Here is a 55,690-nt window from a genome sequence, read left to right as displayed (position 1 = left end):
CTCCCACATTGGCATGCGTTCCCCCTGTGGGAGCGGGCTTGCTCGCGAAGGCGACAGGCCAGGCAATACAGAACAAGCCCCTGAACCCAAATCCCCGAATACCACTATCAGCCGTTTTTGCCTCACTGCCACATGACGGACGCATTACAACTCTAGGATTGGCCTCATCTGCTTGATGAGGTCTGTCCCATGAATCCTGCCATCGCAACCACCCTGACTCACCCCGGCGCACCGATGAAAGTGCGCGGCGTGCAGAAGCGCTTCGGCGCGTTCACCGCGCTGGATAACGTCTCTCTCGACGTCGCCGCCGGTGAACTGGTCTGCCTGCTCGGCCCGTCCGGTTGCGGCAAAACTACGTTGCTGCGTTGCATCGCCGGTCTGGAAAAGCAGGACAGTGGCGAGTTGTACCTCGGTGACCGCGATGTCTCGAATCTCGCCCCGCAGGCCCGGGACTACGGGATTCTGTTTCAGTCCTACGCACTGTTCCCCAATCTGACGGTGGAGGCGAACATTGCCTACGGCCTCGCCGGCAGCGGTCGCGATGAAGTGCGCCGCCGCGTCGGTGAGATGCTGGAACTGGTCGGCCTCACCGGCAGTGAGAAAAAGTACCCCGGCCAATTGTCCGGCGGCCAACAGCAACGGGTTGCGCTGGCCCGCGCTCTGGCCCCGGCACCGTCGCTGCTGCTGCTCGACGAACCGATGTCGGCCCTTGACGCCCGGGTGCGTGAGCATTTGTGTACCGAACTGCGCCAACTGCAACGCAACCTCGGCATCACCACTCTGATGGTCACGCACAATCAGGACGAAGCCATGCTGATGGCCGACCGCATCGCCGTGATGAATAACGGCCGGGTCGAGCAGTACGCCACCCCGCAGGACATCTACAACCGCCCGGCCACACCGTTTGTGGCCGAGTTTGTCGGCCAAGGTAACTGGCTGCCGTTCCAGCGCAGCAGCGACAGTCACGCCCGGGTGGGCGGGATGGATGTGCGTCTGGCGGATGGCAGCGTGAGCGGCGCCTCGGGCCGGCTGTTCTGCCGCCCCGAAGCGATCAACGTCAACCCGCTGGTACACGAAGAAAACCTGTTCCCGGCCAAAGTGCGCGAGATCACCTTCCTCGGCAACCGCTGCCGCATGAGCTTCGAACTCGATCAACTGCCGGGCCATGCACTGCTCGCCGAACTGGCGCCGGAGGCCATGCCGCGCCTCGGCGCCCAGCAGATCATGGTCGCCTTGCCGCCGCGCAGCCTGCAGGTGTTTGCCTGATGAGCAGCCCCCTCGCGCTGCCGCTCCCGCATAAACAGGTGCGTCAGACTTCTCGTGCCGAGATCGGCGACCGCATCTTCGTCGTCGGCGGCAAACTCCTGCTGCTGGTATTGCTTGGCGTTGCGGTGCTGTTGCCGTTACTGGCGATCTTCTGGCGCGGCTTCAGCAGCGAAGCCGGGCAGGGCGGTGGCTGGCTCGCCGCGAAAGAACTGGCGACCAGCGAGAATTTCCACTGGCTGCTCGGCAACAGCCTGAAAGTTTCCCTCAGCGTCGCGGCCATCGTCGTACCGCTGGCCTACCTGTTTGCCTACGCCCTGCAACGTACGTTGATTCCGGCCAAAGGCATCTGGCGCGGGATTTCCCTGCTGCCGCTGATGGCGCCGTCGATGCTGCCGGGGATTGCGCTGGTCTATCTGTTCGGCAATCAAGGCCTGTTGCGCGGGCTGCTCTCGGACAACATCTACGGGTTCTGGGGGATTGTGCTGGGTGAGGTGATCTACACCTTTCCCCATGCGCTGATGATTCTGCTGTCGGCGCTGTCGCTGGCCGATGCGCGGCTGTTCGATGCGGCGTCGAGCATGGGCGCCAGTCCGGCCAAGGCGTTTCGCAGCATCACTTGGCCGGCGACCCGACAGGCTGTGTTCGCCGCGTTCTGTCTGGTGTTCACCCTGACCATCACCGATTTCGGCGTGCCGGTGGTGGTCGGTGGCGACTATCAGGTGCTGGCGCTGGAAGCCTACAAAGCCGTGGTCGGCCAGCAGCAGTTCGGTCGCGGGGCTTTGATCGGCATGGTGCTGTTGTTGCCGGCGCTGTTCAGCTTCGGCGTCGACGCCTGGCTGCGTCGTCGTCATGGCGATTCCATGAGCGGCCGCGCCCAAGTGTTCAAACCGACGCCGTCGAAAGTGCGTGATGGCTGCTATCTGGTCATCGTCCTGCTGATCTGCGCGGCGTTGCTGCTGGTGTTCGGCATGGCGGTGTTTTCGTCACTGGTGAAGTTCTGGCCTTACAACCTGTCGCTGTCGCTCAACCACTACCAGTTCAATGAAACCGCTGGCGGTGGCTGGCTGGCCTACAGCAACAGCTTGAAGATGGCGCTGGGCACGGCGCTGATCGGCAGCGTGCTGATCTTCACTGGCGCGTATCTGATGGAGAAGACCCGCACACAACGCGGCCTCAACCTGACTCTGCGCATGCTCAGTTTCATCCCGATGGCGGTGCCTGGGCTGGTGCTCGGTCTGGGTTACGTCTTCTTCTTCAACCTCACCGGCAACCCGCTGCATGTGCTCTACGGGACGATGACCCTGCTGATCGTCTGCACCATTGCTCACTATTTGACCACCGCACAAATGACCGCGACCACCGCGCTGCGCCAACTCGACGCCGAGTTCGAAGCCGCCGCGCTGTCGCTCAAGGCGCCGCTGTACCGGCATTACCTGCGCGTGACCGTGCCGATCTGCCTGCCGGCGTTGCTGGACATCGTGCGCTACCTGTTCGTCTCGGCGATGACCACGGTTTCCGCAGCGATCTTCCTTTACAGCCCCGACACCATCCTCGCGGCGGTGGCGGTGCTGAACATGGATGACGCCGGCAACGTCGGCGGCGCGGCGGCGATGTCGACCCTGATTCTGTTCACCTCGGCGGGCGTGTCCTTGCTGCTGGCGTGGGCTTCGCGCGGCTTGCTGCGCCGTTCCCAGGCCTGGCGGCAAACCGCGCCCGGTCACTGATTTTTCCCGTAACCCTCAACTCAAAAAGACAGGAAAACGATCATGTTCAAGCCTATGGCCCTGGCCGCTGCTGTGCTCGCCACTTTCAGCCTGAATGCCTTCGCGGCGAAAACCGAGTTGACGGTGTACACCGCCCTCGAAGCCGAGCAACTGAAGTCCTACAAGGACGCCTTCGAAAAGGCCAACCCAGACGTCGAGATCAAATGGGTGCGCGATTCCACCGGGATCATCACCGCCAAACTGCTGGCCGAAAAGGCCCGTCCGCAGGCTGACGCCGTGTGGGGCCTGGCCGCCTCGAGCCTGGCGATCCTCGACCAGCAAGGCATGCTGCAAAGTTACGCGCCGAAGGATTTGGGCAAGATCGGCGCGAACTACCGCGACGCCGCCAACCCGCCTGCCTGGGTCGGCATGGACGTCTGGGCCGCGACCATTTGCTTCAACACCGTCGAAGCCGAGAAGCAGGGCCTGAGCAAACCGGTGAGCTGGCAGGACCTGACCAAGCCTGAGTACAAGGGCAAGATTGTCATGCCCAACCCGGCGTCGTCCGGCACCGGTTTCCTCGACGTCAGCGCCTGGCTGCAAACCTTCGGCGAGAAGCAGGGCTGGGCGTACATGGACGGCCTGCACCAGAACATCGGCCAGTACGTTCACTCCGGCTCCAAGCCTTGCAAACTGGCGGCGGCGGGCGAGTTCCCGATTGGTATTTCCTTCGAATACCCGGCCGTTCAGTTGAAGCGCCAGGGCGCGCCGCTGGACATCATCCTGCCGAAGGAAGGCCTGGGCTGGGAGATCGAAGCCACGGCCGTGATCAAAGGCACGCCGCATGAAGACGCCGCGAAGAAACTCGCCGACTTCTCCGCCAGCGCCGAGGCGATGGATCTGTACAAGGAGAACTTCGCCGTACTCGCGCAGCCGGGGATTGCCAAGCCGCAGACCGAATTGCCGGCTGATTACGAGCAGCGTTTGATCAAGAACGACTTCGCCTGGGCCTCGAAGCATCGCGACGAGATCCTCACCGAATGGCGCAAGCGTTATGACGGCAAGTCCGAGAAAGTCGTCGCCAAGTAAGCTCTTTATCGACTGACAGGGCCCCTTCGCGAGCAAGCCCGCTCCCACATTGGATCTTCAGTGAACGCATATTCTGTGGGCACCCAAAATCACCTGTGGGAGCGGGCTTGCTCGCGAAGGCGGTCTCCCATTCAGGGAAAATTTCCATGACACAACACAACGACCTGCTCATCGTCGGCGCCGGCATTCTCGGCTTGTCCCACGCCTACGCCGCCGCCAAACGCGGCCTCAAGGTCGCCGTTTTCGAACGCACGGCCACGCCCCTCGGCGCCTCGGTGCGCAACTTCGGCCAGGCACTGGTCACCGGCCAGCCACCCGGGCCGATGCTGGAGTTGGCCAAGGCCAGCCGCGAGATCTGGGGCGACTGGGCGCAGCTCGCCGGCCTGCAAATCAAGCGCAACGGCTCGTACCTGTTTGCCCGCACTGAAGCTGAAGAACACCTGCTCGAAGCCTTTTGCGCCGGTCGCGCCGTGGAACACGGTTACAACGTCGACTTCTTGCGCGGCGCCGCGTTGCGCGATCTCTACCACGGCCAGTTCAGCCATCACCGTGCGGCACTTCACGGCATCGACGATCAACAGCTGTATTCGCGTGAAGCGATTCCGGCATTGATCGAGTACATGCGCCGCGACCTCGGCGTCGAGTTTCACTTCTCGACGCTGGTACGCGACGTCGAACCGGGGCGCCTGCACAGCACGGCCGGCATCTTCACCGCTGAACAGATCATCGTCTGCTCCGGCCATGATTATCAGACCCTGCTGGCCGAGCCGATTGCCGCGCTCGACCCGCAAATCTGCCGCCTGCAAATGCTCCGCGCCAAACCGCAAGTCGAGCTGAACCTGCAACACGCCTTGCTCACGGGGTTGAGCGGCGTGCACTACGGCGCCTTCGCCGACTTGCCGGAAGCGGCGGCGGTGCAGGCGCAGATCCTGCGCGAACAACCGCACCTGCATGAAAACGGCATTCATCTGCTGATCAGTCCGACACCGTATGGCGAGTTGATCATCGGCGATTCGCACCACTACGGCAGCGATCCGTCGCCGTTCAACGCCGAGCAAGTCGACACCTGGATGCTCGAACTGGCCGAACACACTCTCGGCTGCAAGGTGCAAGTGATCGAGCGCTGGCAGGGTGTCTATGGCGCCCGTGGGCCTGGGCCGTTTTCGTTCCTGCGCCCGGCGCCGGGGCTGAGTGTGGCGCTGATGCACACCGGTGTCGGCATGAGCGTCGGCCCGGCGATGGCTGAGCGCAATGTGGCGCAGTTGCTGGGGGACATTTGATGGCAGGTCACAAGGCCTTCATTCGCGAGCAAGCCCGGGGGAATGCGTTTTCCTGCGGGAGCGGGCTTGCTCGCGAAGAGGCTGGTTCAGGCGCTACAAATCCTCAGCCAAAGACTCAATCTGCTCCTGCCGCTCGGCCTGATTCAACTTCGCCTGTGGATTCAGCGACGACCACTGCGGATGCGCCCGCGCCTTGCTCAGCGCCTCCGGCAACTTGCCTTCGCGCCAGGTTTTGTCCTGCGGTGTTGCAACCTGGACCGCGTCCAGCGCTGCATGCCCACGCTGATCGAGCGCCAATAGCAATTGCCGCTGGCGCAATGCCAACAGCCGCAACACTGCGTCATCAACCGTCAACTCGCGCTGGCCTTTGATCTTGCTCAGCAAGCGACTGCCATAACTGCGCGCCGTTTGCAGCGCACCACCGGCAATCGCACCGGCCAGTGCGGCGGCGCCGAGGGTGATGCCGCCCACCAGCAAATCCACGCCAGCCCCGGCGGCCGCTCCGGCAGCGATCCCGCCGCCCACGCGCACACCGAGTTGCTTCAAGGTTTCCGGGTTGAACAGGTCATCGCCCCAGCGCCCATCGAGCAGCGGCAAATCACTGGCCGCCGCATCTTGCGGGCGAAACGCATACAGCTTGAGCAGCGCTTCGACGCACTTCTGTTCGCGCTGACGCACAGCCTTGCGCAATTCGCTGATGGCTTGCTGTTCCTGCTCCGCCTCGCTGACCACGCTGCGGCGGCACGCGGCGCAGTCGATCAGCAATTCGGCAATCAACCGCGCTGCACTGTGCTGCCGGGCGAGTCGCTGTGCCTGCTGATCAGCAATCAAGCGTTCCAGTTGCGGCCGGGCGTTTTCCAGCAACAAGGCGAGGCTTTCATACAGCCGTCGCTCACCATCCTCGGGCGGCGCCACGCTGTCGAAACGCACTAGCGCATGCAGACCAAGACGCGCCAACGCGTCACGCCAATCCGGTTCGCGGTGGTGGGCGCTGCTGACGAAATTGAGCACCGGCAGCAGCGGTTTGCCGCAACTGGCCAACACTTCCAGTTCATCGCGGTACTTGGCCAGCACCGGCTCGCGGGCGTCGATCACATACAAACCGGCGTCGGAGGCGAGCAGTTGCCGCAACACTTTGGCTTCCTGTTCGAAACGCTGGCGCGCCTCGCTGCCGTCGAGAAACCGCGTCAGCCGCGCCGGGCCGTCGAGGCGCTCGCCGGGGCGCTCCAGGCGTTCGAGAAAATCCAGCAGGGCGATGGCGTCTTCCAGCCCCGGCGTGTCATAAAGGTCGAGCAACGGCTCGCCGTCCACCGACAGCCGCGCGCCCTCGACATGCCGGGTGGTACTCGGCCGATGCGAGACTTCGCCGAAACCGACATCGCGAGTCAGGGTACGCAACAGCGAAGTCTTGCCAACGTTGGTGTGGCCGACCACGGCGAGTTTCAGCGGCGCTTTGAAGGCATCAGTCATGACCGTTCTCCAGCCAGTTCAACGGCGCGCAATCGGCGAAGGGCAGATCCAGTTGTTGCAGTGCGATGTGCCAGTCGCCGAGGCGTTCGGCGTCCAGCGCTTCACCGGGCGGCGCTTGCAGCAGCCAGACGCGGGTGGCGCTGGCGTTGCGCGCCAGTTCGGCGATCAGCGCGAGGCTGCCGCGATCCGGCGAGCGTCGTGGGTCGCAGGCAATCGCCAGCCGCGCCGGGGGAAAGCGACTGAGTTGTTCGAGCAGTTTGTTGCGTGATTCGCGGCTGTCGAGGACGCCGGCGTTGCTGACGTTTTTCGGCAGCGCCGGCGGCCATGGGCGTTGCTCGTCGAGTTCGATCGCCACCAGCAATGCGCCTTCGCTGGCGTGTTCGCTGACGCTGCTTTCGACGCGGTGCAATTGCTCAGGCGCGGCGTCGGTGACGCCGAGGCGTTCGCTGGTCGGCATCAGGCGTTCGCGCAGTTGGGCGTAGCCGGGCAGGTTCAGGTCCAGATGCAGCGCCGCTTTGCCGCTGTTCCAACGCCAGAAGCACAACAGCGTCAGCAGCAAGCGCGGCAGCACGCCGTAAACCACCAGCACGCCCACCAGCCACGTCGCCCAGGCCTGACGCGCGCTTTCGATATCCAGCGCAGCGTCACCGCTGGCGCGGATCATTTCCACCGTCGGCACATTGAAACCGAGCAGCGCCGGCAGCGAACCGAGGGCCTGGGTCATGTTGATGAACGTGTCGGCGCTGAGAATCGTGGTTTCCCAGACGAAGCCGTAGCGCCGCGTCGCCATCAGGGTCAGCAGCAACAGCAACGCGCTGAGCATCGCCAGCAGCCACAGGCCGTTGACCATTGCGCCGAGGGCCCAGCGATTGAGTTTCTTGCGTTGCAGCATCAGCAGCAGGGCCGGCGCCAGTTGCGAGGCTTTGGCATCGCGGGCGAGTTTTTCGCTGAGCCATAACCACAGGCGCCCGAGGGTGGCGCCGTGTTCGCCGGCAAAGATCAGCCCCAGCGCCCAGCTCAGCAGCAGAATCAGATTCAGCCCGAGCAGGCTGCCCAAGGCCCAGAACACATTGACCGGGGTTTGCCCAAGCGCGGCGAAGGCCAGTCCGGCGCCGCTCAAGACGGCGAAAACCATCAGCAGCACCAGCGCCAGACGCGCGCCTTGCAGCCAGTGTTTGAGAGCGCTCGTCAGCCCGTCACGCTCAGCCAGCCACAGCGCACGGCGTTGAATACGGCTCGGCAAATCACCGCCGGCCGCGCGGGCCAAACGATTGGCTTCCAGGTCATCCAGCGGCCCGGCATGTTCTTCGCGCAGGCGCACGGTTTCGGTCAACCAGAGGTTTTGCAGTGGAGTCAGTGCTGTCACGCGGCATCCCGTCGCTCAATTGAGCCGTGAGCATAACCGCTGTGGCGCTTATCGGGTCAAGCGAGGCTCTGGTATCCTCGCCGGCATGACTAAAACACTCCCCCTCAGCCTGATCGCAGCCCTCGGTGAAAACCGCGTGATCGGCGTCGACAACAGCATGCCCTGGCACCTGCCGGGGGACTTCAAATACTTCAAGGCCACGACCTTGGGCAAGCCGATCATCATGGGTCGCAAGACCTGGGACTCGCTCGGTCGTCCGCTGCCCGGGCGCTTGAACATCGTGGTCAGCCGCCAGGCCGATCTGGTGCTCGAAGGTGCGCAGGTTTATCCGTCGCTGGAGGCAGCTGTGGCTCGCGCTGAAGAATGGGCAAAGGCGCAGGGCGTCGATGAGCTGATGCTGATTGGCGGCGCGCAGTTGTATGCGCAAGGGCTGGCGCAGGCGGATCGTCTGTACCTGACCCGTGTGGCGCTGAGCCCGGAGGGCGATGCGTGGTTTCCGGAGTTTGATTTGAACCAGTGGAAACTGGTGTCGAATGTGCCGAATCCGGCTGAAGGTGATAAGCCCGCCTACACCTTCGAGGTCTGGGAAAAAGCTTAAGAGCTTCGTCGGAACGCCGCCCGGAGCAAGCCCGCTCCCACAGGGGATTTGTGTCGATCACAGATCCAATGTGGGAGCGAGCCTGCTCGCGAAGAGGGCAGGTCAGGCAAAGAACAACTTAAGCCTGTGCCAACTCCGGATGCTCATCGGCATCCAGCAGTGCTTTATCGGTCTGCTGCATCACCTGACTGGTAATCGCCCCGGCGGTGATCGCTCCACTCACGTTCAACGCTGTACGCCCCATGTCGATCAGCGGCTCAACCGAAATCAGCAACGCCACCAGTGACACCGGCAAGCCCATCGCCGGCAGCACGATCAGCGCGGCAAACGTCGCACCGCCGCCCACGCCCGCCACACCGGCCGAACTCAGCGTGACAATCGCCACCAGCGTCGCGATCCACAGCGGGTCCAGCGGGTTGATGCCCACGGTCGGCGCTACCATCACCGCCAACATCGCCGGGTACAGGCCTGCGCAGCCGTTCTGGCCGATGGTCGCACCGAACGATGCAGCAAAGCTTGCAACGGATGGTGGAATGCCCAGACGGCGGGTCTGCGCTTCGATGCTCAGCGGAATGCTCGCCGCGCTGGAACGGCTGGTGAACGCAAACGTCAGCACCGGCCAGATCTTGCGGAAGAAACGCAGCGGGTTGATCCCGGCCGCCGACACCAGCACGCCGTGCACCACAAACATCAGGCCCAGACCGAGGTACGACACCACGACGAAACTGCCGAGTTTGATGATGTCCTGCAGGTTGGAACCAGCAACTACTTTGGTCATCAGCGCCAGCACGCCGTACGGGGTCAGCTTCATCACCAGGCGCACCAGGCGCATCACCCAGGCTTGCAGGGTGTCGATGGCGTTGATCACTTTCTGACCTTTCTCGACGTCATCCTTGAGCAGTTGCAGCGCAGCGACCCCAAGGAACGCCGCGAAAATCACCACGCTGATGATCGAGGTCGGCTTGGCCCGCGCCAGGTCAGCGAACGGGTTCTGCGGGATGAACGACAGCAGCAGTTGCGGCACATTCAGGTCGGCGACCTTGCCGGCGTAGTCGGTCTGAATGGTTTGCAGGCGGGCCATTTCCTGGGTGCCGGCCACCAGACCTTCAGCGCTGAGGCCGAACAGGTTGGTCAGGCCGATACCGACCAACGCCGCAATCGCGGTGGTGAACAGCAGCGTGCCGATGGTCAGGAAACTGATTTTGCCCAGCGACGAGGCGTTGTGCAGGCGAGCCACCGCGCTGAGGATCGAAGCGAACACCAGCGGGATGACGATCATTTGCAGCAACTGCACGTAACCGTTGCCGACCAGATCGAACCAGCCAATCGAGGCTTTCAGCACTGGATTGCCCGCCCCGTAAACGGCGTGCAGAGCTATACCGAACGTGACACCGAGGGTCAGCGCGAGCAGGACTTTTTTCGCCAGGCTCCATTGGGTGCGGCGGGTTTGTGCCAGACCCAAGAGCAGGGCGAGGAACACCAGCAGGTTGAGAATCAACGGTAGATTCATGAGAACTCCAGGAAAGACTTTGCCAGCAGCCTTGCGGGGCTGCTGCGAACCGGCAAGCCTAACAGTTTGATTTTCAATGAATTAATACCGAAAACGTATGGTGATAGTCGCTTTTGGAATAAGTGGGCGTCGCTCTGGGGAATGCATCTGGCGTGATGGAGACGTGGACGGTCGCTGACAGATGAAAACGGTCACACTTATTTGTTACCGTCGGTCTCTTTGATCAGGGAGAAGGGCTTATGAAGTTTGCACCGAAATTTCTGGCTGTCGCACTGACTGTGGGTTTAGGTCTGGCCGGTCAGGCGTTCGCCACCGATTTGAAACACTGGCCAGCCGATCAGGCCAAGGCGCTGGACGCGATGATTGCCGCCAACGCCAACAAAGGTAACTACGCGGTGTTCGACATGGACAACACCAGTTACCGCTATGACCTGGAAGAGTCCTTGTTGCCGTTCATGGAAAACAAGGGCCTGATCACCCGCGACAAACTCGACCCCTCCCTGAAACTGATTCCGTTCAAGGACACCGCCGACCACAAGGAAAGCCTGTTCAGTTACTACTATCGCCTCTGCGAAGTCGACGACATGGTCTGCTACCCGTGGGTCGCGCAGGTGTTCTCCGGCTTCACCCTCAAGGAACTCAAAGGCTACGTCGATGAACTGATGGCTTCGGGCAAACCGGTGCCGGCGACTTATTACGACGGCGATGTGGTCAAGACGCTCGACGTCAATCCGCCGAAAATCTTCACCGGGCAGCAAGAGCTCTACAACAAGCTGATGGAGAACGGCATCGAGGTCTATGTGATGACCGCCGCGTCTGAAGAACTGGTGCGCATGGTCGCCGCCGATCCGAAGTACGGCTACAACGTCAAACCACAGAACGTGATTGGCGTGACGACGCTGCTGAAGAACCGCGAGACCAACGAACTGACCACCGCGCGCAAGCAGATCACTGCCGGCAAATATGACGAGAAGGCCAACCTGGGTCTGGAGATGACGCCATACCTGTGGACCCCGGCAACCTGGATGGCCGGCAAGCACGCCGCCATCCTGACCTACATCGACGAGTGGAAAAAACCGGTACTGGTCGGTGGCGACACCCCAACCAGCGACGGTTACATGCTGTTCCACGATGTCGACGTGGCCAAGGGCGGCATTCACTTGTGGATCAACCGCAAAGACAAATACATGACGCAGTTGAACGGCATGATGGCCAAGCACGCTGCGGCGCAGGCCAAGGAAGGGTTGCCGGTGACGGCAGACAAGAACTGGGTGATCGTCAAGCCTGAAGAAATCCAGTAAGCCCCGATCCTCTGTGGGAGCTCAGATTCCGGGTGCACTGACAGTCCCTGTGGGAGCGGGCTTGCTCGCGAAGAGGGAGTGTCAGGCGAGAGATTTTTTGACAGGTAGACCGCTTTCGCCAGCAAGCCCGCTCCCACCGTTTTGATCTTCAGTGTCTGGAGAATCTGGCCAGACAAAAAAATGCCTCGCACTTGGCGAGGCATTTTTGTTCCTGCGATTGACGCTTACAGCCCGTCAAGCATCGCCTTGTTACGCACAGCACCTTTGTCGGCACTGGTCGCCAGCAGGGCGTAAGCCTTCAGCGCGGTGGTCACTTTGCGTGGACGCACTTCCACAGGTTTCCAGCCTTTCTTGTCCTGCTCGACCCGGCGTGCCGCCAGTTCTTCGTCGCTGACCAACAGATTGATCGAGCGGTTCGGAATGTCGATCAGCACTTTGTCGCCATCCTGCACCAGACCGATCGCACCGCCGGCCGCAGCCTCTGGAGAAGCGTGGCCGATGGACAGGCCCGAAGTACCGCCGGAGAAACGGCCGTCGGTGAGCAAGGCACAGGCTTTGCCCAGGCCTTTGGATTTCAGGTACGAGGTCGGGTAGAGCATTTCCTGCATGCCCGGGCCGCCTTTCGGACCTTCGTAGCGAATGATGACGATGTCGCCTTCTTTCACTTCGTCGGCGAGGATGCCGCGCACGGCGCTGTCCTGACTTTCGAAGATCTTCGCGTTGCCTTCGAACACATGGATCGACTCGTCGACACCGGCGGTTTTCACCACGCAGCCGTCCTGCGCGATGTTGCCGTACAGCACGGCCAGGCCACCTTCTTTCGAGTAGGCGTGTTCGAAACTGCGGATGCAGCCGTTTTCACGGTCGTCATCCAGGGTTTCCCAACGAGTCGACTGACTGAACGCAGTCTGGGTCGGAATGCCCGCCGGGCCTGCCTTGAAGAAGTGGTGCACGGCTTCGTCGGTGGTCTGGGTGATGTCCCACTTGGCGATGGCTTCTTCCATGCTGCGGCTGTGTACGGTCGGCAGGTCGGTGTGCAACAGGCCGCCACGGGCCAGAGAACCAAGGATGCTGAAGATACCGCCAGCACGGTGTACGTCTTCCATGTGGTACTTCTGGATGTTCGGCGCGACTTTGCACAGTTGTGGAACGCTGCGCGAAAGACGATCGATGTCGCGCAGGTCGAAATCGATCTCGGCTTCCTGAGCGGCCGCCAGCAAGTGCAGGATGGTGTTGGTCGAACCGCCCATGGCGATGTCGAGCATCATCGCGTTCTCGAACGCCTTGAAGTTGGCGATGTTGCGCGGCAATACCGACTCATCGTTGTCGCCGTAGTAACGCTTGCACAACTCGACGATGGTGCGGCCGGCCTGCAAGAACAGTTGTTCGCGATCGCTGTGGGTGGCCAGGGTCGAACCGTTGCCCGGCAATGCCAGGCCCAGGGCTTCAACCAGGCAGTTCATCGAGTTGGCGGTGAACATGCCGGAGCAGGAACCGCAGGTCGGGCAGGCGCTGCGCTCGTACTCGGCAACCTTCTCGTCAGAAGCGCTGGAGTCGGCGGCAATCACCATGGCGTCGACGAGGTCGAGGCCGTGGGACGCGAGTTTGGTCTTGCCGGCTTCCATCGGGCCGCCGGAAACGAAGATCACCGGAATGTTCAGGCGCAGGGCGGCCATCAGCATGCCCGGGGTGATCTTGTCGCAGTTGGAAATGCAGACGATGGCGTCGGCGCAGTGGGCGTTGACCATGTATTCGACGGAGTCGGCGATGATCTCGCGGCTCGGCAGCGAATAGAGCATGCCGTCGTGGCCCATGGCGATGCCGTCATCCACGGCGATGGTGTTGAATTCTTTCGCGACGCCACCGGCGCGTTCGATTTCGCGAGCGACCAGTTGGCCCAGGTCTTTCAAGTGCACGTGGCCCGGCACGAACTGGGTAAACGAGTTGGAAATGGCGATGATCGGCTTTTTGAAGTCGTCATCTTTCATCCCGGTGGCGCGCCACAGTGCGCGGGCGCCGGCCATGTTGCGGCCGTGGGTGGATGTTTTCGAACGGTAATCAGGCATTGAAGCACTCCGGGCGGCTAATCAGGTATCAAAGGGGAAGTGAGCTTCTATTGACGTCTGGAACACCCGGTAATGGCCGTGTGTCTGGAAGTGGCCGATGACGTTGCGGGATCGCCGCTGGTCTCAGCCTGAGCTCATAAACCCGCCGGGGGATGAATGGCGATGAATCTGGCGATTCTACACCGCTGGCGTCTGGAGGGAATGGCGCAAAGTGTTGTTGCAGTGCCAGCGGTGGTTGCGGGATGACGACTGGCAGGATTAATCCCCGTCCGGTTGCGCGGTGGCGTTGATCTTGAGCATGTTGGCGCGGCGGCTGATCCCCCTGTTCAACGCCAGAGCCACGCAACTGAGCAACACGAAGCAGTAACCCAGCGTGGATTGCAGGTTGGCCGGGCTCAGGCTGATCAATGCACTGATCATTGCGCCGCAAATGAAGATGATCGTGCTGCCAGCCGAAGCGGACGTGCCGGCGTTTTCGGGAAACAGGCCCATGGCCCGCGAGGTGGCTGCCGGTCGTGCGATGGTGGTGCCAGCCGTGCAGATCAGCATCGGGATCAAAACCGTGGCTGGGGCCAGTGCATGGTTGGCCGCCAGATAGAGCATCACCAATCCTGACAGCAGGATCAGACTCAGCCCGGTGATGATCTGCCGGCCCGGCGTGATGCGTCGGTTCAGTACGGTGGCGATGATGCCGCCGACGACATACGCGGCGCCGTACACCAGCAGGATCAGCGAAAAATCATAGGCCGACAGTTGCAGTTGATCCATGAAGATCAGTGGGGAAATCACGATAAAGGAAAAATGACAGGCGAATGCGAAGGCTGAAATCAGCCAGTAGCCGACGAAGTCGAAATCTCCCAGCACCCGCCGATAGGCCTTGAGAAAACCCGGGTGCGTGCCGCTGACGACAGGGCGAGTGTTCTCCAGAAACAGCCAGGCCTTGATCAGCACCGTGGCGGCCAGCGCGATGAATACCCCGAAACTGCCGCGCCAGCCAAGGGTAGCTTGCAGAAAGGTGCCGGCCAGCGGCGACACTGAGATAAAAATCCCGGTGGCCGTGACCATCAGAATACGCAAGCGATCACGCTCCTCGACTTCGAACAGGTCCTGCACCAGTGCCTGGGACAGCACAAAACAGCCACAACCCAAGGCCTGCACCACCCTGAACATCAGGAACAGCGTGTAGTCGCCGGTCATCACGCAACCGAAGGCGCCGAGCATCGATACGCTCATGCCTGCGAGCAACAAGCCCTTGCGTCCGATCACGTCGGACAGCGGGCCGATCAACAACTGGGCAAATGCGATGCCCACGGCGAACAGACTGATTGAAAGCGCGATGTCCGCCGGTGTGCTGCGGAAATGCGCCGCCAGTGCCGGAAATGATGGAAGCAGGACATCCAGTGGAAACACGCCGAGTAGCACCATTGCCAGTAACAGGCCGACAGCCCCGCGACGCTGGCGTGTGGTTACCGCGTACTTTCCGTTATCCATCGATCAGTCCTGCCTTGGCAAAAAGTGTCTGGTTATGGGGCGTTGCGAAAAACCCGGCCTTGCGCAGTGCATCCAGCGTAGCGATGGAGCCTGAACGTGCGCGTGCGCGGTTGGCCTGCACCGTTGCCATGCTGGCGACAATGTCCATCACGTCGCTGTCGGCAATGCCTGCACCGCGCAGGCTTTGCTGCAGCCAGCGTTCGTCGACCTCGAAGAAAAGCCCGATGATCTCCAGCAACGTTCTGCTTGCAAACGTGCGCTGGCGACTGTTCATCGAAAGCCAGAAGTAATGGAACACTTCGGCAAAGTAGCGGCTGTGGCGGGCTTCGTCGGCCAGATGATCGCGCAGCATGTCGTTCACGCTGGACACCAGACTGTCGCGACAGACGTCCAGCAGCTCCCGGGCGATGATGGTCTCCGAGACGAAGCCAAGCAGAAGCCATGCCAGTGCACGGTGCTTCTCCGGGGTGCGGGCGATCAGTGCGTTCATGCGAGTGATCCGCTTCGGAATCGCCGGACGCGCGCTCATCCCGTAGAACCTAGCGATCTGTTCCGCGAGACGATTGGAGAACAGCGCGTGGTAGCCCTCGTCGGTATAGAGTTGCAGCGCCGCGTGTTTCATTGGCATAGGCACATAGATAGGCAGTTCCCGATGAACGATGACCTCAACCGCGCGATTGACGATGCGATGTTCGAGCAGGGTGGTGTAATCGAGAAAGTGCACCAGATGGTTGGCCGTCAGTCGGTGTTGCACCTCGCGTCCGGCGGCCTCGATGGCCGGGTGGGCCAGATAAGGCAAAAAGGCCGGTGGAAACCAGTAGCGGGTTTGCAGTTGCTGCAGCACGTCGTCCGGCAATTGATAGTCGTGGGTACTGCTGCGTACCGAGGCGCGGCTGTCCCAATCCCCCAGGGTGAATTTAAGCGCCCATGACACCGGTACTTCGTTCGAATCCGGGATAAGGAGGGTCATGCTTGTACCTCGCGCAAGAGATCACGCATTTCCTGGCACATCACCTGTCCGTCACTTTCTCCGCAGCCAACAAAGAACAAAGGTTGTTCAGCGCTTCCCTCGATTTTGAGGAGTGTTTCGACCTGCTTGTCGGCAAATGCACCGGTCAACCAGGTGTTGAGACCCAGTGCTGTGGCGATCAGTTGAAAGGTCTGCGACAGATGACCCGCCTCAACGAATGCCATGCGATAGGCCCGTGAGTGCTCGTACTTCCACCAGAGCCGGTCGAATCGAGCGGTGATGAACAATCCCAGCGGCAGGTTGTTGATGAAGTGCTGGCCGCCCAGCAAGTCGCCCAGCGCTGGTTGAGGCAGGGGATTGACCCGGCTGATGGTGTGTTCGGCAGGGTGATAGGCGTAGATGCCGGGCTCCAGGTTGTCGACGTTGCGCACCAGCAGAAACCCTTCGCACGCATTCAGGCCACCACCGGACGGACTGCTGCGACGTGCGCCAAGGTCTTGGGCAATGCTGTCGTCGCGATTGAGGTCGCGCTCATGGAGGTAACCGAGTGATAGGTAAAGCAGGGTGCCGACGTCGTCGAGCGTCATCGCTGCGCCGGTGTAGGAGCGGCAGGTTTTGCGCTGGAGCAGCGCATTGCCCAGGCTGTCGTTGTTCAATCCTCGCGGGAGGGGCAAAGCGATGCGCTGTTCGGCCGCATGCATGGGCCGCTCTGTTGCGGGGGCCGAGGTGGCCAATACTTCGTTGCAGTGCGCCAGATACAGCCTGGACCACTCATGAATATTCTGCGGGCTGTGTTCGCAGGGAATGTTTTGAGTGCCGATGTGATAGATCTTCGACAGTTCATCCCAGCCCCATGGCGGGTTGTCTATTTTTGAAACGGTTAGAATGCCCGCGCTTAATAGTTGCGTGTCTATTATGTTGTGTGGGTCGAAGAGGTCGGGGTTGCTTATTAGTTGGGCGAGGCGGGTTGAATAGTTCAGGTCAAGTTCATGTTGGGTGTGGTCTTTGTAGTTCCATACTATTAGTCCGGGCGAGCGCGGCAATATAAATAGATAAGGGTATATGTGCATGGTATTCATTCACTCTGGATGAAGTCGAAAGGACGCCGCGTTGCCGGCACTCCACGGCGTCCTGACTCACTTAGCGGGCTTTAGGTGCAACCAGAAAAGCCAGGTTTGCGATTTTGTTGGTTTCCAGAGAAATGCTTTTCATGATGTGAACTCCTTGTTCGTTGATAGTTGAAGTCACCTCGTGGTGACAACTTCATAATAGTTTGTAATGGAATATTGGCAAGTGGATATTAAGTAGGAATGTTCCAGTAATTTTGTCGGAACTATCTTTGGTTGGCGGTGGACTTTGTAGGGTGTTTTCCAATAATTAAAAGGCGTAAGGAAATATCCTTCACTCTAGTAGGAAAGTCCGTGTAGGAAGTCGTGATTATTGACGTAGAGGTGGCGCAGAGTTCGCCAGGGGCGGGCGGAAAGCAAACGGGGAGCCTGCTGGCTCCCCGTCATCCGCATTGATCAGCTGTTAGGCAGCAGGCGGCAGGTGATGCTCTTGATGTAGCGGGTTTCGTTGATCGCCGGGTGTACCGGGTGATCCGGGCCTTGGCCACCGCGCTCCAGCAACTGGATGTTGCGATCCAGGTGACGGGCGCTGGTCAGCAGGATGTTCTGCAGGTCATCTTCCGGCAGGTGCATCGAGCACGAAGCGCTGACCAGGATGCCGTCCTTGTTGAGCAGGCGCATGGCTTGTTCGTTCAGGCGACGGTAGGCGCCTTCACCGTTTTTCATGTCTTTCTTGCGTTTGATGAACGCCGGCGGGTCAGCCACGATCACGTCGAAGCGTTCTTCGCTGGCCTTGAGTTCCTTCAGGGCTTCGAAAACGTCACCTTCGATGCAGGTCATTTTGTCGGCGAAGCCGTTCAGCGCTGCGTTGCGCTCGACACCGTCAAGGGCAAAGGCCGAGGCATCGACGCAGAACACTTCGCTGGCGCCGAACGCTGCAGCCTGCACGCCCCAGCCACCGATGTAGCTATAGAGGTCGAGTACGCGTTTGCCTTTGGCGTAAGGCGCCAAGCGTGCGCGGTTCATGCGGTGATCGTAGAACCAGCCGGTTTTCTGGCCTTGAATGACCGGGGCTTCGAACTTCACGCCGTTCTCTTCCAGTGCCACCCACTCCGGTACCAGGCCGAATACCGTTTCGACGTAGCGGTTGAGGCCTTCGGCGTCACGGGCGGCGGAGTCGTTCTTGAACAGAATGCCGCTTGGCTTGAGCACTTGAGTCAGTGCGGCGATCACGTCCTCTTTATGCGCTTCCATGGTCGCCGAGGCGATCTGCACGACCAGGATGTCGCCGAAACGGTCGACCACCAGGCCTGGGAGCAGGTCGGAATCGCCGTAGACCAACCGATAGAACGGCTTGTCGAACAGACGCTCGCGCAGGGACAGAGCCACGTTCAGGCGGTGCACCAGCAGCGATTTGTCCAGCGACACCTTGATGTCGCGCGACAGCAGGCGGGCGCAGATCAGGTTGTTCGGGCTCATTGCCACGATGCCCAGCGGCTTGCCGCCGGCCGCTTCGAGGATGGCCTGGTCGCCGGCATTGAAGCCATGCAGTGGCGTGGCGGTCACGTCGATTTCGTTGCTGTAGACCCACAAGTGACCGGCGCGCAGGCGACGGTCGGCGTTGGCTTTGAGGCGCAAGCTAGGCAGGGACATGACGTCGCTCCGGAAAAAAGAGCGGGAGTATACCGTGTTGCGAGTTATGTCGGGTTTGATGAGCGATGAAACGCCGATGCGCCTTCGCGAGCCGCGAATTTGCCACCGAGCGGGTTTCGATTATCCGGTCGGTATCAAAAACTCCGAAGCCAGGGCTTGAATGAAAGTTCCTGACAAATGCCCACTGAGGTGTCGTCTTGCGGTTTTTAAGCGTTAGAATCGCCGCCTGTCCCAGAGTGTGTACTTATGTCCCAAGAGCTGACCACCGAACAGATTCAACAATCCCTGCAAGGCATCAGCGTGCCCGCGCAGCCGCAGATCATGGTGGATCTGCAAATGGAGCAGTACATGCCCGATCCGGACCTGGAGGTGATCGCCAGACTGATCTCCCAGGATCCCGGCCTGTCCGGCTCGCTGCTGAAAATTGTCAACTCGCCGTATTACGGCTTGAGCAACAAGATCACATCGATCCAGCGCGCGGTGAATCTGCTGGGCAGCCGTTCGATCGTCAACCTGATCAACGCGCAGTCGATCAAGGGCGAGTTGAACGACGACACCATTGTCACGCTCAATCGTTTCTGGGATACCGCCCAGGATGTGGCGATGACTTGCCTGACGCTGGCCAAGCGCATCGGCATTCAGGCCAGTGACGAAGCCTATGCCTTGGGCCTGTTTCACGATTGCGGTGTGCCGTTGATGCTGCAGCGCTTCCCCCATTACATGTCGGTACTGGAAAAGGCTTACGCCAATGCCAATGCCGAATGTCGGGTGGTGGACACCGAAAACAGCGAGTTCAACACCAATCATGCTGTAGTCGGTTATTACACCGCCAAATCCTGGCGTCTGCCGGAGCATGTCAGCGCGTCAATCGCCAATCACCACAATGCCTTGGCGATCTTCAGGGATGAGTCGTCGCACGACAATCAGATGAAAAACCTGCTGGCGATCCTCAAGATGGCCGAGCACATCTGCGCTTCGTACCGGGTGCTGGGCAACCAGACAGAAGACTACGAGTGGGAAAGCATCGGTCCGATGATTCTCGATTACATGGGGCTGTCGGACTACGACTTCGAAACGCTCAAACAAACGATCCGCGACCTCGGCGCGCGTTGATTCGAGGACACCATGCCTGAACTGCCCGAAGTCGAAACCACCCGCCGGGGCATTGCCCCGCACCTGGAGGGCCAGCGCGTCAGCCGGGTGATCGTGCGTGACCGCCGGCTGCGCTGGCCGATTCCCGAAGACCTCGATGTGCGCCTGTCCGGGCAGCGCATCGTGTTGGTCGAGCGGCGTGCCAAGTATCTGCTGATCAATGCCGAAGTCGGTACGTTGATCAGCCATTTGGGCATGTCAGGTAATTTGCGCCTGGTCGAGGTCGGTTTGCCGGCGCTCAAGCACGAGCATGTCGATATCGAGCTGGAGTCGGGCCTGGCCCTGCGCTACACCGATCCACGGCGTTTCGGCGCGATGTTGTGGAGCAACGATCCGCTCAATCACGAGTTGCTGATTCGTCTCGGGCCTGAGCCCTTGACCGATCTGTTCGATGGCGAGCGGCTGTTCCAGTTGTCACGCGGGCGTACGATGGCGGTCAAGCCGTTCATCATGGACAACGCGGTGGTGGTCGGGGTCGGCAATATTTACGCGACCGAAGCGCTGTTTGCCGCAGGGATCGACCCGCGCCGCGAGGCCGGTGGCATTTCCCGTGGACGTTATCTGAAACTGGCGATCGAGATCAAACGCATCCTCGCCGCCGCCATCGAACGCGGCGGTACCACGTTGCGCGATTTCATCGGGGGTGACGGGCAGCCGGGGTATTTCCAGCAGGAACTGTTTGTTTATGGTCGCGGCGGTGAACACTGCAAGGTCTGCGGCACCGGGCTACGTGAAGTGAAGCTTGGCCAGCGTGCCAGTGTTTTCTGTCCGCGCTGCCAGACCTGAAGCAGGAAGCTGAAAAAATCCCACGGTCTATAGTGAGTTGTCTCACTGTTCAGCCCGAAGGATCGTGCCATGAAGTCCTCGCAAGTGCTCCTTGTCGCATTGCTGCTGTGTTCCAGCCTGGCTGTTCAAGCCACGGAAAACGGCAGCGGTGATCCGCGCTACACCCTCCAGAACCCACCGGCCTACGCCATGATCGGCGACCTGCTGATTGCCCGACCTTTGTTGGTCGTGGCGACGGTCATCGGGGCGGGCGTGTTTGTCGTGTCGTTGCCGTTTACCGCGCTGGGTGGCGGGATAGGCGACGCGGGGCAGGCGTTGGTGGTTGATCCGGCAAAAGCGGCGTTTGTGCGGTGTCTGGGGTGCACGGGGGAGGGCTTTGAGCAGCGCGAGTGAGCGGGTCTGAAGTCCGCGCGGTTGCTGATCCTTTCGCGAGCAAGCCCGCTCTCATATTTGGAATGCATTCCAGTGGGGGAGCGGGCTTGCTCGCGAGGAGGCCCGAAGAAACGCTACAAAGCGGTCAGATCAGGCCTTGCCGGTAATCTTGTTGTACTTCTCCATCAACTGCTCTTGAGTCTCAGGATGGGCTTCGTCCAGTGGAATGCAATCTACCGGGCAAACCTGCTGGCACTGCGGTTCGTCGTAGTGGCCGACGCACTGGGTGCACAGGTTCGGGTCGATCACGTAGATCTCCTCGCCTTGGGAAATGGCGGCGTTTGGGCACTCGGGTTCGCAGACGTCGCAGTTGATGCAATCGTCGGTGATGATCAGGGACATGCTCACTCCAGCCGGGGCGGCAGGCCCGGGCGCTATAAATCAATGCGCGCAATTGTGCCGCATTGGCGCCCGCAGTGCACGCGGGCGCCGTTTGAACGGTCGTTACTTCTTGAAGCGCAGGGTCAGGGCGTCTGCCACGGCTGGGTGGACGAACTTGCTGATATCGCCGCCCAACGCGGCGATTTCGCGCACCAGCGTCGAAGAAATGAATGAATAACGCTCGGACGGGGTGAGAAACAGGCTCTCCACATCCGGGGCCAGTTGGCGGTTCATGTTGGCCAGCTGGAATTCGTACTCGAAGTCCGACACCGCACGCAAACCACGCAGGAACACATTGGCGTTCTTCTCTTTGGCGAAATGCGCCAGCAACGTCGAGAAGCCGACCACTTCTACGTTCGGCAGGTGTTTGGTGACCTCGCGAGCCAGTTCGACCCGTTGTTCCAGCGGGAACAGCGGGTTCTTCTTCGGGCTGGCAGCGACAGCAATGATCACATGGTCGAACAGGCGCGAGGCGCGTTCGACCAGATCGCCATGGCCCTTGGTAATAGGGTCGAAGGTACCTGGGTACAACACTCGGTTCATCGCGTCGTCCTGGCGGGAGTCCGTTGGGGAGTCGGATGGTATCGCAGCCGTCCCGGTCGGCCAAGTCGCCTGTTGGGTAACAAAGCACTATAGACGATGGGAATGATCCGGTTTTTCATGGGTTTTTCAGTCGATCGGCGAGGGACGTCGCCAATTGTGCCGTCAGCCCGTACACCGACAACTGCGGGTTAGCGCCGATGCTGGTGGGGAACAGCGAGCCGTCGTGAATCGACAGATTGGTTAGCTGATGATGACGGCCAAGGCTATCGGCGACGGCAGTTTTCGGCTCTTCGCCCATCGCACAGCCGCCCATGACGTGGGCGCTGCCCAGCCGCGTGCGATACAGCTCAAGGCGCAAACCATCGATCAACGTACGGGCCTCGGCCAGGGTCTTCACATAACGCGCGTCGGCGTGCATTGGCATCACTGCTTTGGCGCCGCCCGCGAACTGGATCTCGGCCATGCTGTGGAATGCCCGGCGCAACCCCTCCCAGGCATAGGGCGAGACTTGATAGTCGAGCACTGGCGAGCCGTCGCCCCGCAGCTCTACGTTGCCGCCGCTGCTGTCAGGGTGAAACCCATCGCGAAGCAGCGCCAGCATGACGTGGGTATGCGGCAGATCGGCCATGCGCTGCGCGTTGTCCTGACCAAAACCGCCGAGCAGGGTGGCCGCGAGCGCCGGTTGCAGCGGCGGCACTTCGAGTTTGTAGCCCATGGGGCCGGTGACGCCGTCCTTCCACTGGAAATGGTCGGAATAAATCGACTGCGGCGCGCCGTAGAACGGGTTGATGACGTCGTCGAAGTGCCCGGCGGACATGTTCACCAAATGCAGGAATGTGCGTTTGCCCAAGGTTTTGTGTGGGTCTGGCGCGTCCGAACGCAGCAGCAGCGCCGGACTGTTGATACCGCCGCCGGCCAGTACGTAATGCCGTGCCTTGACGGTGATGGAACGCCCGGTCGGTTCGACGCAACGCTCGTCCATGGCGACGCATTGCAGGGCGAAAACCTTGTCGCCGGTGATCAACAGCTTTTGCACGCGGGCCAGATAAAGCAGCTCTCCGCCCTTTTCCAGGGTGGCCGGAATGGTCGTGACCATCATCGATTGCTTGGCGTTGGTCGGGCAGCCCATGCCGCAGTAACCGAGGTTCCAGCAGCCGCGCACGTTGCGTGGAATAACGTGCCAGCTATAGCCGAGCTGTTCACAGCCTTTACGGATCACGTCGTTGTTGGCGTTGGGCGGAACCAGCCATGGAGCGACGCCGAGACGCTGTTCCATTTTTTCGAACCATGGCGCCATTTCGACCGGACTGTGACCTTTGACGCTGTGTTCTTTGGCCCAATGTTCGAGGGTCGGTTCTGGCGTGCGAAAGCTCGATGTCCAGTTGATCAGCGTGGTACCGCCGACCGCCCGGCCTTGCAAGATAGTGATCGCGCCGTCCTTGCTCATGCGGCCGATGCCTTCCTGATAGAGGCTGCTGTAGGCCTTGTCTTCAAGCATTTTGAAATCGGAACTGGTTTTCAGCGGGCCTTCTTCGATCAGCAGCACCTTATAGCCGGCGGCGCTGAGGATTTCTGCCGTGGTACCACCGCCAGCGCCGCTGCCGATGATCGCGACATCGGTTTCAAGGGTCAGGTCGTCCGTGAGTTGTGCGCCGTTGTAGGTTTTCCAGCCACGGGCGAGGCCTTCGCGGAACGGGTCGGGTACTGGCATGTTCAGGCTCTCTTGTTTTTGTTGTTCTAGCGGGCCCCTTCGCGAGCGGGCTCGCTCCCACAGGGGAATGCATTTCAAATGTGGGAGCGGGCTTGCTCGCGAAGGGCGCGCCTCGGTTTCAGACAGTGGGCGGGCCGGGGTAGCCGCAGTGCGCCCAGGACTCGGCGCGGGTGTACCAGGCCATCATCACCATTTGCGTCAGAGAGCTGTGGCCCATGCGCAGGAGACTCAATGAACTGTTTTCCCAGCGATCGAGGAAATGGCGCAGCGCCTCGGGCGTGGCGTTTTCCCAACTGCCCCAGATTCCGGTCAGCGGCCCACGGGTCACGGCCATGCCCAATACATCAAACAATTGCCGGGTGAGTTTGAGCATTTCCGGCGACAGGTGATCGAGGCTGTAGTCCAGCGACTGGAGAGTGCCGTCGACTGCGCTTGGCAATTTCTCGACGGCCACGGCGCCGTCGAGCATTACCGGAATCAATGCGCGCAGAAACAATAGATCGCCATCGCGCAAAACAGTGAAACCATGGGCCGAGACGCTCGCCGAGCAACCACTGAGGCTGGCGCCAAGCCCGGCGGTGGCAAGAAACGCCGTGGCGCCGAGGCTGAATTTCAGCACGCCACGGCGTGACAGTGCAGGTGTATCGGTCAGGCTTGGGTGCATTGTTTTTATTACCCGGCGGCGATGACGAGGTTTAGCGAATGAACAGCTTCTGGATCAGTTTCTGAATCGACTTTCCGTAAGGCGGATAAATCAGTCTGGCCGCATTGAAGCGCTGTTTGATCAGTACGCCTTTGGCTTTGCTGAACGTCAGAAAGCCTTCGTGGCCGTGGTAGTGGCCCATGCCCGAAGCGCCGATGCCGCCGAATGGCATGTCATCCTGAGCCACATGCAGCAGGGTGTCGTTCAGGCACACACCACCCGAGTGGGTTTCGTGCAGCACGCGGTTCTGTTCGCGTTTGTCGTAGCCAAAGTAGTAAAGAGCCAGAGGTCGTGGCCGCTGATTAATGTAAGCAAATGCCTGCTCCAGATCCTGGTACGGCACGATTGGCAGCAACGGCCCGAAGATTTCGTCCTGCATCACGGTCATCTCGTCGCTGACATTGAGCAGCACGCTGTGTGGCATGCGGCGGCCCTGGCCTTGATCGAACAACGGAATCAGCAGTGCGCCCTTGCTGGTGGCGTCGCTGACGTAACCGTTGAGCCGCGCCAATTGGCGGTCGTTGATGATCGCGGTGTAGTCCGGGTTGTCGGTGAGGGTCGGATAAAAACCCTGCACTGCCTGGCGATAGGCTTCGACGAACGCGCCGACGCGGTCTTGCGGCACCAGCACGTAATCCGGGGCCACGCAGGTCTGGCCGGCGTTGAGGGTTTTGCCGAAGGCAATGCGTTCGGCCGCATCCTTCAACGGCACGTCCCGGGAGACGATGGCCGGGGACTTGCCGCCCAGTTCCAGGGTGACAGGGGTGAGGTTTTGCGCCGCAGCACGCATCACATGCTTGCCGATGCTGGTGGCACCGGTAAACAGCAGATGATCAAAGCGCAAACGGGAAAACGCCACGCCGATGTCCGCTTCGCCGAGCACCACGCACACCAGATCTTCGGGGAAGATTCGCGCCAGCAATGCCTTGAGCAAAAGCCCAGTGGCTGGCGTCGATTCGCTGAGTTTGAGCATCACCCGGTTGCCCGCCGCCAGTGCGCCGACCAACGGGCCGATGGCCAGATACAGCGGGTAATTCCACGGAACGATGACGCCAACCACGCCCAGCGGCTGATACACGACTTTCGCCGAGGCGGGCTGGAAGGCCATGCCGACCTTGCGCCGCGAGGCTTTCATCCAGCCCTTGAGGTGGCGGCTGGCGTAGTGAATGCCGTGCAGGCTGGGCATCAATTCGGCCAGCAGGGTCTCGTCGGCGCTGCGATGGCTGAAGTCGGCACTGATCGCCTCAATCAAGGCCTGACGTTCATCGCTCAGCACATCCCGCAAAGCCTTGAGCCATTGCTGGCGCTGGGCCGCAGGCGGCATCGGGTTGGCGGCATACGCGGCCCGTTGCGCGTTGAACTGCCGATCAAGCGCTTCCAGCGGTTGTTGCAGCGTTTGCAGGTAGGCTATATCGGCAGTCATAGTGGGCTCCGGAATTATTTTAATGGGGTGATTTTTAGAGTCTGTACTCTAGAAAGTCAAATGGCTTCCTTGTGCAGCTTTGTTTTATCCATTTCCGGATAGGTCGTAAGATGCCCGTCACCGCACTCTGAATTAAAGCTCAAGCCATGGCCCCACGAATAAAAACCAGCGAGCGTATCGTGCTGAACAGCCTCGAACTGTTCAATCAACAGGGCGAGCGCAGCATCAGCACCAATCATATTGCTGCTCACATGGAGATTTCTCCGGGCAACCTGTACTACCACTTCCCCAACAAGCAGGCGATCATCGCCGTGTTGTTCAGTGAGTACGAAAGCCTTGTGGACAGCTTCCTGCGCCCACCTCAGGGGCGCGCCGCGACGGTCGAAGACAAGCGCTTCTATCTCAAGGAGCTGCTGTCGGCGATGTGGCGTTACCGTTTTCTGCACCGCGATCTTGAGCATCTGCTCGACAGCGATCCGGAACTGGCGGCCCGTTATCGACGCTTTTCCCAGCGCTGCGTGATTCAAGGCGCGGCGATCTACGAGGGTTTCGTGGCCGCCGGGATCCTCGACATGGACCGTGTGCAGATTGAATCGCTGACCCTCAATGCCTGGATCATCCTGACGTCCTGGGTACGCTTTCTGTGCACCACCCGTGAGAACTCCAACCACCTCAGCGAGCAAGCCATCAAACGTGGCGTGTATCAGGTGTTGGTGCTGGAAGCCGGGTTTGTCACCGAGCAGGCGCGCGATCAGGTCAATGCGCTGTTCGAAGAATTCTACGTACCGCTGGCCCAGGCCCTTGAGGACGTGAAGTAAACCGTTCTGTCGAATTCCACAGGAGCCCGTTATGTCGATTGCGCAACTGATCAGCCCTACAGCACTGGATGTCCGCAAGGAGCAGCCGGGGCTGGTGATTCTCGATTGTCGTTTTGCCCTCGATGACCCGGACTACGGTCAGCGTAGCTACGCCGAGGGGCACATTGCCGGAGCGAGTTTCGCCGATCTTGAGCGTGACCTCAGCGGCAAAGTGGTCAAGGGTGTGACGGGCCGGCATCCGTTGCCTGATCCTGCGGCGCTGGTCGAGCGCCTGCAAGCCTGGGGTATCAACGCTGACAGCGATGTGGTTTTGTACGACGACGGCCCAGGAGCCTATGCGGCTCGAGCGTGGTGGTTGCTGGCGTGGCTGGGCAAGCGTGATGGCGTGTTCATTCTCGATGGCGGGCTCAAGGCCTGGCACGCGGCGGGTCTGCCGCTGAGCCTGGATGCACCGACCCTTGTCCGTGGCAGTTTCAACAGCCAGCCGGACATGACTCTGATGCTCAGCGCCGAGCAATTGCAGCAGCGGCTCGGTCAACCGACGCTGACCCTTCTCGACGCCCGGGCCTTGCCGCGCTTCAAGGGTGAAGTCGAGCCTATCGACCCGATTGCCGGGCACATTCCCGGTGCGCAGTGTGCAGCGTTTACCGACAACCTTGGTAGTGACGGCCGGTTCCTGCCGGCCGATCAACTCAAGCAGCGCTTTGCCGCCAGGCTTGGCGAGCGTTCGCCGTCGGCACTGGTCGCGTATTGCGGCTCGGGCGTGACGGCGTGTCACAACCTGTTTGCGCTGTGCCTGGCGGGTTATCCGTTGGGGGCGTTGTATGCCGGTTCGTGGAGCGAGTGGATCAACGAGCCTTCGCGTGGCATAGCCACTGGCGAGTAATTACCACGCCCTTCCTTGTGGGAGCGAGCCTGATCAATCATGACGTCAGGCCCGCCAGCCACTGCGGGATGCGCCTTTCCAGATAATAGCCGGGCTGGCGTAACGAGCCATCGACGAATCCGACGTGACCGCCGCGAGCCTGCAATTGGAATTCAGTCGTCGCCGACAGTTCACTGGCTTGCGGCAGGCTGTGCGGGAACACGAACGGATCGTCCGCCGCTTGAATGATCAAGGTCGGTGTGCGGATTTCGCCGAGAAAGTAACGGCTTGACGCGCGGCGATAGTAATCCTCGGCATCGGTGAACCCGTGCAGTGGCGCGGTCACCCGGCCATCGAAATCCCAGAACGTGCGCATGTTTTCCAGCGAGCCGAGCGCCGCCAGTGCGGCCATACCGTCCTCGCGTCCGTCGTGCTGGAATTGCCTTTGCTTGTTCTTGATGTAGGCGACCATCTCGCGCATGAAGTGCGCCTGATAGACCCTGGAAAAACCCTGGCCGATACGATCGGCGCATTGGTCGAGGCGAAACGGCACCGACACGGCCACCGCACCACACACACCGCTGGTGCTGCCGGTTTCCCCGAGGTGCTTGAGCAACACATTGGCGCCCAGGGAATAACCGACCGCATACAGCGGCGCCAGTGGTCGTTTGGCGCGCAGGTGCCGAATGGTTTCGGCGAGGTCCTCGCTGGCACCGGAGTGGTAACTGCGCGGCAGCAGATTCGGTTCGCCTGAGCAGCCGCGCCAGTTCAGGGCGACACTGGCCCAGCCTTGCGCGGCGAGCGCCGCTTGAAGGCCTGCAACGTAAGGCGAGTTCGAGGAGCCTGTCAGCCCATGCAGCACTAATACCAACGGTGCTTTGGCACTGTGAGGACCGTGCCAGTCGAGGTCGAGGAAATCGCCATCTTCAAGCCACAGGCGTTCACGTTGGCGATCAAGATGGACGGTTTTACGCCACAGCGGACCCCACAGGGTTTGCAGGTGTGGATTGCCCAGGCCAAAGGCCGGGCTGAAACGAAGGGCGGGGGAAGGTGAACGTGGTTGCACGGCAAATCTCGACTAGGTCTTGCGCAAAGCAGCAGACGCCGGTCGTCTGCTGCTTTTCAATTTAAAACCTAACTTGCCACAAAGCCTGCTACGGCGCGACACATGCACTGGAAGATGTGCCGGGCGGTGTGGCCGGCGGTGCAGGCAACGGCTGCTGATTGACGGTTGCCCCGATTGTCACCACGCGCCACTGATCGGCAGCCAAGTGTCGGTTTAGCGCCTCTTTGATTTGCTTGAGCGTCAGGCGTTGCACCTGCTGGGCGATGTAATCGATGTCGATTGGCAGATCATGGCGATTGATGTCCACCAATTGCTTGAGTATTTGTTTGTTGCTGGCGCTGTCCAGGGCGACCATGTTGGTCACTCTAAGCTTGATTTGGTCGAGCTCTTGTTGCGTCGGGCCGTCGCGCAGATAGTCGCTGAACATTGATCGGGTCAACGTCAGAATGCCTGCGCTCAATGACGGGCTCACTTGCAGGGAAATAGTCATCAAGCCAGCGCTGGCCCAGTGACTGTTCTGCGAATGTACGTCGTATACCAGCCCGCGCCTTTCCCGTAGTTCGTTCATCAGTCGGCTGTTTGCCGTGCCACCAAAAATCAGGTTGGCCGCGTACAGCGCGGCATAGTCCGGATGCTGACGCGACACACCAAGCTGGCCCAGTATCAACGAGGTCTGGGTCAGTGGCTGTTCCTCATGGAAGGTCCGTTTGGTGCCCCGCGGTTTTAGCGCAGGCATCGGCGTAGCCCCCGTGCCCACTGGCATGACCGGTAATGCGTTGCTGACTTTCAGGCTGATGGCTTTTGCCTGGTCCAGCGTCAGGTCGCCGACCACCGTGATCTGCGCATGACTGGCGCTGTAGAAACGTTGGTGGAAGTCTTTGACTGCCTGGCGGCTCAGCGACTGCAGGCCCTGATTCGTGCCATAGAACGGCAGCGAATAGGGGCTGCCCGGGGCAAGCAATGCCTTGACTGACTGCTCGGACGAATTGCCTGCCTGCTCCGACCTGAACAGGAGGTGGTCACGCAGTTCGTTTTTTACCCTCTGTAAAGCCTCGTCGGTCAGCAACGGTTCGCCGAGTATCTGAGTAAACAGGTGCAGTGCCGGGGCGCTTTTTTGAGCATCGCTCAAGCTGCGCAACACCAGGTTGGCACGTTCGTGATCGATCGTCATTTCGAGCTGCGCACCCAGGCCGTCGAAGGTTTCGACGATGGCAGGCAAGTCTTTGCCTGGCACGCCTTCGTTAAGCATGCCAAACGTGGTGGCGGCTAGCCCCGGCGTGCCGCCGTCCCGCGCGCTGCCCGCCGCGAAGCTGACATGCAGATCGAACATCGGTAATTCTGTGGTGCGGATGAACAACACCTTGGTGCCGGTCAGGGTCTTCCAGCCCTTGATGGACAGCCCCCGTGGCGTGGCCGGATCAGAAACCGGCACCCGGAGGGACTCCAGGCGTGGCGCGGGGAAGTTTGCCGGCGCAACAATTGAAGTGTCTGCAAACGTTCGGGCGCCGCACAGACAGGCGATCAGGCCGAGACCTGACAATGCGACCCAGGTAGGCCAACGGTAATCGTTCATGGACGGGTCTCCTTGAACACATGCGCAACACTCAGGCGTTCTCGGGTCAAAAAGGTCATGGCGGCCTGCTGTATATCAGTGGGTGTCACCTGTGCCAGCTCGTCCGCATCCTGATCCAGCAACTGCCAGGGTTGGCCGATGCTCTGCAACGCGGCCAACCCCTGGGCCTGCTGAACGATGGAGTCTTGCGCGTAGATCTGCCGGGCAATCAAATGAGTGCGGGCACGTTCCAGCTCATCGGCGGCTGGCGGGTTGGTTCGCAATTCTTCGATCAGTTGCCAGACTCGCTTTTCGGCAGCGTCAAGATCGTCAGGGTGGGCGCTGGCAAGATTGGCGGTCAGCAACATCAGGCTGTCACCGCGTGTGAGGGCGTCGTAAGAGGTAGCCACCTCGCTGAACAACTGCTCGGTAAATTGCAGGCGCTTTTGCAGGCGTGCGCTGCTGGCACCGCCCAGCAATGTGTCGATCAGGCGCAGAGCGTGCACGGATCGCCGATTTTTGGCGGTGGCCAACCCTGGCACATTAAAGGTCATGATCAGTTGGGGGGTGGGGACGGGCAGATGCAGGGTCAGTCTGCGCTCGCCTGGCTGTTTCAGCTCTGTGGGCCGTAATGCACCCGGAACGGTTCGTGCTTGCAGATGGCCAAAATAGCGCTGCGTCAGCCGCCTGACCTGATCGAGTGTCACATCGCCGACAACGACCAGCGTGGCATTGCCGGGCGCATAGCGGGTTTCATACCAATGGCGCAGATCGCTGGCATTGAGTTGGTCCAGGTCATGCATCCAGCCAATAGTCGGCGTGCGATAGCTGCTGGCCAAATGCGTCACGGCGGTGAGACGCTCAAGTGCCAGGCCGCTGGGGTCGTCTTCGGTTCGCGAACGCCGTTCTTCGCGAATCACCGCCAGTTCCGGGGTCAGGTCTTCGTCGCGCAGGTGTGCGGTTGACATCAGATCGGCCATCAGCTCGAACGCAACACCCAGGTACCTGGGGGCAAGGGTTTGGTGATAGGCCGTGACATCTTTGCTGGTGAAAGCGTTTTCCCGGGCGCCGAGCGATTGCAGAATCGCCGTGGCCTCGCCGGCGCAAGTCTTGCTGCTGCCTTTGTAGAGCATGTGTTCGAGCGTGTGGGAGAGCCCGCTCTGGCCCGGTGCTTCGTCGGCGGAACCGACTTTGAACCAGAGTTGTGAGGTCACCAGCGGCGCGCGATGATCTTCGCGCACGAGCACCTTCAGGCCATTGTCCAGACTGAAGTGGTGAGTCGGTGGGGGCGGGGCGGCCAGGGACATCAGGGGCGCCAGGCAAAGAAAGAGCAGCATCCGGCTGCAAAATGTGTCCATACGTGAATCGTCCTCAGTGGTTAACGCAGATTGCGGCAACCACTGTGGCGAGATTCGGAGGGGGCAGTGCGGTAACTATTTATCGCTGATCAGCTAACGCATGATGCTTGTGATCAGGCGCTGCGTTGCCACAGCGCGTAATAAACACGGCCGGATTTCTGCTCGCGGTGCAGACGCCAGTTGGCCGGCAGGCCGAGGGTCGACGGCGCCGTTTCGCTTTCGGTGTACACCCAGGCGTCGTCGGCCAGCCACTGACGCTCTTCCAGCAGCGTGCAGACGGCGGGCAGCAGGTTCTGATTGAACGGCGGGTCGAGGAATACCAGGTCGAAAGCGCTGGCGGTCTGGGTTTCCAGATAACGCAGGGCGTCGGCCGTCTGCACCTGTCCGTTGGTGCAGCGCAGGGTGCCGAGGTGTTCTTTGAGGCTGGATACCGCGATATTGCTCGCATCCAGCGCCTGACCCATGGCGGCGCCACGGGACAGGGCTTCGAGAAACAGCGCGCCACTGCCGGCGAACGGGTCGAGGACCTTGGCCCCCTCCACATAGGGCGCCAGCCAGTTGAACAACGTTTCACGCACGCGATCCGGCGTCGGGCGCAGGCCTGGCGCGTCGGGAAAGCTCAGCTTGCGGCTGCGCCACTGGCCGCCAATGATGCGTAGCTGGTTCACACCGTTGTGGACGTTGTGGGCGGGTTTTTTAGGTGCTCGAGTCGCCATTAATGCTCCGGAACCCCGAGCGGTTGCTCGGCAGGTTTATCAGAAGGGGCCGGTAACGGCTTTTGCGGCACGGTCGGGCCAGCGGTAACGATGACCATTTTATCCGTGCTCAGGTGTTTGTTCAGGGCGTCGCGCACTTGCTCCACCGTCAGGCTCTGCGACTGACGCATGAAGTCGTCGAGATAGCTCAGCGGCAGATTATAGAAGCCCATCGCGCCAAGTTGGCCGACGATATCGGCGTTGCTTGCGGTAGACAGCGGGAAGCTGCCGGCCAGTTCGCGTTTGGCGTCGTCGAGCTCTTTTTGGGTCGGGCCGGTTTTCAGATAGTCGGCGAGTACGTCCTGCACCAGTTTCAGGGTGCCTTCGCTCATTTCTGCGCGGGTCTGCAGGTTGATCATGAACGGGCCACGGGCCTGCATCGGGCTGAAACCCGAGTAAACGCCATAAGTCAGGCCACGTTTCTCGCGGACTTCACTCATCAATCGAGTACCGAAACCACCCCCGCCGAGGATCTGATTGCCCATCGACAGCGCCGCGTAGTCCGGGTCGTCACGGTCGATGCCCAGTTGCGCGAGCATCAGGTTGGTTTGTTTGGACGGGAACTCGATGTGGCTGATGCTGGCCTTCGGTTCCTGCGGCTGAGCGATTTTCGCCAGCGCCGGGCCTTTGGGCAGGGCGGCGCTAACCTGATTGGCAATGGCCTCGGCGTCAGCGCGGGACAAGTCCCCGACCAGCGCGATCACCACGTTGCCAGCGGCGTAGGCCTTGGCATGGAATTCACGCAATTGCGCGAGGGTGATCTGCGGGACGCTCTGCGCATTGCCGTCGCTCGAATGAGCGTACGGGTGATCGCCGTATAGACGCTTCATCAGTTCCAGGCTGGCGAGTTTGCCGGGGTTTTGTTTCTGGTACTCGAAACCGGCGAGCATCTGGTTTTTGATGCGCGCGAACGAATCGGCAGGGAAGGTCGGCTTGCCCACTACTTGCGAGAACAGCTTCAGGGCCGGCTCGCGCTTGTCGGCAGCACTCAGGCTGCGCAACGAGGCCAGCGCCATGTCCTTGAAGGCGCCGTTGCCGAAATCAGCCCCCAGGCCTTCAAAGCCTTGCGCAATGGCGCCGACGTCTTTGCCGGCGACACCTTCATTGAGCATTGCGTTGGTCAGCACCGCCAAACCTGGTGCGTTGCCGTCCTGGCTGCTGCCAGCGGCGAAGATCAGGCGCATGTCGAACATCGGCAGTTCATGCGCCTCGACGAACAGCACCTTGGCGCCTTCGACGGTGTTCCAGGTCTGCACGTCGAGTTTGCGGCTGGCCGGGGCCTTGCCGTCGAGTTCGGCCAGCGATTGCAGTTTCTGGCTGGACTTGGCGCTGTCCAGCGCCTCGCTGGCGTTGGTTTTGGCGCCTGGCGCCAGATAAAGCACAGCAGCGCCGATGACTGTCACGGCGATCAGACCGAGCAGTAGGCGGGGGGATTTGCGCTCACTCATGAGTCGTCTCCAGAGGCAGGACGTGGGCGACGCTGAGACGTTCGCGGGTGAAATACATTTTGGCGGCGTTCTGGATGTCTTGCGGGGTCACGCTCTCCAGGTCGGCGAGTTCAGTGTCCATCAGTTTCCACGACAGACCGACCGTCTCAAGCTGGCCGATAGCGGTGGCCTGGCTGGTGATCGAATCACGCTCGTAGACCAGACCGGCAATCACCTGCGCACGCACGCGTTCCAGTTCTTCGGCGGTCGGCGCGGTGGTTTTCAGTTGTTCCAGCAATTTCCAGAGACCGGCCTCGGCTTGGGCGATGGTTTTTTTCTTCTGGGTGTTCGGCGTGGCCGACAGGGTGAACAGGCTATCGCCGCGGGTGTAGGCGTCGTAGCTCGACGACCCGCCGGACACCAACTCTTCACCGCGCTCCAGTTGCGTTGGAATGCGCCCACTGTAACCGCCGTCAAGCAGCGCCGAGATCAGGCGCAGGGCATTGACCGAGCGTTTGTCTTCGGCGGTGGCAATGCTCGGCACGTTGAAACCGAGCATCAGGCTAGGCAGTTGGGTCTGCACATGCAGGGTGATCTGGCGTTCGCCGGGTTCTGCCAGTTCCAGCGGTTTTTTCGCCGGTGGCACGTCGCGCTTGGCGATTGGCCCGAAGTAGCGCTGAGCGAGGGTTTTCACTTCGTCAGGGGTGACGTCACCGACCACCACCAGCGTGGCGTTGTTCGGCACGTACCAGGATTGGTACCAGTGACGCAGCTCTTCGACCTTCATCCGGTCCAGATCAGCCATCCAGCCGATGGTCGGCGTGTGATAACCGCTGGCCGGGTAAGCCATCGCCTTGTAGCGCTCGTAAGCCTTGGACATCGGCTTGTCATCGGTGCGCAGGCGGCGCTCTTCCTTGATGACTTCGATTTCCTTGGCGAACTCGTCGGCCGGCAGGCGCAAGTTGGCCATGCGGTCGGCTTCCAGCTCAAAGGCGACGCCCAGACGATCGCGGGCCAACACTTGGTAATAAGCGGTGAAGTCGTCGCTGGTGAACGCGTTCTCTTCGGCGCCGAGGTCGCGCAGGATCAGCGAAGCTTCGCCGGGGCCGACTTTCTCACTGCCCTTGAACATCATGTGCTCAAGGGCGTGGGACAGGCCGGTCTGGCCCGGGGTTTCGTAGCTGGAACCCACCTTGTACCAGACCTGCGACACCACTACCGGCGCGCGATGGTCTTCGCGAACGACGACCTTGAGGCCGTTGTCGAGGGTGAATTCGTGGGTCGGTTGCGGGTCGGCCGCCAGGGCCGAAAGAGGCAGGCAGACTGTGCTGAGCAGCAGGCCAGCAGCGCGGCGGGCTAGAGCATTCATTCGTTTTTTAACCTGTTGGGCTGCCCGCTTGGTCTTAGCCTAGGCGGGCGAGGAGGTGCTAGGATACTGATCCGTTTTACTGGCGACCACGCCTATCAGGTTTTCAGGCCTGATCCGGCTGTATGGGTTTGCGGCAGAAAGCTGCGGTGTATCGACTAAACTACGCTTTTTCGCCGATTTTGCCGGTTTAGTCCTTCGTTAATACGATTCTTTGAGGTGCCGCTGGTGCCTCGACAAAATGTTGCGCGTGAACAAGCTGGGTGAAACACAGTCTGTTCTGCATCGAATATTTATTTGCCGGGGCGCCCTTATGGCGCGTCGCTACTGTGAGATAGCCGTCCTCCATGTTTGGTTCCAACGACGACAAGAAGACCCCAGCTGCGGCTGGCGAGAAGAAAAGCCTGTTCGGATGGCTGCGTAAAAAACCGCAGGAACCCGTCGTCGAACAGCCGCCCGCGATTCCTGAACCGGTCCCCGCACCCGCTCCTGTAATAGAAGAAGAGCCGGCGCCGACCATTCTGCCGATTGCCGAGCCAGTGTTACAACCGGCGGCCGAGCCAGAGCCAGCGCCAGCGCCGGAGGTGGTTGCCGAGTTGCCGCTGACCCCGGTTGCAGAGCCGTGGCTCACCTTGCCAGTGGCCGAAGAGCCGGTGGCGCTGGTGGAAGAAGCCGCCCCCCACGTCACGCCGCCAATTCCTGCGCCGGCCGCGTTCGTTGCCGAGGTGGCTCCTGCGCCTGTGGTTGAACCGGTTATCGAGCCTGCGCCGGTTGTTCCTGAGCCTGTTGCACCCGTGGTTGTTGAGTCAGTGGCTCCAGTCGTCCAGCCACCAGAGCCGGAACCCGCGCCAGTTGTTGCCGCGCCAATCGTTGCGGCGGACGCTGCGCCCGCGCCAGTGTCCGCCGAAGCCCCGCGCACCGAAGAAACCAAAGCCGGCTTCTTCGCCCGTCTCAAACAAGGCTTGTCGAAGACCAGCGCCAGCATCGGCGAGGGCATGGCCAGCCTGTTTCTCGGCAGGAAGACCATCGATGACGAGCTGCTCGATGACCTCGAAACCCGTCTGCTGACGGCCGACGTTGGTGTCGAAGCCACTACGGCGATCATTCAACGCCTGACCCAGAAGGTCGCGCGCAAAGAGTTGGCCGATGCCGACGCGTTGTACAAGTCTTTGCAGGCTGAGCTGGCTGCGATGCTCAAACCGGTCGAGCAGCCGCTGAAGATCGTTTCGCAAAACAAGCCGTTCGTGATTCTGGTGGTCGGCGTCAACGGCGCTGGCAAGACCACGACCATCGGCAAACTGGCGAAGAAGCTGCAACTGGAAGGCAAGAAAGTCATGCTCGCCGCCGGTGACACCTTCCGCGCCGCCGCTGTGGAACAATTGCAGGTTTGGGGCGAGCGCAACAAGATCCCGGTGATCGCTCAGCACACCGGCGCCGACTCGGCTTCGGTGATCTTCGACGCCGTGCAAGCCGCCAAGGCCCGTGGCATCGACGTGCTGATCGCTGACACCGCCGGGCGTTTGCACACCAAAGACAACTTGATGGAAGAGCTGAAAAAGGTTCGCCGGGTTATCGGCAAGCTCGACGCCGACGCCCCGCACGAAGTGCTGCTGGTGCTTGACGCCGGTACCGGCCAGAACGCCATCAACCAGGCCAAGCAATTCAACCAGACCGTCACACTGACTGGCCTGGCGCTGACCAAACTCGACGGCACCGCCAAGGGCGGGGTGATTTTTGCCTTGGCCAAGCAGTTTGGTCTGCCGATCCGCTACATCGGCGTCGGTGAAGGCATCGACGACTTGCGTACCTTTGAAGCCGAACCCTTTGTCCAGGCATTGTTTGCCGAGCGGGAGCGTTCATGATTCGTTTCGAACAGGTCGGTAAACGCTACCCGAACGGTCACGTCGGCTTGCATGAGCTGAGCTTTCGAGTCCGTCGTGGCGAGTTCTTGTTTGTCACCGGCCATTCCGGCGCAGGCAAATCCACCTTGTTGCGCTTGTTGCTGGCGATGGAGCGTCCAACCAGCGGCAAGTTGCTGCTGGCCGGGCAAGACCTGAGCACCATCAGCAACGCGCAGATTCCGTTCCTGCGCCGGCAGATCGGTGTGGTGTTCCAGAATCACCAGTTGCTGTTTGACCGCACCGTTTTCAACAATGTCGCGTTGCCGCTGCAGATTCTCGGCTTGTCCAAGGCCGAAATCGCCAAGCGGGTCGACTCGGCGCTGGAGCGCGTGGCGCTGTCGGATAAAACCGATCTGTACCCGGGCGACCTGTCCACCGGTCAGCAGCAGCGCGTCGGCATCGCCCGCGCCATCGTTCACCGCCCAGCGTTACTGCTGGCGGACGAACCGACCGGTAACCTCGACCCGCGACTGGCGGCCGAGATCATGGGCGTGTTCGAAGATATCAATCGTCTGGGCACCAGCGTGCTGATCGCCAGTCACGACCTGGCGCTGATCGCGCGCATGCGTCACCGCATGTTGACCCTGCAACGTGGCCGATTGATCGGCGACGGGGAGGCCGGCGTATGAGTGCGACTCGCAGTCCGAAGGTTTCCGAGCGCGTGGCCCCGAAAGCCGCCGATCCGCAACCGCCAAAAAAGAAAAAGCACGACGATGATGACGGACCGGACTTCGCCACGTTGTTTCGCGCCTGGGTCGAAAGCCACCGTGCCAGTCTGCTCGACAGTTTGCGTCGTCTGGGCAAGCAGCCGATCGGCAGTTTCTTCACCTGCATGGTGATGGCCGTGGCGCTGAGCCTGCCGATGGGCCTGTCGTTGTTGCTTAATAACGTTGAGCGTCTTGGCGGTTCGTGGCAGCGTGCGGCGCAGATCTCGCTGTATCTGCAACTCGATGCCAGCCCAGAGCAGGGCGAGTCGCTGCGCGAGCAGATCAAAGCCATGCCCGGTGTAGCTGATGCTGAATATGTCGGCCGTGATCAGGCGCTGGAAGAGTTCCAGCAGCAGTCGGGATTGGGCGAAGCCCTGCGTGAGCTGCCCGAAAACCCACTCCCGGGCGTAGTGCTGGTGACACCGGACGAGGTCGATAAAGCGACGCTGGAAGCATTAAGACAAAAACTTTCCGAACTGCCCAAGGTACAACAGGCGCAACTTGATCTAGTCTGGGTCGAGCGTCTGGCCGCCATCCTCAAGCTCGGCGATCGTTTTGTCTTCGGCCTGACGGTGCTTTTGGTGTCTGCATTACTTTTGGTGATAGGCAATACCATTCGTCTTCATATTGAAAACCGCCGCACCGAGATAGAAGTGATTAAACTCGTCGGCGGCACTGACAGCTATGTTCGCCGTCCTTTCCTTTATATGGGCGCGCTGTATGGCTTCGGTGCGGGGCTGTTGTCCTGGGGAGTATTGGCGTTCGGCCTGAACTGGCTGAACGATGCGGTGGTTGGACTGGCCGGCTTGTACGGCAGTGATTTCGCACTGGCCGGAGTGCCAGTTGCCGACGGTCTGTCGCTCTTGCTTGGCGCGGTGCTGTTGGGTTATATCGGTGCATGGATTGCAGTAGCACGCCATCTCAGGGAGCTGGCGCCGAAGTAGAATCTTTTTGCGCGTGATTGGCCTTACGGTTTTTTTGGGAACTTGTACTTGAGTTCCCGGTCAATTTTTCGCAGTGCTGAAAGGCACGAGTATGTAAGTCGGAGGTTTTTTCGTATGACCAATTCTTTGCAACCTGCGTACGCGTTGGTTCCAGGTGCGAACCTGGAAGCCTATGTGCACACCGTCAACAGCATTCCATTGCTGACGCCGGAGCAGGAGCGTGAACTGGCCGAGAGTCTCTACTATGAGCAGGATTTGGGGGCGGCTCGGCAGATGGTGCTCGCCCACCTGCGTTTTGTCGTACACATTGCCCGTAGCTATTCCGGCTACGGTCTGGCTCAGGCTGACCTGATCCAGGAAGGTAACGTCGGCCTGATGAAGGCCGTAAAACGTTTCAACCCGGAAATGGGTGTGCGCCTGGTGTCGTTCGCTGTGCACTGGATCAAGGCGGAAATTCACGAGTTCATCCTGCGCAACTGGCGCATTGTGAAAGTCGCGACCACCAAGGCCCAGCGCAAGCTGTTCTTCAACCTGCGCAGCCAGAAGAAACGTCTGGCGTGGCTGAACAACGAGGAAGTCCACCGTGTGGCGGAAAGCCTCGGCGTCGAGCCGCGGGAAGTGCGAGAGATGGAAAGTCGCCTGACCGGCCATGACATGGCTTTCGACCCGGCTGCCGAAGCCGACGATGACAGCGCTTTCCAGTCGCCTGCCAATTATCTGGAAGACCACCGGTACGACCCGGCGCGTCAACTGGAAGATGCTGACTGGAGCGACAACTCCAACCACAACCTGCACGAAGCGCTGGAAGTGCTGGACGAACGTAGCCGTGACATCCTTTACCAGCGTTGGCTGGCAGAAGAAAAAGCCACGCTGCACGACCTGGCGCAGAAGTACAACGTGTCGGCCGAGCGTATCCGTCAGCTTGAAAAAAGCGCGATGAACAAGCTCAAGTTGTCGATTGCCGCGTAACCGGCATCCAGGCCATAAAAAACGCCCCGATCAGTAATGGTCGGGGCGTTTTTTATGGTTCAGTGCAAACCCAAATGTGGGAGCGGGGCTTGCTCGCGAAAGCGTTAGATCATTGAACATTGATGTTGTCTGACTCGACGCCTTCGCGGGCAAGCCCGGCACCCACAGGAGGCTTCAGGGCTGTAAGACGGCGTTTCGTTATTCGGACCAAGGCGCCCGACGTGAATCATTGAGCCCGAGCAGATAGCCCGTCCCGCCCAACTGCCTCATCTGCTGGCGAATCCATCCCGCTCGCCGCGAGACATACGCGGTCGGATGGCTTGCGCTCCAAACCCGTGGGTTCGGCAATACCGCTGCCAGATAACTTGCCTGCTGGCGGGACAGCGACTTGGCGCTCACACCAAAGTGATGACGGGCCGCTGCTTCGGCACCAAACACACCGTCATCCCACTCGACGCTGTTCAGATACACCTCAAGAATCCGCTGCTTGGGCCAGAACACCTCGATCAGCGCGGTAAACCACGCTTCCAGGCCTTTACGCAGATAGCTGCGGCCGGACCACAGAAACAGATTTTTCGAGACTTGCTGGCTCAAAGTGCTTGCGCCACGGATCGAGCCGCCGAGTTCGTTATGGGCCAGTGCTGCCTGAATGGCGCCAAAGTCAAAACCCCAGTGCTCGGGAAACTTCTGATCCTCACCGGCCATGACCGCCACTTTGAGATCGTCGGAAATCTCGTTCCACGGCTTCCAGGTGCGTTGCAGGTCGATGGGTTCGCCGTCGACCCAGGATTGGATCTTGCGCTCGACCATCAGCGCCGTTCCCGGCGGCGGCACGAAGCGAAAAACCAGCACCAGCAAGATGCTGCCACCCGCGAACCAGAGCAGGGCTTTCGTGAGTCGACGGAAAATAGAACGCAGCATAGAGATGGCTTGGCCGAACCGGTGGAGCGGGCCATTATACAGACCCTGTCGATCGAGTCTGAATGGAGTTCCCAATGTTGCGTGGCTTTCTGATGCTGGCCGCTTTCTTTGGTTTTACTGGCGTTGCTTTGGGGGCGTTCGCCGCTCATGGCCTGAAAAGTCGCCTGACGCCCGAGTACCTTGCGATTTTCCACACAGGTGTCACCTATCAACTGGTGCATACCTTGGCGCTGTTTGGTGTTGCGCTGCTGGCCACGCAGATTCAGGGGCGACTGGTGACCTGGGCTGGCGTTTCGTTCGCTGTCGGTATTGTGTTGTTCTCCGGCAGTCTCTACGTGCTGACTACCGCCGGCATCAGCAAGCTCGGCATCATCACCCCGTTCGGCGGCCTCGCGTTTCTGGTCGGTTGGTTATGTCTGGGGCTCGCCGCCTGGCGCTTGCAGCTAACCGCTTGACGCTTGGTGCTGACCTTTAGGTCATGATCGGGCTAGAATGCCAGCCCCTAAAAATGATGGCGGCGTTACGCATGCGCATTCAGTTGAACGGCGAATCCCTTGAACTGCCCGACGGTGAAACCGTTGCGGCCCTGCTGATCCGTCTGGATCTGACCGGACGCCGGGTAGCAGTCGAACTCAATCTGGATATCGTCCCGCGCAGCCAGCATGCCGACACCACGCTCAACGACGGCGATAACGTCGAAGTTGTGCACGCTATCGGCGGCGGCTAATCGTCCGGTTCGCAAGGCCACAGAATTCTGCAAGACCCTCACCCCTAAAGAGGATTCCCAATGAGCATCGTTCGCAGCGACAAGCCTTTTGTTCTGGCCGGTCGTACTTACCAGTCGCGCTTGCTGGTGGGTACCGGCAAGTACCGTGACATGGACGAAACCCGCCAGGCCATCGAAGCCTCGGGTGCCGAGATCGTCACCTTCGCTGTGCGCCGTACCAACCTCGGGCAGATCGAAGGCGAGCCGAACCTGCTCGACGTGCTGTCGCCGGATCGCTACACCTTTCTGCCGAACACCGCCGGTTGCTACGACGCGATAGAAGCCGTGCGTACTTGCCGCTTGGCGCGCGAGCTGCTCGATGGCCACAATCTGGTGAAGCTGGAAGTGCTGGCTGACCAGAAGACGCTGTTCCCCAACGTGATCGAAACCCTCAAGGCCGCCGAAACGCTGGTCAAGGAAGGTTTCGACGTGATGGTTTACACCAGTGATGACCCGATCATCGCCCGGCAACTGGCAGAAATCGGTTGCATCGCGGTCATGCCGCTGGCCGGCCTGATCGGTTCCGGTCTGGGCATCTGCAACCCTTACAACCTGCAGATCATCCTCGAAGAAGCGAAAATCCCTGTGTTGGTCGATGCCGGTGTCGGCACTGCTTCCGACGCCACCATCGCCATGGAACTGGGCTGCGATGCCGTGCTGATGAACTCGGCCATCGCCCATGCCGGGCAACCAGTAATGATGGCGCAAGCCATGCAACACGCGATCGTCGCGGGCCGTCTGGCCTACCTCGCCGGCCGCATGCCGAAAAAACTCTATGCCAGCGCCTCCTCGCCGCTGGATGGTCTGATCAAGTAAGAGCCATTGATGACTGAATCGAACGACATGCCTATCCAGACGGAAGAAGGCGACGAGCGCCAACACCGCCGCATCAAGAGCTTCGTGATGCGCGCCGGGCGCATGACCGAAGGCCAGCAACGCGGTCTGGATCAGGGCGCGCCGCTGTACGTGCTGCCGCTGGCCGACGCGCCGGTGGATTACGATCAAGTGTTCGGCCGTTCGGCACCGCGCTCGCTGGAGATCGGTTTCGGCATGGGCCACTCGCTGCTGGAAATGGCGGCGGCTGCACCGGAGCAGGATTTCATCGGCGTTGAAGTTCACCGTCCGGGTGTCGGCGCACTGCTCAATGGTGTGCTGACCCAGGGCCTGACCAACCTGCGCGTCTACGATTGCGACGCGATTGAAGTGCTCAACCGCTGCATCGCCGACAACAGCCTTGATCGCCTGATGCTGTTTTTCCCGGACCCGTGGCACAAGAGCCGTCACCACAAGCGTCGTATCGTTCAGGCGTCGTTCGCTGAACTGGTGCGCAGCAAGTTGAAGGTCGGCGGCATTCTGCACATGGCCACCGACTGGGAACCGTATGCCGAGTACATGCTGGAAGTGATGAACGTCGCCCCGGGCTACCGCAACCTTGCCGAAGACGGCCAATGCGTGCCGCGTCCGGCCGAACGCCCGATCACCAAGTTCGAGCGCCGCGGCGAACGTCTTGGCCATGGCGTTTGGGATCTGAAGTTCGAAAAAATCGCTTAACCATCACGCAAAACCCAATGTGGGAGCGGGCTTGCTCGCGAAGGCGTCGTATCAGTCGATATCAATGTCGATTGATCTAACGTCTTCGCGAGCAAGCCCGCTCCCACAGTTGTTTTGTGTGTGTTGAAAATCAGCGGCGGTCGGCGACTACGCCGATCAGCACCAGCACCACCAACAGTACCGGCGCCAGACTGTAGTTGTTGAACTGGCTCAAGCCCTTGATCACCCAAGGCGTGGCGTAGATCAGTGCGGCGCCACTGCCGATCATGCACAGCAGGGCCATCAGCGGTACGCGCAAGGCGCCGGCGATGCTGCCCAGGCGTTGTTCGACCCAACCTTTGAAGTCGGCGCCGAACAGCACCAGCAGGCAACCCACCAGCGCCAGGGCGATTTCCGAGAGGTTGCTGCGGCTCCAGCGGGAGACGGTGGCCAGCAGGTCGAGTATCAAATCCATGCGTTTTCCCTTGGGACAGAAGTTGAGGGTTGGGCTCAGTTCAGAAATTGTTGCAGCAAGTCGTTGAGGAACAACTGTCCCCGCTCGGTGGCTGCCAGGCGTGACGGTTCGACCTGTAACAGGCCGCTTTGTTCTGCCTCTTGCCGGTGTTCGGCGAGACTCTCCAGGGGCAGCCCGGTGCGCTCTGGATACAGGCGCGACTCCACGCCTGCGGTCAGGCGCAGAGCGTTCATCAGAAATTCGAACGGCATCTCATCATTGGTCAGTGCCTTTTCGCCAGCCCGAAAATTTTTCGCCGGGTTGAGGTAGTCCTTCGGCAGGCGCGTCTTCCAGGTGCGCACGATACGTCCGTCCGGGTGACTGAGTTTGCCGTGGGCGCCGGCGCCGATGCCGATGAAATCGCCAAAACTCCAGTAATTAAGGTTATGCCGCGCCGGGCGACCGGGCAGGGCATAGGCCGAGACTTCGTATTGCGCGTAACCGTGCTCGGCCAGCAGCGCTTGCCCGGCTTCTTGAATGTCCCACAGCGTGTCGTCTTCCGGCAGCACAGGCGGCTGGTTCCAGAACACCGTGTTCGGTTCCAGCGTCAGTTGATACCAGGAAATGTGCGTGGGCTTGAGTTCAATGGCCTGGCGCAGATCGCTCAAGGCATCGTCCAGCGACTGGTCCGGCAAACCGTGCATCAAGTCGAGGTTGAAGTTGTCGAACCCGGCCTGCCGCGCCATGCCTGCCGCGCGCACGGCTTCATCGCCGTTGTGGATGCGGCCCAAGGCTTTGAGTTTTTCCTGCTGGAAGCTCTGAATGCCGATCGACAGGCGATTGATCCCCAGCTTGCGATACGCAACGAACTTCTCTTGCTCGAACGTCCCGGGATTGGCTTCCAGAGTGATTTCGATGTCGGCGGCGAACGGAATGCGCTGTTCGACGCCTTCCAGCAAACGCCCGAGGGCGTCGGCACTGAACAGGCTTGGTGTGCCGCCACCGAAGAAAATCGAACTCAGCTCACGACCATAGACGGCGTGCAGATCCTGATCGAGATCGGCCAGCAACGCGTCGACGTATTCCTGCTCCGGCAACACTGGGCTGGCGGTGTGTGAGTTGAAATCGCAATACGGGCATTTGCGCACACACCACGGGATGTGGATGTACAACGCCAGGGGCGGCAGCGTGGGTAGCGGTGCCCGAGGCGAAGAGGCGGCGCCGCCGATGATCAGCGACGACGCAGAGGGGGTGTCGGTCATTTCAGGCCCAGACGCTGGCGCAGCAGATCCATTGCACGGGCGCGGTGGCTGATCTGGTTCTTGTCGGCAGGTGTCAGTTCGGCGCTTGAGCAATCGCGCTCCGGCACCCAGAACAGCGGGTCGTAGCCGAAACCGTGCTCGCCGCTGGCGGAGGTCAGCATGCGCCCGTGCCACAGGCCTTCGCAGAGGATCGGCAACGGATCATCGGCGTGACGCACCAGCGCCAGGACGCAGACGAATTGCGCGCCGCGTTCGGCTTCAGGTACGTCGTTGAGGGCGTCGAGCAATTTGGCGTTGTTCGCCGCATCGCCCTTGCCGTCGGCATAGCGCGCCGAGTAGATGCCCGGCGCACCGCCGAGGAAATCCACCGCCAGACCGGAATCGTCGGCCAGCGCCGGCAGCCCGGAAATGCGTGCAGCATTGCGTGCCTTGAGAATCGCGTTCTCGACGAACGACAGGCCGGTTTCCTCCGGCTCAACCGTGCTCCACTCGCCGATCGAGCGCAGTTGCACCGATTCGCCGAGCATGGCCTGGAGTTCCTTGAGTTTGCCGGCGTTATGGCTGGCCAGTACGAGTTGCTTGAGGTTCATCATTCGCCGGGAAAAAGTTCTTGGTTGAAATTGATGGTGTCGATCTTGTCACCGGTCTGCACCTTGATTTCAAAGGTACGGGTTTCTTGCTGAGGTACCGGGTATTGGGCGATGTAGTAGATCGCGCCCTGTTCGGTGACTTGCTTGAAATTCAGCGGCACGCTCTGGCTGGTCAGGTCTTTGACCGTGCCGGTGACGCTGGCGCTCAGAGGTTTGCCGTCCTTGATCACCGAGACATTGATCACGCCTTGGTTCTTGCTGCGGATCAGTTCGGCAGCCTTGGCGATGTCTGGCGTCAGGAAGGTGGAGTTGAAGGTGTTGTAATGCACGGTGACATCACCGAACACTTCCTTGCGCTCACTCTTGATGGCATCGGCGGCCATCGCAGTGGCGCTCAGGCAGGCAGTGAATAACAACAGCGCTAAACGGCCCATGATCGTTCTCCTCGGATTGTCGTGGCTCAGACCGCGACCTTGTGGTCAGCCAGCACGGGGCTGCTGACGCGGTAGATACCAATTTCACCTAACAGATTAGGCCATAGCTTACTGGCCCACCCGTGGCGGTGCTGTTGATCTACGGCAAGCCGATCAATGACCTTCGCGTCACGTTCGCGACAAAGTTCTTCAAAGTCTTCGAAGGTGCAGAAGTGGATGTTCGGCGTGTTGTACCAGGTATATGGCAGAAACTCGGAAACCGGCATGCGGCCCTTGCTCGCCAGGTACCAGCGGCAGCGCCAGTGGCCGAAGTTGGGGAAGGTAATGATGCACTGCCGGCCAACGCGCAGCATTTCGTCGAGGATCTTGTCCGGGTAATGCACCGCCTGCAGAGCCTGGGTCATCACCACGATGTCGAAGCTGTTGCTGGCGAAGTTGCCCAGCCCCTTGTCCAGGTCCTGCTCGATGACGTTGACGCCCTTGGCCACGCACTCGGCGATGTTGCTGGCGTCGTTTTCCAGGCCATAACCGGTGACCTGTTTGTGGTCGCGCAGCCAGCTCAGCAACTCGCCGTTACCGCACCCGAGGTCGAGGACGCGGCTGCCGGCGGGGATCCATTCCTGGATGATTTCCAGATCAGCTCTCATGGCTTTCTCACAGCGTGATTCGGTTCATGTAATTGCCGAACGCCTGCAAGTAGCGGGGGATCGGAATCAGGAAGGCGTCGTGGCCCTGTGGCGCGTCGATTTCCAGGTAGCTGACGTCTTTGCGCGCCGCCATCAGTGCATCCACCAGTTCCCGCGAACGGGCCGGGGAGAAGCGCCAGTCAGTGGTGAACGACATCACGCAGAACTTGGCCGTGGCGTTCTCGAAGGTTTTCGCCAGGTTATCGTCGAAGTTCGCCGCCGGATCGAAGTAGTCCAGCGCCTTGGTCATCAACAGATAGGTGTTGGCGTCGAAGCGTCCGGAGAACTCTTCGCCCTGATAGCGCAGATAGCTTTCGACCTGGAACTCGACACTGTGGAAGTCGTAGTTGAGCTTCTCGCTCTTCAGGCCGCGGCCGAATTTCTCGCCCATGGAGTCGTCGGACAGGTAGGTGATGTGCCCGACCATCCGCGCCAGCATCAGCCCGCGCTTGGGGATCACGCCCGCTTCCTGGAACGAACCGCCGTGGAATTCCGGGTCGGTGAGGATCGCCTGGCGCGCCACTTCGTTGAAGGCGATGTTCTGCGCCGACAGCTTGGGGGCCGAAGCGATGGCCAGGCAGTGGCGTACGCGATCCGGGTAAGTAATGGTCCATTGCAGCGCCTGCATGCCGCCGAGGCTGCCGCCGATGACAGCCGCCCACTGGCCGATGCCCAGCAGGTCGGCCAGGCGCGCCTGGCTGTGCACCCAGTCTTCGACGGTCAGCACCGGGAAATCGGCGCCAAATGGCTTGCCGGTTTCCGGGTTGAGGCTGCTCGGACCGGTGGAGCCGTTGCAGCCGCCGAGGTTGTTCAGGCTGACCACGAAGAACTTGTTGGTGTCGATCGGTTTGCCGGGGCCGATGCAGCTATCCCACCAGCCGGGCTTGCGGTCGTCGGGGCTGTGATAGCCGGCAGCATGATGATGGCCGGACAAGGCATGGCAGATCAGTACAGCGTTGCTCGCCTGCGCGTTCAGCGTGCCGTAGGTTTCGTAGATCAGGTCATAGGCCGCCAGCGAACGGCCACAGGCCAAAGCCAGAGGTTCGCTGAAGTGCGCCGTGTGCGGCGTCACCAGACCAACAGAATCGGGGGGAAAGGCAGTTGGCATCGACCCTGCTCTCGTTGAAATGAGGCGTAAGTCTAAAGACCGGTGGGGTTAGCGGCAAGCAACGATCGGGCCTGATGTGTTCGCTCCTGACCGAGTTGCGGTCATTCGCGAGCAAGCCCGCTCCCACAGGGGATCGCATTCCAATGTGGGAGCGGGCTTGCTCGCGAATAGGGCGACTCGGTGCTTCAGTTTGGGCGCACTAGGTCAGGCAAATCCGGCAGCTTGTTCGGCGAGCAGATCTTCACCCGCTTCTGCCGGTTCAACTCGCCACTGAGCAAGCTGACCTGGCTTTTGGAAACCCCAAACGCCTTGGCCAGAAAACCCATCAGGTAGGCATTGGCCTTGCCCTCGACCGGTGGCGCGGTGAGACGGATCTTCAAACGATCACCGTGCAGCCCGCAGAAATCATCGCTACGGGCCGCCGGTTGCAGATGACATTCGAGGATCAGGTCGTCCCCGTCCCAGCGAAACCAGCTCACATCAGCAGGCGCAGGATTTCCGGCATCATCGTCATCGCCGCGAGGTTGTTGATCACCAGCATGTCGATCAGTTTCAGCGCCAGGAACGCGAAGATCGGCGACAGATCGAGACCGCCCAGGTTCGGCAGGAAGCGACGGAACGGCGCCAGGGCCGGTTCGCAAATCTGATTGACCAGTTCGGCCCCCGGATTGTGGCTGCCCGGAGCGACCCACGACAGGATCACACTGATGATCAGGGCGAAGAAGAAGATCTTCAGGAACAGCGCGGTCACGCCAATGATCGACCAGATAAACAGTTGCAGCGGGTTACCGGTGGTGCCGTAAGTCAGCAGCAGGGTCAGCGCCATCAGCGCCAGTTGCACGAGGATCGCCAGCACCAGCGACGACATGTCGAGGCCGAACAGGCTCGGGATGATCCGACGCAGTGGCTTGAGCAGCGGCTGAGTCGCTTTGACGATGAACTGGCAGAGAGGGTTGTAGAAGTTCGCCCGCACCAGTTGCAGGACGAAGCGCAGCAGTACGATCAGCAGGTACAGGCTGCCGAGGGTTTGCAGCACGTAAACCGCTGCGGTGTTCAATCCAATCATGTAAGGCTCCTTATTTGCCCAGTTGTTCGGCCATTTCGGCCGAGCGGTGCGCGGCGGCGCCGAGTGCTTTTTCAACCAGGGCTTCGAAACCACCGGCCTGGAACGATTTGATTGCAGCTTCAGTAGTGCCGGCCGGCGACGTCACGCGGCGGCGCAGTTCGGCGGCATCAACGTCGCTGGAAGCGGCCATGTGCGCGGCGCCGAGGGCGGTTTTCAGGGTCAGTTGTTCAGCGGTTTCTTTTGGCAGGCCGAGTTTGACGCCTGCGGCGGTCATCGCTTCGATCAGCAGGAAGAAATACGCCGGGCCGGAACCGGACACCGCAGTGACCGCATCCAGTTGCTGTTCTTCGTTCAGCCACAGCGCGATGCCGACGGCGGACAGCAGCTCTTCGGCTTGCTGGCGCTGCTCGGCGGTCACTTCGTGGGTGGCGTACAAACCGCTGACGCCCTGACGCAACAGCGCCGGAGTGTTCGGCATGCAGCGCACGATCGGCTGCTCGCCGAGCCAAGCGGTCATGCTCGCGCAAGTGATGCCGGCAGCAATCGAAACCACCAGCTGATTGGGTTTCAGGCTCGGGCGGATGGCTTCGCACACCGCTTTCATTGCCTGTGGCTTGACCGCGAGAACGATGACGTCGACGCCGTCGATGGCTTGAGCGTTATCGGCAAACGTTTCGATGCCATGCGCGGCGCTGACCTTGGCGCGGGTTTCTTCACCCGGATCGCTGGCGCGGATGTGCGCGGCTTCCAGACCCTTGGCCCGCAGGCCGCCGATGAGGCTGGCGGCCATGTTGCCGGCACCGATAAAGGCAATGCGTGTGTTGCTCATGTCAGGTCCTTATCTGGAAATGTTCAGGATTGGGAATAGTCTCGGGCGCCAAACAGGGCCGTACCGATACGAACCCAGGTGGCGCCTTGGGCGATAGCCGACTCGAGGTCGTGGCTCATGCCCATCGAAAGTGTGTCGAGCGGCAGATTCAGGCTTTCCTGCAAACGTTGCACAGCCGCAAAAGCGGCGTCCTGTTCGGCGCGATCTTCGGTCGGCTCGGGAATGGCCATCAGTCCGCGCAGTTTCAGGCGCGGCAAGGCGCTGATGGCATTGGCCAGCGCCGGCAGATCGGCCGGGGTGCAGCCTGACTTGCTGGCTTCACCGCTGACGTTGACCTGAATGCAGATGTTCAGCGGCGGCAGGTCGGCCGGGCGCTGCTCGGACAGGCGTTGGGCGATTTTCAGGCGATCCACGGAGTGCACCCAGTCGAAATGCTCGGCGATGGCGCGAGTCTTGTTCGATTGAATGGGGCCGATGAAGTGCCAGATCAAGGGCAGGTCGGCCAGTTCGAGCTGTTTGCCCAAGGCTTCCTGCAGGTAGTTCTCGCCAAAGTCACGCAGGCCGGCGGCATGCGCTTCGCGCAGGGCTTGGGCGGGTTTGGTTTTGCTTACCGCCAGCAGTTGGACGCTGTTTTCATCGCGCTTTGCAGCTTTTACCGCTGCCTGGATGCGCGAACCAACCAGTTGGATGTTGTCTGCTATCGTGGACATCAAGAGGCGCCAGCGGTCTGAAGGTTCGCGGCATTCTACTGGAATTGAGGAGCGCTATGGATATCACTGAACTGCTGGCCTTCAGCGCCAAACAGGGCGCGTCCGACCTGCACCTGTCGGCCGGTCTGCCGCCGATGATTCGCGTCGATGGCGATGTGCGACGGATCAATCTGCCCGCGCTGGATCACAAGCAAGTGCATGAGTTGATCTACGACATCATGAACGACACCCAGCGGGTCGACTTCGAGAAACACCTGGAAACGGATTTCTCCTTCGAGGTCCCCGGCGTTGCGCGTTTTCGGGTCAATGCCTTCAACCAGAATCGTGGTGCGGGCGCCGTGTTCCGGACTATTCCGTCGAAGGTTCTGACCATGGAAGACCTGGCCATGGGCGATGTCTTTCGCAAGATCACCGATGCGCCACGCGGGCTGGTGCTGGTCACCGGGCCGACCGGTTCCGGCAAGTCGACCACGCTGGCGGCGATGATCGATTACCTCAACACCCATCGCCATCACCACATCCTGACCATCGAAGATCCCATCGAATTCGTTCACGAATCGCGCAAATGTCTGATCAATCAGCGTGAAGTCCACCGCGATACCCGCAGTTTCGCCACCGCGTTGCGTTCAGCGTTGCGAGAAGACCCGGATGTGATTCTGGTGGGCGAGATGCGCGACCTGGAAACCATTCGCCTGGCGCTGACCGCGGCTGAAACCGGGCATCTGGTATTCGGCACGCTGCACACCACCTCGGCGGCCAAGACCATCGACCGGGTGGTGGACGTGTTTCCCGGTGACGAGAAATCGATGGTGCGCTCGATGCTGTCGGAGTCGTTGCTGGCGGTGGTCTCGCAGACGCTGATCAAAAAGGTCGGCGGCGGGCGGGTGGCGGCGCACGAAATCATGCTGGGCACGTCGGCGATCCGGAACCTGATCCGTGAGGACAAGGTGGCGCAGATGTATTCGGCGATTCAGACCGGAGGGTCGTTGGGGATGCAGACACTGGACATGTGCCTGAGGGATCTGGTGACCAAAGGCTTGATCAGTCGCGAGCATGCGCGGGAGAAGGCGCGGACGCCGGATAGTGTCTGAGCGGGAGCTTGTGGCGCTTCCATTGTCCCCTTCGCGAGCAAGCCCGCTGCCACCTTTGATTTGTGAACGACACAGATCCAATGTGGCAGCGGGCTTGCTCGCGAAGGGGCCAGTACTGCTTGAGCAGATTCTGGATCAGTCAGCTCAGCGCTGAACCACGCGCATCTGCTTCGACTCGTTGGGCAATACACGTTTGGCAACGACGTAGTGCTTTTGCCAGTACGGTTTGTTCAGTGTGTCGATGCTCACCGCTTTGCCACGACGTGGTGCGTGGATGAAGCGGTCGTTGCCCAGGTAGATCGCAACGTGATTGACCCGACGGCTCTTGATGTTGAAGAAAATCAGATCGCCCGGCTTCAGATCCTTGCGCTCGACTTTCACGCCGTGGCCGCTGGCCATGGCATTGGAGGTGCGTGGCAGGTCGAACGTAGCGTCGTTGAACGCGTATTTCACCAGGCCGCTGCAATCGAAGCCTTTACTTGGGCTGCTGCCGCCCCAACGGTAAGGCGTACCGAGGACGTTCACCGCACGGCTGAGGACGTTGCTGCTGGTTTTGTTAGCCATCTGCGGAAGCAGCTTGCTGTGGCCATTGCTGCTCAGTGTGGTGTGTTTGACCTGTTTGCTTTTGCTCGATGGAGCAGAAGCATGGGATTTAGGGGTAAAGCCGTTAACGTTAGGAAGACGTTGCTCACGATTGGTGGCGTGGGCGGCCAGTGGCATTAATAGGCAAATAGTTAGCCATGTCTTGAAAAATGGTCGCATTAGGCGTGGCTCTTAGGTGATAGCGCGCAACTTTATAACAGCTTTTTTGTCCCTACCGAGGCCGTTGGTCGATTCAATTGGGAGGCAACGGAACCAAATAAGCTGCAAATTGACGCGATTGTCTGACAGAAGTCCGGTGTTATAAGGGTTTGACGGACGTCACCTTAACATTTGCCATACGTCGGCCACCTGTAAAAAAGTCACAAAGAATTTAAGAATATTTATCTATCGTGTGCAACGAGGTCTTCATGAACAGCTATCGGTTACCCCGTGTTAAGGAAAAAGACACCCACAGCAAAGTGATCGGCTACCTGCTGTGGATTTTCGGTTTTACCGGCGCTCACCGCTTTTACTACGGCAAACCGGTGACCGGGACGATCTGGTTTTTCACCTTCGGTTTGTTAGGCATCGGCTGGCTGATCGACGTGTTTCTGATCCCGGCGATGGACCGCGAGGCGGATCTGCGTTTTGCCGAAGGGCCGATCGAATACAACGTGGCGTGGATTCTGCTGACGTTCCTTGGTGTGCTCGGTGTGCACCGGATGTACCAAGGCAAATGGATCAGTGGTGTGCTGTACCTGCTGACCGGTGGGTTGTTCTTTGTGGGTGTGCTGTATGACTTCTGGACGCTGAATGATCAGGTGTCGCTGCGTAACGCCGAAAATCGCGGTGCCTTCCAGTAAGCCTTCGTGAGCAAGCCCGCTCCCACACTGGATCTGTGATCGACACAAATCCCTTGTGGGAGCCAGCCCGGTATCAAGCCTGGTGGCTGATCCGCCCATCCACCAGGGTATAGCGAACCACACCCGGCAAGCTGTGACCGAGGAATGGGCAGTTCTCGCCCTTCGACAGCCAGCCTTCACCGGCCACGGTCGAGGCTTTCGGATCGAACAGCACGATATCCGCCGCACCGCCCACCGCCAGTTTGCCCGCTGGCAGGCGCAGCGCCTGCGCTGGGCCTGCGCTCAGGCGTGCCAGCAGGGTCGGCAGATCGAGCAAGCCATCCTCAACCAGCGTCATCGCCAGTGGTAGCAGCAATTCAACACTGCTGATGCCTGGCTCGGTCTCGCCGAACGGTGCCAGTTTGGCGTCACGCTCGTGGGGTTGGTGATGGCTGGAGATCGCCGACACCACACCCGACTTCACGGCCTCACGCAGGCCATCGCGGTCGGCGCGGGTGCGCAGCGGCGGCTGGACGTGATAGAGGCTGCTGAAGTCGATCAGCGCTTCGTCGGTCAGAATCAGCTGATACAACGCCACGTCTGCCGTCACTTTCAAACCACGGGCCTGCGCCTGAGCGATCAGCGCAACGCCGCGAGCGCTGGTCAACTGGCTGAAGTGCGCGCGCACCCCGGTTTGCTCGACCAGCAGCAGGTCCCGGGCCAAGGCCACGGTTTCAGCGGTTTCCGGAATGCCCGGCAGGCCAAGGAAACTGGCGGTTGGGCCTTCGTGGGCCAGCCCCCCGTCGGCCAGATCGTGATCCTGCGAGTTGAAGATCACGGTCAGGTCGAAGGTGGCTGCGTAATCCAGCGCCCGGCACAGGGTGCGGGTGTTGCGGAAACTCTCCAGACCATTGCCGAATGCGACGCAACCGGCGTCACGCAGCGCGATCAGTTCGGCCAGTTGTTCGCCGTCCAGGCCTTTGCTCAGCGCGCCAATCGGGAACACCTTGGTGTTACCGGCCTCGCGGGCGCGGTCGAGGATCAACTCAGCCACGGCGGAGGTGTCGAGCACCGGTTTGGTTTTCGGCGGGCAGCACAGGCTGGTCACGCCACCGGCCGCCGCCGCGCGTGTTTCGCTGGCGATGGTGCCCTTACGGCTGTAACCCGGCTCGCGCAGGGCGACGTTCAAGTCGACCAGGCCCGGAGCGGCCACAAGGCCTGTGGCGTCGATGGTTTCTACAGCGTTGAAACCGGCCGGCGCTGCGCCAAGGGCGACGATCTTGCAGGCTTCAACGTGAATGTCGGTGATTTGATCCAGGCCGCTGCTTGGATCGATGACGCGGGCGCCGAGAATGCTGAGCTTCACTGGGCGTTCTCCTGCTCGAATTGACGTTGCGCAGTTTGTCCGCTCATGGCCATCGACAGCACAGCCATACGCACCGCGATGCCGTAGGTCACCTGGTTGAGGATCACCGAGTGCGGGCCGTCGGCCACTGCGGACTCGATCTCCACCCCGCGGTTGATCGGCCCCGGGTGCATGACGATGCAATCGGGTTTGGCCCCGGCCAGACGTGCAGTGGTCAGGCCGAACAAGCGATAGAACTCGCCTTCGCTCGGCAGCAGGCCGCCGGTCATGCGTTCACGCTGCAGGCGCAGCATGATCACCACGTCAACGTCCTTCAGGCCTTCAGTCATGTCGGTGTAAACCTTGACGCCGTACTGCTCGATGCCGATCGGCAGCAGGGTTTTCGGCGCGATTACGCGGATATCCGGGCAGCCGAGGGTTTTCAGCGCGAGCATGTTCGAACGCGCCACCCGCGAGTGCAGGATGTCGCCGACGATGGCCACCGAGAGGTTTTCGAAGCCGCCCTTGTGCCGACGAATGGTGAGCATGTCGAGCATGCCCTGGGTCGGGTGCGCGTGACGGCCGTCGCCGCCATTGATGATCGCCACTTGCGGGCAAACATGCTCGGCGATGAAGTGCGCGGCGCCGGAGTCACCGTGGCGTACGACGAACATGTCGGCGGCCATGGCTTCGAGGTTGCGCAGGGTGTCGAGCAGGGTTTCACCTTTACTGGCCGACGACGTCGACACGTTCAGGGTGATCACGTCCGCCGACAGCCGCTGGGCTGCCATTTCGAAGGTGGTGCGGGTGCGGGTGGAGTTTTCGAAGAACACGTTGCACACGGTCTTGCCGCGCAGCAACGGGACTTTCTTCACCGCGCGGGCACCGACTTCAAGGAACGAGTCGGCGGTGTCGAGGATTTCCGTCAACAACTCGCGGCGCAGGCCGTCGAGCGAGAGGAAGTGGCGCAGCTGGCCCTGATCATTGAGCTGCAGCGGGCGCTTGGTATCTAGAGGCGTCATCGCGAGGGGGACTCTCAATAGGGCGGATTAAGGATTCAGGTCTTGCAGTTCGAGCGTCAACGGCTCGGGGCCGGACAGCTTCACGCGCTCGTGGGCGGCCAGCGACAGCGTTGCGCCGACCACGTTCGGGCGGATCGGCAGCTCGCCAGCGTCCAGATCGAGCAGGCAGACCAGGGTCACACTGGCCGGGCGGCCATAGTCGAACAGTTCATTCAGGGCGGCGCGGATGGTGCGTCCGCTCATCAGTACGTCGTCGATCAATACCAGATGCTGGCCTTCGATTTCGAAGGGCAGGGCGGACGGACGCACTTGCGGGTGCAGGCCGTTCTGGCTGAAGTCGTCGCGGTAGAAGGAGACATCCAGCGTGCCCAGTGGTGCGTCGCTGCCCAGTTCCTTGAGCAGAGCCTGCGCGACCCAGATGCCGCCGGTGCGGATGCCGATGTAACGCGGTTCGCTGATATCACGCTGTGCAAGGTGCGCCTTGAGGCGGGTCGCCATCTGACTGATCAGATCGGCGGGGTTGGGCAGGCTCATGGTTGCTCCTTCTTCGACCCGAGCCGTGTCCTGCCGGACGTGGCTGGGGGTTTAGCCAAAAGAAAAGCGCCGTAGCGCTTTCCAGAATTAAATGCAGTCAGGATTCAAACAATGCAGTGTTTTCATCGAGCCAGCCCTGCAACAGCAGCGCGGCGGCGATGGCGTCCACCGGGTTGTCGCGGTAACTGCCCTTCTGGCCGCCGCGCACCAGTCGCTCGCCCTTGGCCTC

Annotated in this window: 56 protein-coding genes (1 of these 56 cut by a window edge); 21 read left to right on the top strand and 35 right to left on the bottom strand. The window is 60.7% G+C overall.

The window, feature by feature from the left end; translation table 11 throughout:
* Positions 1–189 precede the first annotated feature (189 nt).
* The 4 genes from K5E40_RS21110 (at position 190) to K5E40_RS21095 (ending at position 5,338) form a co-directional block, all read left to right on the top strand.
* Positions 190–1,266 carry a putative 2-aminoethylphosphonate ABC transporter ATP-binding protein gene (locus tag K5E40_RS21110; protein ID WP_221732427.1) on the top strand — a complete coding sequence of 359 codons (1,077 nt, stop codon included), beginning with the start codon at positions 190–192 and terminating at the stop codon, positions 1,264–1,266.
* On the top strand, positions 1,266–2,990 hold the full coding sequence (locus tag K5E40_RS21105; protein WP_221732426.1) for a putative 2-aminoethylphosphonate ABC transporter permease subunit: 1,725 nt from the start codon (positions 1,266–1,268) through the stop codon (positions 2,988–2,990). The genes K5E40_RS21110 and K5E40_RS21105 overlap by 1 nt, the downstream gene beginning before the upstream one ends.
* A gap of 42 nt (positions 2,991–3,032) precedes the next feature.
* Positions 3,033–4,058: a putative 2-aminoethylphosphonate ABC transporter substrate-binding protein gene (locus K5E40_RS21100; RefSeq protein ID WP_221732425.1), complete on the top strand. Its 1,026-nt coding sequence runs from the start codon at positions 3,033–3,035 to the stop codon at positions 4,056–4,058.
* Positions 4,059–4,204: 146 nt separating this feature from the next.
* The gene (locus K5E40_RS21095; protein ID WP_221732424.1) at positions 4,205–5,338 is read left to right on the top strand and encodes a TIGR03364 family FAD-dependent oxidoreductase; all 1,134 of its coding nucleotides are present in this window, start codon (positions 4,205–4,207) and stop codon (positions 5,336–5,338) included.
* Positions 5,339–5,431: 93 nt separating this feature from the next.
* Here K5E40_RS21095 and K5E40_RS21090 read toward each other — a convergent pair whose 3' ends face one another.
* Positions 5,432–6,808: a GTPase/DUF3482 domain-containing protein gene (locus K5E40_RS21090; protein WP_221732423.1), complete on the bottom strand. Its 1,377-nt coding sequence runs from the start codon at positions 6,806–6,808 to the stop codon at positions 5,432–5,434.
* Positions 6,801–8,174 carry a DUF2868 domain-containing protein gene (locus K5E40_RS21085; RefSeq protein WP_221732422.1) on the bottom strand — a complete coding sequence of 458 codons (1,374 nt, stop codon included), beginning with the start codon at positions 8,172–8,174 and terminating at the stop codon, positions 6,801–6,803. The genes K5E40_RS21090 and K5E40_RS21085 overlap by 8 nt, the downstream gene beginning before the upstream one ends.
* A gap of 85 nt (positions 8,175–8,259) precedes the next feature.
* On the opposite strand from K5E40_RS21085, the gene K5E40_RS21080 reads away from it, so the two are divergent.
* A complete protein-coding gene (locus K5E40_RS21080; protein ID WP_221732421.1) occupies positions 8,260–8,772 on the top strand; it encodes a dihydrofolate reductase in 513 nt (170 codons plus the stop codon).
* Positions 8,773–8,890: 118 nt separating this feature from the next.
* Here the strand turns inward: K5E40_RS21080 and K5E40_RS21075 are convergent, their stop codons facing one another.
* A complete protein-coding gene (locus K5E40_RS21075) occupies positions 8,891–10,282 on the bottom strand; it encodes an L-cystine transporter (RefSeq protein WP_221732420.1) in 1,392 nt (463 codons plus the stop codon).
* A gap of 239 nt (positions 10,283–10,521) precedes the next feature.
* Here K5E40_RS21075 and K5E40_RS21070 point away from each other — a divergent pair, with 239 nt between their 5' ends.
* Entirely contained in the window at positions 10,522–11,583 is a 1,062-nt protein-coding gene (locus K5E40_RS21070; RefSeq protein ID WP_221732419.1) for a haloacid dehalogenase-like hydrolase, read from the top strand.
* Positions 11,584–11,807: 224 nt separating this feature from the next.
* On the opposite strand, the gene ilvD is transcribed toward K5E40_RS21070, so the two are convergent.
* From ilvD to K5E40_RS21045, 5 genes are all read right to left on the bottom strand, one after another.
* The gene (gene ilvD, locus K5E40_RS21065) at positions 11,808–13,649 is read right to left on the bottom strand and encodes a dihydroxy-acid dehydratase (RefSeq protein WP_221732418.1); all 1,842 of its coding nucleotides are present in this window, start codon (positions 13,647–13,649) and stop codon (positions 11,808–11,810) included.
* Positions 13,650–13,907: 258 nt separating this feature from the next.
* Positions 13,908–15,140 carry an MFS transporter gene (locus K5E40_RS21060; RefSeq protein WP_221732417.1) on the bottom strand — a complete coding sequence of 411 codons (1,233 nt, stop codon included), beginning with the start codon at positions 15,138–15,140 and terminating at the stop codon, positions 13,908–13,910.
* Positions 15,133–16,110 carry a diiron oxygenase gene (locus tag K5E40_RS21055; RefSeq protein WP_221732416.1) on the bottom strand — a complete coding sequence of 326 codons (978 nt, stop codon included), beginning with the start codon at positions 16,108–16,110 and terminating at the stop codon, positions 15,133–15,135. The genes K5E40_RS21060 and K5E40_RS21055 overlap by 8 nt, the downstream gene beginning before the upstream one ends.
* Positions 16,107–17,180, bottom strand: coding sequence for a SagB family peptide dehydrogenase (locus tag K5E40_RS21050; protein ID WP_221732415.1), 1,074 nt, complete (start codon positions 17,178–17,180; stop codon positions 16,107–16,109). Before K5E40_RS21050 ends, K5E40_RS21055 begins: the two co-directional genes overlap by 4 nt.
* A gap of 453 nt (positions 17,181–17,633) precedes the next feature.
* Entirely contained in the window at positions 17,634–18,830 is a 1,197-nt protein-coding gene (locus K5E40_RS21045; protein ID WP_221732414.1) for a class I SAM-dependent rRNA methyltransferase, read from the bottom strand.
* A gap of 300 nt (positions 18,831–19,130) precedes the next feature.
* On the opposite strand from K5E40_RS21045, the gene K5E40_RS21040 reads away from it, so the two are divergent.
* From K5E40_RS21040 to K5E40_RS21030, 3 genes are all read left to right on the top strand, one after another.
* Positions 19,131–19,943, top strand: coding sequence for an HDOD domain-containing protein (locus K5E40_RS21040; protein ID WP_221732429.1), 813 nt, complete (start codon positions 19,131–19,133; stop codon positions 19,941–19,943).
* Positions 19,944–19,955: 12 nt separating this feature from the next.
* Entirely contained in the window at positions 19,956–20,768 is an 813-nt protein-coding gene (gene mutM, locus K5E40_RS21035; RefSeq protein WP_221732413.1) for a bifunctional DNA-formamidopyrimidine glycosylase/DNA-(apurinic or apyrimidinic site) lyase, read from the top strand.
* A 69-nt stretch (positions 20,769–20,837) separates the two neighbouring features.
* On the top strand, positions 20,838–21,161 hold the full coding sequence (locus K5E40_RS21030; RefSeq protein WP_221732412.1) for a multidrug transporter: 324 nt from the start codon (positions 20,838–20,840) through the stop codon (positions 21,159–21,161).
* 129 nt (positions 21,162–21,290) lie between these two features.
* On the opposite strand, the gene K5E40_RS21025 is transcribed toward K5E40_RS21030, so the two are convergent.
* From K5E40_RS21025 to K5E40_RS21005, 5 genes are all read right to left on the bottom strand, one after another.
* Complete coding sequence (locus tag K5E40_RS21025) at positions 21,291–21,542, bottom strand: YfhL family 4Fe-4S dicluster ferredoxin (protein ID WP_221732411.1); 252 nt, start codon at positions 21,540–21,542, stop codon at positions 21,291–21,293.
* A 102-nt stretch (positions 21,543–21,644) separates the two neighbouring features.
* A complete protein-coding gene (gene coaD / locus K5E40_RS21020) occupies positions 21,645–22,124 on the bottom strand; it encodes a pantetheine-phosphate adenylyltransferase (protein WP_221732410.1) in 480 nt (159 codons plus the stop codon).
* Positions 22,125–22,239: 115 nt separating this feature from the next.
* Positions 22,240–23,835 (bottom strand): GMC family oxidoreductase, encoded by a 1,596-nt coding sequence (locus tag K5E40_RS21015; RefSeq protein ID WP_221732409.1) that lies wholly within the window; start codon positions 23,833–23,835, stop codon positions 22,240–22,242.
* Positions 23,836–23,953: 118 nt separating this feature from the next.
* Positions 23,954–24,499: a twin-arginine translocation pathway signal protein gene (locus tag K5E40_RS21010; protein ID WP_221732408.1), complete on the bottom strand. Its 546-nt coding sequence runs from the start codon at positions 24,497–24,499 to the stop codon at positions 23,954–23,956.
* A gap of 31 nt (positions 24,500–24,530) precedes the next feature.
* Positions 24,531–25,961 (bottom strand): coniferyl aldehyde dehydrogenase, encoded by a 1,431-nt coding sequence (locus tag K5E40_RS21005; RefSeq protein ID WP_221732407.1) that lies wholly within the window; start codon positions 25,959–25,961, stop codon positions 24,531–24,533.
* A gap of 146 nt (positions 25,962–26,107) precedes the next feature.
* On the opposite strand from K5E40_RS21005, the gene K5E40_RS21000 reads away from it, so the two are divergent.
* Together K5E40_RS21000 and K5E40_RS20995 are read left to right on the top strand one after the other, a co-directional pair.
* Positions 26,108–26,779: a TetR/AcrR family transcriptional regulator gene (locus tag K5E40_RS21000; protein WP_221732406.1), complete on the top strand. Its 672-nt coding sequence runs from the start codon at positions 26,108–26,110 to the stop codon at positions 26,777–26,779.
* A 31-nt stretch (positions 26,780–26,810) separates the two neighbouring features.
* Positions 26,811–27,665 carry a sulfurtransferase gene (locus K5E40_RS20995; RefSeq protein WP_221732405.1) on the top strand — a complete coding sequence of 285 codons (855 nt, stop codon included), beginning with the start codon at positions 26,811–26,813 and terminating at the stop codon, positions 27,663–27,665.
* A 37-nt stretch (positions 27,666–27,702) separates the two neighbouring features.
* Here the strand turns inward: K5E40_RS20995 and K5E40_RS20990 are convergent, their stop codons facing one another.
* The 6 genes from K5E40_RS20990 to K5E40_RS20965 form a co-directional block, all read right to left on the bottom strand.
* Positions 27,703–28,710 (bottom strand): hydrolase, encoded by a 1,008-nt coding sequence (locus tag K5E40_RS20990; protein WP_221732404.1) that lies wholly within the window; start codon positions 28,708–28,710, stop codon positions 27,703–27,705.
* A gap of 88 nt (positions 28,711–28,798) precedes the next feature.
* Positions 28,799–30,283 carry a pitrilysin family protein gene (locus tag K5E40_RS20985; protein WP_221732403.1) on the bottom strand — a complete coding sequence of 495 codons (1,485 nt, stop codon included), beginning with the start codon at positions 30,281–30,283 and terminating at the stop codon, positions 28,799–28,801.
* Positions 30,280–31,620 (bottom strand): pitrilysin family protein, encoded by a 1,341-nt coding sequence (locus K5E40_RS20980; RefSeq protein ID WP_221732402.1) that lies wholly within the window; start codon positions 31,618–31,620, stop codon positions 30,280–30,282. The genes K5E40_RS20985 and K5E40_RS20980 overlap by 4 nt, the downstream gene beginning before the upstream one ends.
* Positions 31,621–31,733: 113 nt before the next feature.
* Entirely contained in the window at positions 31,734–32,336 is a 603-nt protein-coding gene (gene rsmD / locus K5E40_RS20975; RefSeq protein WP_221732401.1) for a 16S rRNA (guanine(966)-N(2))-methyltransferase RsmD, read from the bottom strand.
* On the bottom strand, positions 32,336–33,823 hold the full coding sequence (locus tag K5E40_RS20970) for a pitrilysin family protein (RefSeq protein WP_221732400.1): 1,488 nt from the start codon (positions 33,821–33,823) through the stop codon (positions 32,336–32,338). The genes rsmD and K5E40_RS20970 overlap by 1 nt, the downstream gene beginning before the upstream one ends.
* Positions 33,816–35,171 carry a pitrilysin family protein gene (locus K5E40_RS20965; protein ID WP_221732399.1) on the bottom strand — a complete coding sequence of 452 codons (1,356 nt, stop codon included), beginning with the start codon at positions 35,169–35,171 and terminating at the stop codon, positions 33,816–33,818. The genes K5E40_RS20970 and K5E40_RS20965 overlap by 8 nt, the downstream gene beginning before the upstream one ends.
* Before the next feature lie 344 nt (positions 35,172–35,515).
* Here K5E40_RS20965 and ftsY point away from each other — a divergent pair, with 344 nt between their 5' ends.
* The 4 genes from ftsY to rpoH all read left to right on the top strand — a co-directional run bounded on the left by ftsY (position 35,516) and on the right by rpoH (position 39,689).
* Complete coding sequence (gene ftsY / locus K5E40_RS20960; protein ID WP_221732398.1) at positions 35,516–37,030, top strand: signal recognition particle-docking protein FtsY; 1,515 nt, start codon at positions 35,516–35,518, stop codon at positions 37,028–37,030.
* Complete coding sequence (gene ftsE / locus K5E40_RS20955; RefSeq protein WP_003229148.1) at positions 37,027–37,698, top strand: cell division ATP-binding protein FtsE; 672 nt, start codon at positions 37,027–37,029, stop codon at positions 37,696–37,698. The genes ftsY and ftsE overlap by 4 nt, the downstream gene beginning before the upstream one ends.
* On the top strand, positions 37,695–38,720 hold the full coding sequence (ftsX, locus tag K5E40_RS20950) for a permease-like cell division protein FtsX (RefSeq protein WP_221732397.1): 1,026 nt from the start codon (positions 37,695–37,697) through the stop codon (positions 38,718–38,720). Before ftsE ends, ftsX begins: the two co-directional genes overlap by 4 nt.
* A gap of 114 nt (positions 38,721–38,834) precedes the next feature.
* Complete coding sequence (gene rpoH, locus K5E40_RS20945) at positions 38,835–39,689, top strand: RNA polymerase sigma factor RpoH (RefSeq protein WP_003229146.1); 855 nt, start codon at positions 38,835–38,837, stop codon at positions 39,687–39,689.
* Positions 39,690–39,887: 198 nt separating this feature from the next.
* Here rpoH and mtgA read toward each other — a convergent pair whose 3' ends face one another.
* Positions 39,888–40,610, bottom strand: a complete 723-nt coding sequence (gene mtgA / locus K5E40_RS20940; RefSeq protein WP_221732396.1) for a monofunctional biosynthetic peptidoglycan transglycosylase — start codon at positions 40,608–40,610, stop codon at positions 39,888–39,890.
* 74 nt (positions 40,611–40,684) lie between these two features.
* On the opposite strand from mtgA, the gene K5E40_RS20935 reads away from it, so the two are divergent.
* The 4 genes from K5E40_RS20935 (at position 40,685) to trmB (ending at position 42,927) form a co-directional block, all read left to right on the top strand.
* A complete protein-coding gene (locus K5E40_RS20935; RefSeq protein WP_221732395.1) occupies positions 40,685–41,065 on the top strand; it encodes a DUF423 domain-containing protein in 381 nt (126 codons plus the stop codon).
* A gap of 71 nt (positions 41,066–41,136) precedes the next feature.
* Positions 41,137–41,337, top strand: coding sequence for a sulfur carrier protein ThiS (gene thiS / locus K5E40_RS20930; protein ID WP_221732394.1), 201 nt, complete (start codon positions 41,137–41,139; stop codon positions 41,335–41,337).
* A 60-nt stretch (positions 41,338–41,397) separates the two neighbouring features.
* Positions 41,398–42,192, top strand: coding sequence for a thiazole synthase (locus K5E40_RS20925; protein WP_150601984.1), 795 nt, complete (start codon positions 41,398–41,400; stop codon positions 42,190–42,192).
* A 9-nt stretch (positions 42,193–42,201) separates the two neighbouring features.
* On the top strand, positions 42,202–42,927 hold the full coding sequence (trmB, locus tag K5E40_RS20920) for a tRNA (guanosine(46)-N7)-methyltransferase TrmB (protein WP_221732393.1): 726 nt from the start codon (positions 42,202–42,204) through the stop codon (positions 42,925–42,927).
* Positions 42,928–43,057: 130 nt separating this feature from the next.
* Here the strand turns inward: trmB and K5E40_RS20915 are convergent, their stop codons facing one another.
* The 10 genes from K5E40_RS20915 to K5E40_RS20870 form a co-directional block, all read right to left on the bottom strand.
* Positions 43,058–43,381, bottom strand: coding sequence for a DUF3392 domain-containing protein (locus K5E40_RS20915; protein WP_095186985.1), 324 nt, complete (start codon positions 43,379–43,381; stop codon positions 43,058–43,060).
* 35 nt (positions 43,382–43,416) lie between these two features.
* A complete protein-coding gene (gene hemW / locus K5E40_RS20910; protein ID WP_260455877.1) occupies positions 43,417–44,622 on the bottom strand; it encodes a radical SAM family heme chaperone HemW in 1,206 nt (401 codons plus the stop codon).
* Entirely contained in the window at positions 44,619–45,215 is a 597-nt protein-coding gene (gene rdgB, locus K5E40_RS20905; protein ID WP_221732392.1) for an RdgB/HAM1 family non-canonical purine NTP pyrophosphatase, read from the bottom strand. Before rdgB ends, hemW begins: the two co-directional genes overlap by 4 nt.
* A complete protein-coding gene (locus K5E40_RS20900; protein ID WP_221732391.1) occupies positions 45,212–45,646 on the bottom strand; it encodes a DUF4426 domain-containing protein in 435 nt (144 codons plus the stop codon). Before K5E40_RS20900 ends, rdgB begins: the two co-directional genes overlap by 4 nt.
* Before the next feature lie 26 nt (positions 45,647–45,672).
* Complete coding sequence (metW, locus tag K5E40_RS20895) at positions 45,673–46,293, bottom strand: methionine biosynthesis protein MetW (RefSeq protein ID WP_221732390.1); 621 nt, start codon at positions 46,291–46,293, stop codon at positions 45,673–45,675.
* 7 nt (positions 46,294–46,300) lie between these two features.
* Positions 46,301–47,440, bottom strand: coding sequence for a homoserine O-acetyltransferase (locus tag K5E40_RS20890; protein WP_221732389.1), 1,140 nt, complete (start codon positions 47,438–47,440; stop codon positions 46,301–46,303).
* A 185-nt stretch (positions 47,441–47,625) separates the two neighbouring features.
* Positions 47,626–47,919: a DUF167 domain-containing protein gene (locus tag K5E40_RS20885; protein WP_221732388.1), complete on the bottom strand. Its 294-nt coding sequence runs from the start codon at positions 47,917–47,919 to the stop codon at positions 47,626–47,628.
* A complete protein-coding gene (locus tag K5E40_RS20880; protein ID WP_221732387.1) occupies positions 47,916–48,506 on the bottom strand; it encodes a YggT family protein in 591 nt (196 codons plus the stop codon). The genes K5E40_RS20885 and K5E40_RS20880 overlap by 4 nt, the downstream gene beginning before the upstream one ends.
* Positions 48,507–48,516: 10 nt before the next feature.
* Positions 48,517–49,335, bottom strand: a complete 819-nt coding sequence (gene proC / locus K5E40_RS20875) for a pyrroline-5-carboxylate reductase (protein WP_221732386.1) — start codon at positions 49,333–49,335, stop codon at positions 48,517–48,519.
* 23 nt (positions 49,336–49,358) lie between these two features.
* A complete protein-coding gene (locus K5E40_RS20870; RefSeq protein ID WP_221732385.1) occupies positions 49,359–50,045 on the bottom strand; it encodes a YggS family pyridoxal phosphate-dependent enzyme in 687 nt (228 codons plus the stop codon).
* A 56-nt stretch (positions 50,046–50,101) separates the two neighbouring features.
* Here K5E40_RS20870 and K5E40_RS20865 point away from each other — a divergent pair, with 56 nt between their 5' ends.
* Positions 50,102–51,136 carry a type IV pilus twitching motility protein PilT gene (locus K5E40_RS20865; RefSeq protein ID WP_221732384.1) on the top strand — a complete coding sequence of 345 codons (1,035 nt, stop codon included), beginning with the start codon at positions 50,102–50,104 and terminating at the stop codon, positions 51,134–51,136.
* Positions 51,137–51,280: 144 nt separating this feature from the next.
* On the opposite strand, the gene K5E40_RS20860 is transcribed toward K5E40_RS20865, so the two are convergent.
* Complete coding sequence (locus K5E40_RS20860) at positions 51,281–51,898, bottom strand: C40 family peptidase (protein ID WP_221732383.1); 618 nt, start codon at positions 51,896–51,898, stop codon at positions 51,281–51,283.
* 248 nt (positions 51,899–52,146) lie between these two features.
* On the opposite strand from K5E40_RS20860, the gene K5E40_RS20855 reads away from it, so the two are divergent.
* On the top strand, positions 52,147–52,581 hold the full coding sequence (locus K5E40_RS20855; protein WP_221732382.1) for a TM2 domain-containing protein: 435 nt from the start codon (positions 52,147–52,149) through the stop codon (positions 52,579–52,581).
* Between the two features lie 73 nt (positions 52,582–52,654).
* On the opposite strand, the gene K5E40_RS20850 is transcribed toward K5E40_RS20855, so the two are convergent.
* The 4 genes from K5E40_RS20850 to ruvX all read right to left on the bottom strand — a co-directional run.
* Complete coding sequence (locus K5E40_RS20850; protein ID WP_221732381.1) at positions 52,655–53,926, bottom strand: dihydroorotase; 1,272 nt, start codon at positions 53,924–53,926, stop codon at positions 52,655–52,657.
* Complete coding sequence (locus K5E40_RS20845; RefSeq protein WP_221732380.1) at positions 53,923–54,927, bottom strand: aspartate carbamoyltransferase catalytic subunit; 1,005 nt, start codon at positions 54,925–54,927, stop codon at positions 53,923–53,925. The genes K5E40_RS20850 and K5E40_RS20845 overlap by 4 nt, the downstream gene beginning before the upstream one ends.
* A 27-nt stretch (positions 54,928–54,954) precedes the next feature.
* Positions 54,955–55,461, bottom strand: a complete 507-nt coding sequence (gene pyrR / locus K5E40_RS20840; protein ID WP_221732379.1) for a bifunctional pyr operon transcriptional regulator/uracil phosphoribosyltransferase PyrR — start codon at positions 55,459–55,461, stop codon at positions 54,955–54,957.
* Between the two features lie 97 nt (positions 55,462–55,558).
* Positions 55,559–55,690, bottom strand: partial view of a Holliday junction resolvase RuvX gene (gene ruvX, locus K5E40_RS20835; protein WP_008077844.1) — the 3' portion only. The gene runs 306 nt beyond the window's last position; only the last 132 of its 438 coding nucleotides appear in the window; the start codon falls outside the window, past its right edge — the gene reads right to left on this strand; it ends in the stop codon at positions 55,559–55,561.

Origin of the sequence: Pseudomonas baetica, assembly GCF_019733355.1 — a bacterium.
GTDB lineage: Bacteria > Pseudomonadota > Gammaproteobacteria > Pseudomonadales > Pseudomonadaceae > Aquipseudomonas > Aquipseudomonas baetica_A.
This window is presented reverse-complemented; position numbering and strand designations above follow the sequence as displayed.

Bases quoted from the DNA above. Each gene is read 5' to 3' on its own strand.
- K5E40_RS21110 (WP_221732427.1), top strand. From the start codon at position 190: ATGAATCCTGCCATCGCAACCACCCTGACTCACCCCGGCGCACCGATG.
- K5E40_RS21105 (WP_221732426.1), top strand. From the start codon at position 1,266: ATGAGCAGCCCCCTCGCGCTGCCGCTCCCGCATAAACAGGTGCGTCAG.
- K5E40_RS21100 (WP_221732425.1), top strand. From the start codon at position 3,033: ATGTTCAAGCCTATGGCCCTGGCCGCTGCTGTGCTCGCCACTTTCAGC.
- K5E40_RS21095 (WP_221732424.1), top strand. From the start codon at position 4,205: ATGACACAACACAACGACCTGCTCATCGTCGGCGCCGGCATTCTCGGC.
- K5E40_RS21090 (WP_221732423.1), bottom strand. From the start codon at position 6,808: ATGACTGATGCCTTCAAAGCGCCGCTGAAACTCGCCGTGGTCGGCCAC.
- K5E40_RS21080 (WP_221732421.1), top strand. From the start codon at position 8,260: ATGACTAAAACACTCCCCCTCAGCCTGATCGCAGCCCTCGGTGAAAAC.
- K5E40_RS21075 (WP_221732420.1), bottom strand. From the start codon at position 10,282: ATGAATCTACCGTTGATTCTCAACCTGCTGGTGTTCCTCGCCCTGCTC.
- K5E40_RS21070 (WP_221732419.1), top strand. From the start codon at position 10,522: ATGAAGTTTGCACCGAAATTTCTGGCTGTCGCACTGACTGTGGGTTTA.
- ilvD (WP_221732418.1), bottom strand. From the start codon at position 13,649: ATGCCTGATTACCGTTCGAAAACATCCACCCACGGCCGCAACATGGCC.
- K5E40_RS21060 (WP_221732417.1), bottom strand. From the start codon at position 15,140: ATGGATAACGGAAAGTACGCGGTAACCACACGCCAGCGTCGCGGGGCT.
- K5E40_RS21055 (WP_221732416.1), bottom strand. From the start codon at position 16,110: ATGACCCTCCTTATCCCGGATTCGAACGAAGTACCGGTGTCATGGGCG.
- K5E40_RS21050 (WP_221732415.1), bottom strand. From the start codon at position 17,180: ATGCACATATACCCTTATCTATTTATATTGCCGCGCTCGCCCGGACTA.
- K5E40_RS21045 (WP_221732414.1), bottom strand. From the start codon at position 18,830: ATGTCCCTGCCTAGCTTGCGCCTCAAAGCCAACGCCGACCGTCGCCTG.
- mutM (WP_221732413.1), top strand. From the start codon at position 19,956: ATGCCTGAACTGCCCGAAGTCGAAACCACCCGCCGGGGCATTGCCCCG.
- K5E40_RS21030 (WP_221732412.1), top strand. From the start codon at position 20,838: ATGAAGTCCTCGCAAGTGCTCCTTGTCGCATTGCTGCTGTGTTCCAGC.
- K5E40_RS21025 (WP_221732411.1), bottom strand. From the start codon at position 21,542: ATGTCCCTGATCATCACCGACGATTGCATCAACTGCGACGTCTGCGAA.
- coaD (WP_221732410.1), bottom strand. From the start codon at position 22,124: ATGAACCGAGTGTTGTACCCAGGTACCTTCGACCCTATTACCAAGGGC.
- K5E40_RS21015 (WP_221732409.1), bottom strand. From the start codon at position 23,835: ATGCCAGTACCCGACCCGTTCCGCGAAGGCCTCGCCCGTGGCTGGAAA.
- K5E40_RS21010 (WP_221732408.1), bottom strand. From the start codon at position 24,499: ATGCACCCAAGCCTGACCGATACACCTGCACTGTCACGCCGTGGCGTG.
- K5E40_RS21005 (WP_221732407.1), bottom strand. From the start codon at position 25,961: ATGACTGCCGATATAGCCTACCTGCAAACGCTGCAACAACCGCTGGAA.
- K5E40_RS21000 (WP_221732406.1), top strand. From the start codon at position 26,108: ATGGCCCCACGAATAAAAACCAGCGAGCGTATCGTGCTGAACAGCCTC.
- K5E40_RS20995 (WP_221732405.1), top strand. From the start codon at position 26,811: ATGTCGATTGCGCAACTGATCAGCCCTACAGCACTGGATGTCCGCAAG.
- K5E40_RS20985 (WP_221732403.1), bottom strand. From the start codon at position 30,283: ATGAACGATTACCGTTGGCCTACCTGGGTCGCATTGTCAGGTCTCGGC.
- K5E40_RS20980 (WP_221732402.1), bottom strand. From the start codon at position 31,620: ATGGACACATTTTGCAGCCGGATGCTGCTCTTTCTTTGCCTGGCGCCC.
- rsmD (WP_221732401.1), bottom strand. From the start codon at position 32,336: ATGGCGACTCGAGCACCTAAAAAACCCGCCCACAACGTCCACAACGGT.
- K5E40_RS20970 (WP_221732400.1), bottom strand. From the start codon at position 33,823: ATGAGTGAGCGCAAATCCCCCCGCCTACTGCTCGGTCTGATCGCCGTG.
- K5E40_RS20965 (WP_221732399.1), bottom strand. From the start codon at position 35,171: ATGAATGCTCTAGCCCGCCGCGCTGCTGGCCTGCTGCTCAGCACAGTC.
- ftsY (WP_221732398.1), top strand. From the start codon at position 35,516: ATGTTTGGTTCCAACGACGACAAGAAGACCCCAGCTGCGGCTGGCGAG.
- ftsE (WP_003229148.1), top strand. From the start codon at position 37,027: ATGATTCGTTTCGAACAGGTCGGTAAACGCTACCCGAACGGTCACGTC.
- ftsX (WP_221732397.1), top strand. From the start codon at position 37,695: ATGAGTGCGACTCGCAGTCCGAAGGTTTCCGAGCGCGTGGCCCCGAAA.
- rpoH (WP_003229146.1), top strand. From the start codon at position 38,835: ATGACCAATTCTTTGCAACCTGCGTACGCGTTGGTTCCAGGTGCGAAC.
- mtgA (WP_221732396.1), bottom strand. From the start codon at position 40,610: ATGCTGCGTTCTATTTTCCGTCGACTCACGAAAGCCCTGCTCTGGTTC.
- K5E40_RS20935 (WP_221732395.1), top strand. From the start codon at position 40,685: ATGTTGCGTGGCTTTCTGATGCTGGCCGCTTTCTTTGGTTTTACTGGC.
- thiS (WP_221732394.1), top strand. From the start codon at position 41,137: ATGCGCATTCAGTTGAACGGCGAATCCCTTGAACTGCCCGACGGTGAA.
- K5E40_RS20925 (WP_150601984.1), top strand. From the start codon at position 41,398: ATGAGCATCGTTCGCAGCGACAAGCCTTTTGTTCTGGCCGGTCGTACT.
- trmB (WP_221732393.1), top strand. From the start codon at position 42,202: ATGACTGAATCGAACGACATGCCTATCCAGACGGAAGAAGGCGACGAG.
- K5E40_RS20915 (WP_095186985.1), bottom strand. From the start codon at position 43,381: ATGGATTTGATACTCGACCTGCTGGCCACCGTCTCCCGCTGGAGCCGC.
- hemW (WP_260455877.1), bottom strand. From the start codon at position 44,622: ATGACCGACACCCCCTCTGCGTCGTCGCTGATCATCGGCGGCGCCGCC.
- rdgB (WP_221732392.1), bottom strand. From the start codon at position 45,215: ATGATGAACCTCAAGCAACTCGTACTGGCCAGCCATAACGCCGGCAAA.
- K5E40_RS20900 (WP_221732391.1), bottom strand. From the start codon at position 45,646: ATGGGCCGTTTAGCGCTGTTGTTATTCACTGCCTGCCTGAGCGCCACT.
- metW (WP_221732390.1), bottom strand. From the start codon at position 46,293: ATGAGAGCTGATCTGGAAATCATCCAGGAATGGATCCCCGCCGGCAGC.
- K5E40_RS20890 (WP_221732389.1), bottom strand. From the start codon at position 47,440: ATGCCAACTGCCTTTCCCCCCGATTCTGTTGGTCTGGTGACGCCGCAC.
- K5E40_RS20880 (WP_221732387.1), bottom strand. From the start codon at position 48,506: ATGATTGGATTGAACACCGCAGCGGTTTACGTGCTGCAAACCCTCGGC.
- proC (WP_221732386.1), bottom strand. From the start codon at position 49,335: ATGAGCAACACACGCATTGCCTTTATCGGTGCCGGCAACATGGCCGCC.
- K5E40_RS20870 (WP_221732385.1), bottom strand. From the start codon at position 50,045: ATGTCCACGATAGCAGACAACATCCAACTGGTTGGTTCGCGCATCCAG.
- K5E40_RS20865 (WP_221732384.1), top strand. From the start codon at position 50,102: ATGGATATCACTGAACTGCTGGCCTTCAGCGCCAAACAGGGCGCGTCC.
- K5E40_RS20860 (WP_221732383.1), bottom strand. From the start codon at position 51,898: ATGCGACCATTTTTCAAGACATGGCTAACTATTTGCCTATTAATGCCA.
- K5E40_RS20855 (WP_221732382.1), top strand. From the start codon at position 52,147: ATGAACAGCTATCGGTTACCCCGTGTTAAGGAAAAAGACACCCACAGC.
- K5E40_RS20845 (WP_221732380.1), bottom strand. From the start codon at position 54,927: ATGACGCCTCTAGATACCAAGCGCCCGCTGCAGCTCAATGATCAGGGC.
- pyrR (WP_221732379.1), bottom strand. From the start codon at position 55,461: ATGAGCCTGCCCAACCCCGCCGATCTGATCAGTCAGATGGCGACCCGC.